Here is a 57,671-nt window from a genome sequence, read left to right on the forward strand (position 1 = left end):
GTACTTCAGGTTGAAGATCTTAATGTAACGGTTAACGCAATGGGTAGCGGTGAAGAGGGGCTCATCAAAATTGCATTAGATGATTCACTATTGGTCCCGAACCTATCTAAGATCCTTAGTGGATTCAGTAAGCAATTCCCTGCGACTGAAGTTGAACTGGTTGCGTGTACCACAACAGAGGTCAATCCATTAATTATCGAAGAGAGAGCCGACATTGGACTGATGTTTACCAATTTGGCTTTTGATGTAGGCTCTGAGCCTTGCTTTATCGGCCACTTACCGTTTATTGCTGTGTGTCATCCAAGTCATTCGCTAGCAAAACCAAGTATCGCGAAACTCTCTGATTTACTCCCGCATCGTCAATTAATGTTGAGGGGAGACAAAGGCAAGGTGATGGATCAGTTTCCGCTGATTGCCGGTAAGGTGTGGTGGTCAAACAGCTTTATTGTTATCAAAGAGATGGTGCTTGGCAGCGATATTGGCTGGGCATACTTACCCAAGCACCTTGTCGAAGAGGAGCTGAATAAGCAATGTTTAGTGGAGATTAATGTCTCATTCGATCACAAGACATGGTCACCGCCCGTTGATCTTGTTTTGTCTAAAACACGCTCAAAAGGTCCTGCATTGCTTTGGCTTGAACAAGCATTGAAAGGCTTATTGGACGAAACGTAATCTAGACGATACTTAAATTGGATCAAACTTAACAAAAGAAAGGCTCACCGTTTAACGTGTGAGCCTTTCTGTTTAAAGTTATACTGCTTGCTAGATGTAGATGTAGATGTAGATGTAGATGTAGACGTTAGATGCTAGGTTTAACTGTTTGACCATTGTAGTACTTGTCTTTCATCTTAAGCGCCACGTTCACTAGGTAAATCAATACTGGTACTTCAATCAGTGGACCGATAACACCTGCAAACGCTTGGTCTGAGTTGATACCGAACACTGAGATAGCAACGGCAATCGCTAGCTCGAAGTTGTTACCTGTCGCTGTGAATGCAATTGATGCGTTCTTGTCGTATTCAATACCCATCTTCTTACCAATGAAGAAGCTGATGAAGAACATCGCTGTGAAGTAGATAGTCAGTGGAACAGCAATCAACAATACGTCCATTGGCAGTTCAACAATCATCTCGCCTTTTAGGCTGAACATCAGAACGATAGTGGCCAGTAGTGCAATCAGTGTGATTGGAGAGATGCGTGGAATAAACACGTCGTTGTACCACTGCTCGCCTTTCATCGACACAAGGATCTTACGGCTTAGGAAGCCCGCCAGGAATGGGATACCTAGGTAGATAAGAACACTGTGTGCAATATCGATCATCGAGATATCAACCAACATGCCTTCGTAACCAAATACTGGCGGTAGAACGCTGATGAATAACCACGCCATAAAGCTGTAGCTCACCACTTGGAATGCACTGTTTAGAGCAACCAATGCCGCGCCGTATTCTTTGTTACCGCCGCCGATGTCGTTCCAAACCAGCACCATCGCCACACAACGAGCAAGACCAATCAGAATCACGCCGACCATATAACCTGGGTGATCGCCTAAGAATGTTAGCGCCAACACGAACATCAGAATCGGGCCAACAAGCCAGTTCATGATCAGAGATAGTTTGATGGCTTTCTTATCTTTGACCACAGTACCTAATAGGTTGTAGTTAACCTTAGCCAGAGGTGGGTACATCATTAAGATAAGGCCAATCGCAAGCGGAATGTTGGTGGTACCAACCGACATCGATTCATTCCACTGTTCGATCTGTGGGAACAGGATGCCAAGCAATACACCAAGGCCCATGGCAATAAAGATCCACAGTGTTAAGTAGCGATCTAGAAAACCTAACTTTGGTTTCATGATATTTTCTCTTTGGTTGATATCGCTAATCGTCGAAAGGCGATACTGGAAAGCAAAAAAATACGCTTAGTTTATTCCGTATTCGACAAACTAAGCGCGATAAATCTATTTCAAAATGGTGCCGATTAGCGTCTCAAATTGCTGAATATTATCTCGGTTAATGCGATAACACATCTTCGGTGGTATCGATTCAGCAGTGATGAAACCTGAGGTTTTCAAGATTCTTAGGTGCTCTGATACTGTCGATTGCGCCAAACCTAATTCGCTAACCAAGTCACTGTTCAAACAGCCCCCCGATTTTTCTAGCGTTGAAAGAATACTCAATATACGAACTCTTGCCGGGTGAGCGAGTGCTTTCGCTAACGCAGCCATCTCTTTTTCTGCTTCAGCATTACTCGGCGGAAGAGGTAGAGAACAGCTATCTGTTGCTTGGCATGTTGCAGTCATACTTAGTGGACTCATTGCTACTAATCGTTAAAAGACGATTAATAGTAAGACTATTTTTGCTAGGGGTCAATGCGAATTTATTTATTAGCCTGCATGGACGTTCATTACTTGGCTCTGCCATCTATTAGCCGTTTTCGATTTTTGATTTCCCTACCCAATACAATGGCCATTTTTGTTGTGGCGACGTGTTATTGAGCATGGCTCCAATACAAACCAGTGCAATGCTGCCGACTAAGACGGGGGTGAATAAGAAAGTCCAGTCTACGGATGCTGTGCCTGCCAGTGTAATTACGATTGGATTGGCTCCCGCTGGTGGATGAACGGCGCGAAAGTACAGCATCAACATAATTGCGGATCCTACCGCCAACGCCATCACTAAATAAGAATCACCAAACCCATACAGTGCGATCAACCCAACCACGGCAGAGATAAAATGACCAGCGATGATGTTTCTGGGTTGAGCTAGCGGCGATGTTGGAACTGCGAATAATAGAACACACGTTGCTCCAAACGGAGCCATTAACCAAGGTACTTCAGATTGCTCTGCGAGCATGCACAATACGAATATCCCTGCGGTCCCTCCGATAAAGCCTTTTAACAGCTGACTGATCGTCGCGCGTGGAGGAAGTTCACCTCCGCCGGTTAGCTTTTTAATCATCACGATTTCCTTCATTTAAGATTAAGAATATAAAGTGTACAGATCTGTACATGTTGAGTTAAATGATACAGATCTGTACACTATTGGCAACAGAAAATTTAGCAATACTAAATTTTATCGGATTTGAGATGGGGGGCAGGCATGAGTAAGAAAGAGCAGATCTTGGATGTAGCTGAGTCTTTGTTTAACCAATTTGGCTATACCGCGGTTGGTGTAGATATGATCCGAGATGAAGCTGGAGTTTCTAAGACATCGATGTACCGCCACTTTGGGTCCAAAACCAGACTAATTGAGGCGGTATTGACTAGGCGTCATCAGCGGTTTGAATTGAGCCTAGAAACGTTTCTTATATCGGGTGCTGGTGCTGGTGCTGAGGGTCAACTTGACGCGTTATTAGACTGGCACTTTGCTTGGTTTGAGCAACCTGATTTCAAAGGATGCATGTTCATGCACGCTTTAGCGGAGTTTAAAGCGTCTGAGGATGATATAGCGATGCTATCCCAGCAACATAAAGCGTGGCTTAAAAACACGATTCTTCGTGTGATTAATCATGATAAAAATGGAGATGATGCGTTACTGGAATTGTGTAGTGAATCGGTGATGACCTTTATTGAAGGTCTTATCGTGAGGAGTGAGTTTGGGAAATTAGGTTTAAATAGAGAACCTTATCGAAAAGCTTTGCATGCATTGGCTGATCTAACGATATAATCGAACGCAGAACCGTTACACAAGATAACGAAAAATCATAATTTGCTATTTAATTTTCATACCAATCACAGTAAGTAAATGATCAGAAATAGCGCAGGAAAAAGACTTGAGAACAAGGCGGAATTTTTTGATAAGTAGTTATTCTACAATCAAAAATTCTAACGCAGTTATCGAGTATTTTAACCAGCTAGGATGAACAGTTATTTACTACGATTGGTATTACTTATAGGTAAGCCCGGAAATGCCACAACAGAACATCAAATTTATCGCTGCTGATATGGACGGCACTCTGCTTAATGAACACGGGAAGTTAGACCCGGAATTTTTCAAGCTTTATGAGCGCTTAGAAGCCCAAGACATTATTTTTGCTGCGGCATCGGGTCGTCAGTACTACAGCTTGATGGAAACCTTTGCTCCACTTAAAGATCGCATGATGTTCGTTGCTGAAAACGGCACATTGGTGATGCACAAAGGCCAAGAGCTTTATAGCTGCTTGCTTGATACCGATGCCATCAAAGAGATCATTAAAGAAGCTCGTGCTATTGAAGGCGCGCATGTGGTGCTATGCGGTAAGAAATCAGCATACATCGAAACTAAAGATGAGCGTGCTCTAGCTGAGATCTCCAAGTACTATCACCGCCGTGAGCAAGTCGAAGACTTGCTGGCGGTAGAAGATGATTTTATTAAGGTAGCTATCTGCCATTTTGATGGTTCACAAGAGAAAGTGAATCCAAGCATCAACGCCAAGTTTGGTGACAATTACCAAGTGGTGGTAAGTGCGAAAATTTGGCTGGATGTGATGAACGCAGAGGCATCAAAAGGTGCGGCGATTAAACATCTACAAAACACACTCGGCTTCACTTACGAGCAGACAATGAGTTTTGGTGATTATCTAAATGACTTGGAAATGCTTAAAGAGAGCTACCACTCTTACGCAATGGAAAACGCACATCCTAAGCTAAAAGAGATCGCACGTTTTGGCGCGCCAAGTAACGTTGATGCGGGTGTGTTCCAAGTACTAGAGAAGCTGCTAGCGTAACGTGGTAAAGCTCAATCAGATTGTTATCAAAGCCAACTCGGTAATATGAGTTGGCTTTTTTGTTGGTTACTGGTTCATCGAGTTTAATTTGAACGCTTGTTCAAATCATTGTAGTCTTAGTGACAAAGATGGGTATCCACTTTGAATTGGATACGCCTTAGTAACGATAATTGGAATGATTATGAGCAACAAACTTCAACTTGATATTATTTCTGACGTAATGTGCCCGTGGTGCGTGGTCGGTTACAAAAACTTAGAGCAAGCCGTTTCAGAACTTGGCTTAGAACAACAGGTTGAACTTGAATGGCAGCCGTTTGAGCTCAACCCTGATATGCCACAAGAGGGTGAAAACCTGCGTGATCACATCATGAGAAAGTACGGTTCTAGCGCAGAAGAGAGTCAACGTTCACGTGAACAGCTTGCGGCTCGTGGAAAAGCGGTTGGGTTCGATTTCAATTTCTATGACAGCATGAGAATGGTCAATTCACGTCATCTACATGTGCTTCTCGATTTTGCACTAGCGCACGGTAAACAGACTGAGTTAAAGCTACGCTTTTTTACTGCTCACTTCACAGAGCAGAAAGACCTGTCTGACCTTGAAGTCATGGCACAAGAACTTGAAGCGGTTGGGCTAAACTCAACGAAGGCACTGAAGCGCCTAAAGAACACCGACAACTTGAAGCAAATTGAAGCGCAAGAGTTTGAATGGCAACGCATGGGCATCTCAGCTGTTCCTACTGTGGTGTTCAACCGTAAGAGTGCAGTAACGGGCGCGCAGACGGTAGAAACGTACAAGCAGATTCTTCAAGAGCTTATTGCTGAATCATAAACGGATCATTGGTATCAATTAGAGTCTGAATTACATGGAATCATTGTCACTCGCTCAAGCGCAAAAAATTGTATTGCTTTCGCAAAAGCTCCCCCCAAAGAAGCAACGCAATGGCAGCGCTTTGGCGAATACCCTGTCTGCGATTGAAAACCTTGGGTATGTGCAAATCGATACCATCTCTGTGATTCAGCGAGCCCACCATCATACGTTGTGGAATCGTAATCAAGACTACCAATTGAACCATCTTGATAAGCTGCTAGAGCGTCGAGAGGTGTTTGAGTATTGGTCGCACGCCGCCGCGTATTTACCCATGCGAGATTACCGTTTCAGCCTGCATCGAAAGAATGGGTTTGCGAGCGGTAAGCTCAAGCATTGGTATAAAAAAGACGACGCACTCATGGCGCATGTTCTCAAACGTATTGAGAGTGAAGGGCCATTAATGGCCAAAGACTTTGAAGGGGATAGACCAAACCCTGGTGGATGGGGCGGAAAACCTGCCAAACAGGCGCTAGAGACTTTGTTTATGCAGGTAACTTAATGGTGCCGAGCCGAGTGAACTTTCATAAGGTGTATGACCTAACCGAGCGAGTTTTACCAAGCGGAATTGATACCTCTGAGCCGACAGAACAAGAGTACATCGAGCATCTGATAACACGTTATTTAGAGGCTAACGGAGTTGGAATAGCGTCGGAAATGAGCTATCTCCTTAAGAATACGAAACCACTGATTCAGAAAACACTCCAACAGATGTTTGAAGATAAACAAGTCGTGAAGGTGGATATTCAGGGTTCTGAATATTATGTGTTGCCTGATGCGTTTGAACTGCTGAATCAGCCTCTTTCTCGAACTAGGTTAAAGATACTTTCTCCGTTCGATAATCTGTTGATTCAACGCAAGCGAATACAATCACTGTTCAATTTTAACTACCTTCTTGAGTGCTATGTTCCTGAAGCCAAGCGTCAGTTTGGTTACTTTAGTTTACCAATTCTGTGGCAAAGTGGGCTGGTGGCACGAATGGATTGTAAGGTTGACAGGAAGAGTCGAATATTTCATATCCGTAACTTGGTTGTTGAAGACAGAGTTAAAAGTCATGAGTCATTGATTCACGCTTTATGCAATGAACTTAAGCATTTTATGGTGTTCAATCAGTGTGATGAGATGATTGTTTCCACCACCACCACGCCCACAAACTTTGGTCAAGGCTTGATGGAGCATTGGCATAGTGGTCGCCGTTAAGTCTTAATGCTTAATCTCGATATATCTGATTTGATAAATACTTTGCATTTGCAATAGTCACAGTGTCCAATGTCGGTTAAGACAATATTGACCGAAAAACCTTACTTTTTAAGGTGTTAAATAGGAATCTCGCTTCATGCGAAAATCAGATAAGAAAATAGAGAATCAAATCAGAGACGTACTAACGGACGTTTGCGAAGACACGTTGAAAAGCTATGACGGTTTTTTGTGGGTAACGCACGTGGTCAACTTTTCCTCTTTCCCGCAAAGCTTAAAAATCATCTGCGTATTCGATACCAATCAGGATAGAACTAACTTTTTGAATGGCGAAGGCAAGCAGAGTGTTTCTGAGGCAACCCAAAAGGCGTTTAATCAGGTTGGGATCCAACTGAAGAATATCGATAAGCATGTCAGTTACGATACACAGGAAAACTGTGACCGTGATCACCAAGGGAAATGGAGTAAGAGGTTGTAAGCGTTTTGGTGGGGGCTCACAAGTGGTGGCCCTCGTGATGATGCTTTCCCAATACTGATAATCGGGACTCGACGAATGCTATTTGGAAAATTTGCTTATCATTAACAGATAGCTTGAATGCCTTTTTCTTCAAGTTCTTCAATAACACTAGTGGATAAGTTTTTGTCAGTAATGACACCATCAAGTGTATCCAGGTCTAAGGCGTGAAAGGTTGCAATTCGACCATACTTAGTAGAGTCAGATATTAGGTAGTTGGCTTGTGCTGCTTTTACAATGGCCTTTTTAACCAACACTTTATTTTCGTTTGGTGTCGATAAGCCTTTTAAACTCCAAGAAGAAGAGGAAATAAACGCAATATCAATATTCATCCCTGCCAAGAACTCAGCGACTTTCCCACCAACACTCGATTGGTTCTCTCGATCGACTTTACCACCCGTATGATAAATCTCGCATGGTGAGTGGTTCATTAAATAAGCCGCGATTGAGAAGTCATTGGTGATGATTAACAGATCTTCACGTGTTGTTAACTGATGGGCGATTTCCAATGAGGTCGTTCCTGCATCTAAATAGACAGTGGCATCTTTTTCGATAAGTTGGGCAGCAAGCTTACCGATTTGGACCTTTTCGTTTGCTTGTTGTTCTACTTTAGCATCATGAGACAGCTCGCGATGCAAGGCTTGAGCTAATTGGACCCCTCCAGATACTGAAACGACTTTTCCAGAAGCTTCCAGCTTTACTATGTCTCGACGAATGGTCATGTGTGACACGTCGAGCTGTTCGACTAACTCAGAAATACTAATCACTTCTTGGTGTGATAACAGTGACAAAATGGTTCTCTGACGCTCTGCTGGAATCATGGTTTTCTTCTATGTTCTTGTTTTTCATCATCCTAACAACCTTTACCTCATTTGTGAAGATCTGTGAACTTATGTTCCCTATTTGGGCTTTAAAGTGTGATATCCGCCTTTTACGTGAATTTTTGCTGCCTCTAAAGGACTAAATTGAGTGGTTGTGTTAATTTTTGTTAAAAATGTGACTTATCACTAAGTCGTTGGTATCTACTTCACATATAATCACAAACATAAACAAGAATTAACAAGCTTAAAGTTTACGAAATTACCAAGAAGGCATTGATATTATGAGTGAAGTTCAATCTGTCGGAGTGATCGGTTTAGGTTCAATGGGAATGGGCGCAGCGAAATCATGTGTGCGTGCTGGCCTTGATGTCTATGGTTTTGACCTAAATGCACAAGCATTAGAAGAGCTGGGTTCGTTTGGTGCAAAAGCGGTATCGACGAATGCTGTCGAGTTTGCAGACAAACTTGATTCTGTTTTGGTATTAGTTGTGAATGCTGCTCAAGTTAACACGGTACTGTTTAAGACTGGTCTTGCGGCGGCACTAAGACCTAACACGCCAGTTATGGTCTCGGCTACGATCTCAGCAGAAGACGCGAAACAAATCGAAGCTCAGCTTGCTGAATATGAGCTTGTGATGCTGGATGCGCCAGTGTCCGGCGGTGCAGTAAAAGCAGAAGCAGGCGAAATGACGATTATGGCTTCAGGTGCGGCGACCACATTTGAAGCACTGGCTCCGGTACTTGATGCAACTGCCGCGAAAGTCTACAACATCGGTGAGGACATTGGCCTTGGTGCGACCGTTAAGATTATCCACCAGTTACTAGCAGGTGTTCATATTGCTGCGGGCGCTGAAGCGATGGCACTCGCCGCACGCGCTAACATTCCGCTTGATTTGATGTACGACGTTGTGACGAATGCAGCAGGTAACTCTTGGATGTTCGAGAACCGCATGAAGCACGTAGTCGATGGTGATTACTCTCCAAAATCTATGGTTGATATCTTTGTGAAGGATTTGAACTTGGTATCAGATACCGCTCAAGACCTGAATTTCCCACTTCCACTATCAAGTGCTGCACTAAATATGTTCGTTAGCGCGAGCAATGCAGGCTTTGGTCAAGAAGACGACAGCGCTGTGATTAAAGTCTTCCAAGGTATTGATCTTCCTGGTGTAAGTACGTCAAAGGTGGAGAAGTAATCATGTTATTAGGTGTAATTGCAGACGACTTCACTGGTGCAACAGACATTGCAGGTTTCTTGGTTGAAAACGGTATGCGCACTGTTCAATTAAATGGCATTCCTACAGGAGAGTTTGACGCATCAGCAGATGCTGTGGTGATCAGCCTTAAATCTCGCTCTTGCCCAGTTGACGAAGCGGTAACTGATTCTGTTGCTGCGCTTAAATGGCTTCAATCTCAAGGTTGCCAACAGTTTTATTTTAAATACTGCTCAACGTTCGACAGTACTGCTGAGGGCAACATCGGTCCCGTAACAGATGCACTTTTGGCTGAACTTGGAGAATCTTTCACTATGGTTTGCCCTGCATTACCAGTAAATGGTCGCACGGTTTACAACGGTCACTTGTTTGTTTTTGGTGAGTTGCTCAGTGATTCAGGTATGCGTAATCACCCTGTTACACCAATGACGGATTCAAGTGTGGTTCGAATGATGGACGCACAATCAGAAGGTGTTTCCGGTTTAGTTAACTTTCAAACGATTGAACAGGGCTCTGATGCGGTTACCGCTCGTTTTAACGAACTCAAAGCTCAAGGTAGTCGCTACGCTGTGGTAGACGCATTTAATGCCGAGCACTTGGTGACGTTAGGTCAAGCAGCTAAATCTCTGAAACTAATCACAGGTGGCTCAGGCTTAGCTGCTGGTATCGCTAAAAATTGGACAGAACATCTTGCTGACCAAAGTGATGCAAAACATGCAGGTAGCCCAGTCAAAGCACCAACCGTTGTGTTCTCTGGTTCTTGTTCATTGATGACTAACCAACAAGTTGCGGTATACAAGCAGCTTGCTCCTCATTTTGTTATCGATGTGAAGGCTTGCTTAACCAATGATCAATACGCCAATGAAGTGTTCGATTGGGTGATGACCAATAACCAAGGTGAATTTGCTCCTTTGGTTTATGCAACCGCAGATGCTGCCGAACTTAAAGCAATTCAAGAAAAATACGGCGCACACACTTCAAGCTACGCCGTTGAACAGTTTTTTAGTCAACTCGCTATCAAACTAAAACAACATGGCGTGAAAAACTTCATCGTTGCTGGTGGTGAAACCTCTGGTGTCGTAACTCAAAGCTTAGGGGTAAAAGGTTTCCATATCGGTCCTCAAATTACACCGGGTGTACCTTGGGTGAAATCGGTTGAAGGTGAACTTTGTCTGGCTCTTAAGTCAGGCAATTTTGGTGACGAAAACTTCTTTGCTAAAGCACAGTCATTTTTTCTATAGGTGGTGATTCGATGGGTAATAATTTAATGAATGTACAGCCACTTTTGAGCGAGCAGCAGTTGCGTGGACAAATGGTCACGCTCGCTCGTTCAATGTTCGAACGAGGTTACGCGACAGGTGGCGCTGGTAACCTATCTATAAAATTGCCAAATGGGCATTTTCTAGCAACACCAACAGGCTCTTCATTTGGTCGTCTTGTGGCTGAGGAATTGTCGGTTGTTGATATCGATGGTAACCATATTTCAGGTAAAAAGCCTTCGAAAGAGGTCGAATTCCACTTAGCTATTTACCGTAACAATCCTGTATGCAATGCGATTGTTCATCTGCACTCTACCTATCTTACCGCACTGTCGTGTCTTGAAGGGTTGGATCGTAACAACGCGATTAAGGCTTTCACACCGTATTTCGTGATGCGAATTGGTGAGTTACCAGTGATTCCTTACTTACGGCCTGGTGACCCACAAATCGCTGAAGAATTGGCAAAGCGAGCGGGAGACTATCGAGCATTTTTGTTGGCGAATCACGGCCCAGTAGTAACAGGCACTGACTTTGTTGATGCCGTTGATAACGCTGAAGAGCTAGAAGAGACCGCCAAATTAGCATTCTTATTGAAAGGGAATGATATCCGTTACCTAACGGACGAAGAAGTGATGGATTTAAAAGGGAGAGGCAAATAATGGCTAAGTTCGCAGCAAACTTAACGATGTTATTCACAGAAGTACCATTTATAGATCGTTTTGAGAAGGCACACCAAGAGGGCTTCAAAGCAGTTGAATACCTATTCCCTTATGCATTTGAGGCCGAAGAGCTTGCAGACAAAATGCAGAAATTTGGTTTTGAACAGGCGCTGTTCAATATGCCTCCTGGTGATTGGGACGCAGGTGAACGAGGCTTCGCTGCTATTCCTGGCCGTGAAGATGAGTTTAAAGCCAGCGTTGATACGGCACTTATGTACGCTAAAGTGCTGAACTGCAAGAAAGTTCATGCAATGTCGGGTTTGATGAATGACAACTTTACTCGACAGCAGCATGTAGAAACCTTCATTTCAAACATTCGATTTGCCGCAGATAAATTTGCCGAGCATGGTATCGAATTGATGATTGAACCTCTTAACAACCGTGACGTTCCTAACTATTTTGTGGCGCATCAACGCAATGCTGTTGAGCTCATTAAGTTGGTAGCGCGTCCAAACGTAAAGCTGCAGCTAGACCTTTACCACGCGCAGATCATGGATGGTGATCTGAGTACATTGATTCGTGACGTTGCTGCTTATACTGGCCATATTCAAATCGCATCGGTACCTGAAAGGCATGAGCCTTCTGAAGGTGAGTTGAGTTATTCACATCTATTTGATGTTTTGGATGACTCAGGCTACCAAGGCTGGATTGGCTGTGAATACAACCCGAGAGCCTCGACTGAAGAAGGTTTGGGATGGTTAAAGCCCTATTTATAGCAACAGTTAGTAAGCATAAGCTTTTAGCACTGATTCTTTAGTACGTAATAACACAATAAAGCAGCCCGAATAATAAGCCGCTGTATAGAAAGTACAGCAGGAGGCGCACCCATGTCTCTTGTATGCAACCCCTACACAACAAAAATAGACATAAAAAGGAATACACAATGGATGGAGCACTGATAGGCATCGTGATTGGCATTTTAGCCATGATGGGCATGATTATAAAAACAAGAATTCCAGTGGCGCTTGCGATGATTATCGCAAGTATCATCATGGGTCTGTTTGCTGGGATGGTACCCACAGAACTTATTAATGCAATCAAAGCGGGCTTTGGTGGCGTGCTTGGTGGTATTGGGTTAATTATCGCGTTTGGCGTAATCATGGGCGCATGTTTTGAGCGTTCTGGCGCTGCTGTAAGAATGGCAAAAACGTTTGTAAAGCTATGTGGTAAAGGTCGTGAAGACTTGGCACTTGGTTTGACTGGTGTACTTGTTGCTATCCCAGTATTCTGTGACTCTGCGTACATCATTTTACACTCGCTTGTTCGCGCAATTTCACGTGATACAGGTAAGTCAGCGGTAGGTTTAGGGGTGACACTGGCACTTGGCCTACTGATCACCCACGCACTTGTTCCGCCAACACCGGGGCCAGTTGCTGTTGCGGGTATTCTAGGCGTTGATCTAGGTGAGTACATGATGTGGGGCTTGATGGTTTCGATCCCTATGATGCTACTTTCGATGATTTACATTCGCCGAGTAAGTAACGAGTACTACCGCGTACCAAACGGTGAAGCATGGATTACCAACCAAGCTGATTGGGCAAACCTTGAAAAAGTAAAAGAAACAGATGACAGAGAGCTACCAAGTAACTTTTTATCATTCGGTCCAATTCTGCTGCCAATCGCATTCATCCTAATCAACACGCTTGTTGGCCAAGGTGACACTGCACTACACAGCGTTATTTCGTTGATTGGTAACCCTGTGGTTGCCGTTGGTATCGGTGTTCTTATGGCGCTATACGGTCTTACTCGTCATATCGAGCGTAAAGACATGGTTAGCTCTATGGATGATGCTCTGTCTACTACAGGTCTAATTCTTGTGGTAACTGGCTGTGGTGGCGCAATGGGTGCAGTACTTAAAGCTTCTGGCGCTGGCCCCCAAGTGGCTGAAGCGATTGCAAGCAGCGGTATCCCACCACTACTTGTGCCATTGGCGATTGCATCTATGCTTCGTTTAATCCAAGGGTCAGCAACAGCTTCTATGATGGTTGCAGCAACTATGACGTTGCCATTGGTTGAAACTCTAGGCCTAGACCCCGTATTTGTTGCGCTTGCTTGTGCTGTTGGCCCTGTCGGTTTCTCACACTTAAACGACTCTTACTTCCATATTATTAACCGTACTTTAGGTATTACTGAACTTGCTGACCAAATTAAGATCTGGTCTGTATCTTCAACCGTCGCATGGGCAATCGGTGCAAGTATCATTATGATCTTGAACCTTATCTTTGGTAAAGGTGGTACGTTGATTGACCCACTTATCCCAATCGCGGTTCTAGGTGCTGTATTTGTATGGCTAAAATCAAAAGAGAAATCACAAGTAAAGCCAGCAACTGCTAACTAATCTTCTTTTGCCTATATACTGCCCCTATTGCTTGATTGGCTTGCTAATCTGACATTGGGGCATTTTTGGATCGGCGAATTGTCAAAATTACTATTCCTTTGGATTTATCAATATGAAAATTGTTATTGCACCAGACTCGTTTAAAGAATCTTTATCGGCGGTATCGGTGGCGGCGTGTATTGAAAAAGGCTTTCGTGAAATCTTCCCAGACGCTGATTATGTGACCTTACCTTTGGCTGATGGTGGTGAAGGTACGGTAGATGTATTGCTGCAAGGTTTGGCGGGGCAAAAACGAACGCATCAAGTGGAGGGGCCATTGGGTGAGCAGATTAATGCCGAATGGGCGATGCTTGAAGCTTCAGATAGCAACCCCAATAAAACCGCACTCATTGAAATTGCTGCGGCATCAGGTTTGGATTTGTTAGCACCAGAGCAGCGTGATCCGCTAGTGGCTTCTTCATTCGGCACTGGGCAATTGATTTTAGAAGCGATAGAGCAGGACGCTCAAATGATTATTCTTGGATTGGGTGGCAGTGCGACTAATGATGGTGGTGCGGGTATTGTTCAAGCTCTAGGTGGTCGTTTGTTAGATGGTAAAGGACATGAACTTAACCGAGGTGGTGTTGCACTCTCAAAGCTAGCATCAATAGATCTTACAGGCCTAGATTCGCGCTGCGCTGATGTCGAGTTGATTGTGGCATGCGATGTTGATAATCCACTGTGTGGTGAGAATGGTGCTAGCTATATCTTCGGCCCACAAAAAGGAGCGACGCCTGACCAAGTCTTACTGCTTGATACAGCGATAGCGAATTTTGCACAAATTGCTGAATCGCAAGGTTGTGTTGGTGGCGATGAACCCGTTAACAAGCGTACAGGTTATGGTGCAGCTGGTGGTGCGCCTATGGGGCTTGGTTTGTTATTTGATATGCAGATGAAGCCCGGTATCGAGATGGTACTCGATGTTTTACAAGCCGACGAAGTATTGAAGGGCGCAGACCTTGTGATTACAGGTGAAGGGCAAATGGACAACCAAACCCTGCAAGGAAAAACACCTTATGGCATTGCTAAACGTGCGAGCTTACAAGGTATTCCAACGATCGGAATTGCAGGTTCTTTAGGCTCCGAAGTTGAAGCACTTTACGGTGAAATGAGCAGCCTGTTCGGCACAGTACGTTCCCCTCAACTTCTCAATCAGGTATTGCAAGAAGCGGATATTAACCTAACACGAACCGCGAGAAATATTGCTGCAACATTAAAATTAGGCCAGGAGATTGTTGAATAAATGTATGTTAAACAAGCTCTTACTTAATATTTTAGTTCGATAGGTTTTATAAATAGTAGCGATATATATAAACGATTATATTTTATTCCAACTCAGGTTTATTCTTTTTTGATAGTAATTTAGTGGTTTTTAATTGGGAAACCCACTCAAATCTAAGATGTGGTAAGACGATTGCATCTTTAACTCTAAGGAATAGATCATGAGTAAAAAACTAACTACAGCGGCAGGCTGCCCCGTTGCTCATAACCAGCATGTTCAAACTGCGGGTAAACGTGGTCCACAACTTCTTCAAGATGTTTGGTTTTTGGAGAAATTGGCTCACTTTGATCGTGAAGTGATTCCTGAGCGTCGTATGCACGCGAAAGGCTCAGGTGCTTATGGCACATTTACCGTTACACACGACATCACAAAGTACACCAAGGCAAAACTGTTTTCTGAAGTGGGTAAAAAGACTGACTTGTTTGCACGTTTTACGACAGTAGCGGGCGAGCGTGGTGCTGCTGATGCAGAACGTGATATCCGTGGTTTTGCATTGAAGTTCTATACCGAAGAAGGTAACTGGGACATGGTGGGTAACAACACGCCCGTATTCTTCTTACGTGACCCTCTTAAATTCCCAGATCTAAACCATGCCGTGAAGCGTGATCCGCGTACTAACATGCGCAGCGCGAAGAATAACTGGGATTTCTGGACCTCTCTACCTGAAGCGCTTCACCAAGTCACCATCGTGATGAGTGATCGTGGTATCCCTGCGACTTATCGTCACATGCACGGTTTTGGCAGCCACACATTCAGCTTTATTAACGCAGATAACGAGCGTTTCTGGGTTAAGTTCCACTTCAAATCTCAGCAAGGTATTAAGAACTTGTCTGATGCAGAAGCGGCACAAGTGATCGGTGATGACCGTGAAAGTCACCAACGTGATCTGCTAGACAGTATCGATAATCAAGACTTCCCTAAATGGACACTGAAAGTACAAGTGATGCCAGAAGCGGATGCGGCGAAAGTGCCTTACAACCCGTTCGACCTTACTAAAATCTGGCCACACGCAGATTACCCATTAATTGAAGTGGGTGAGTTTGAATTGAACCGTAACCCGCAAAACTTCTTCGCTGAAGTAGAACAGTCTGCATTCAACCCTGCAAACGTGGTTCCGGGGATTAGCTTCTCACCAGACAAGATGCTACAAGGTCGTTTGTTCGCTTACGGTGATGCGCAGCGTTATCGTTTGGGTGTTAACCATCAGCATATTCCAGTGAACGCACCTCGCTGCCCTGTACACAGCTACCACCGTGATGGTGCAATGCGTGTTGATGGTAACTTTGGTAGCACACTAGGTTATGAGCCAAACAACGAAGGCCAATGGGCAGAGCAACCAGACTTTGCAGAACCAGCACTGAACCTTGATGGAGCAGCAGCGCACTGGGATCACCGCGAAGATGAAGATTACTTCTCACAACCGGGTAAGCTATTCCGTCTGATGACCCCAGAAAAACAAGCGATTCTATTTGATAATACAGCTCGTAACCTAGGCGGTGTGCCGAAAGAGATTCAACTACGCCACCTAAGACACTGTTACAAAGCCGACCCTGCATACGGTGAGGGGATTGGTAAATTGCTTGAAATCGATGTCAGTGAATTTAAGTCATAATCAATAAGTTTGATTAGTTAAATGAAAGGCTGTGAGTGGCTCACTCAATGGCCTTTTTTGATCTCGCTGTTCATCAAACCCCCTAGAATGTTGAAAAATCGAACTATTTATATTGATAGTTTGTACCTATCGAATTGATAAATTTATCCCATTATCTTTATAAGATGGACAGGATTATCCTAGCGTTATCAGTTTATAAAATAGTAGAGTTTGAGATGAGTAAAAGCGCATTAATCGTTGAAGGTGGGGCTATGAGAGGCATCTTCGCTGCCGGAGTGTTGGACGCCTTTATGGAAGACGATTTCCGTCCTTATGATTTTGCCATTGGCGTATCTGCGGGTGTGTCCAATCTGGTTGGTTACTTATCTCAAGCACCAAAACGCAGCTATAACGTGATCACCACGATGGCGACCGACAAAACCTTCTTCAACCCCGCTCGCTTTGCCAAAGGTGGCAACCTGGTGGATGTGAAGTGGCTATGGAATGAATCAAACCAACGCTATCCACTTGATTGTGGTGAGATGTTTTCAAGTATCCCATTGATTGCCGCTGTGACTAATGTTGATACGGGCAGTGCAGATTACTACCACATTAAGCCAGAAAACCTCTCAAATGTGGTTGAAGCGACAACCGCATTACCAATCGCTTACCGTGAAACACCTTGTTTCTCAGGTGGTTGCTATACCGATGGTGGGGTCGCCGATTCGATTCCAGTTCGTGAAGCCTATCGTCGTGGTGCTCGTGATATTACCGTGATTCTGTCTCACCCATTAAGCTACAGAATGAAGCCGCAGAAATACCAGTGGATGCTGAAAAAGATGCTGAAGAAATACCCGAACATCGCTGAGTCGATGGCGGTTCGTGCCGAGAATTATAATCAGTCCCTCGACTTTATTCGTCATCCACCAAAGGATGCGATCATTAAGGTGATTGCGCCGCCTGAAGCGTTCGCAGTTAAGCGTTTAACGATGGATCAAACCATTTTGAATGCAGGTTATGAGATGGGTATAAAGGCTGGCGCAGAGCATCTGGCGATTCGCAAAGGCATTTATGGTTTGGATACCGAGGATTGTCACTTTTGTGTCTAGTTCTGTTCCTGATAATGGTATCAACCAAAAAGCCACGCTGTTCATCAAGAATTAGCGTGGCTTCATATTTTAGAAACGAGTCTGTTATTAAACCAATCTGTTATTAAACCAGTTCGTTGCCACTGGTGTTGCCTGCAAAGAAAGCATCGACGCTGGTTAGCGTTGTATTAGCAATGTTGAACAGAGCATCTTTAGTCAAGAAGGCTTGGTGACCGGTGAACAGCACGTTATGACAAGCAGACAGGCGACGGAACACGTCATCGACAATCACATCGTTAGACTTGTCTTGGAAGAACAGCTCTTTCTCGTTGTCGTACACATCTAGGCCAAGCGCACCAATCTTGCTCTGTTTGAGCGCTTCAATTGCGGCTGTTGAATCAAGTAACTCACCACGACTGGTGTTGACGATCATCACGCCATCTTTCATCTTCTCAAATGCAGTCGCGTCTAATAGATGGTAATTCTCTTTGCTCATAGGGCAGTGTAGAGAAATCACATCAGACTCTTGGTAAAGCTCGTCGAGTTCAACGTATTTAGCGCCTAACTCAACAGCTAACGGGTTTGGATATGGGTCGTAGCATAGAATGTTCATGCCTAAACCTTTCAGAATTCGCATGGTCGCCAGGCCAATCTTACCCGAACCAATTACTCCGACCGTTTTACCGTGGAAGTTGAAGCCAACCAAACCCTCAAGAGAGAAGTTCGCATCACGAGTACGTTGGTATGCCTTGTGTAGTTTACGGTTCAAGCACATCATCATGCCAACCGTGTGTTCTGCTACCGATTCTGGTGAATAAGCAGGAACGCGAACCACTTGTAGACCAAACTCTTTGGCCGCGTCTAGGTCGACTTTATCAAAGCCCGCACAGCGCATCGCAATCAGCCTAGTCCCGCCTTGTGCAAGAACCTTTAACACGTCTCGCGATAGGTCGTCGTTTACAAATGCACAAACGACCTCGTTGTCGTGCGCCATTTTCGCTGTGGTTGATGTGAGGCGAAAATCATGGAAATGAAACTCAGCGTTGAGTTCACCTTTCGCAAGATTGAATGATTTTTCGTCGTATGACTTTGAGCTAAAAAAAGCAATGTTAAGCATGGCTTCCTCTCTTACCTAAAAAATGAATACCCCAACTATTTTGATTTGATGTGGGGTTAAAGCTAACAACTCTGTTCAGTGTGCTAGAGTTTTATAACCTTGTCTATCAACATTAGTTATTGTAACTACTATGGTTATTTGGCTTTTATCATCACTTCTGAACATCGAAAATCACATTACGAAGTCGCTTGCTCATAAGTTCATCAATATGAATGAATCTTACTTTCGCGGGTTGAACCTCTTCTCTAGTTCTAACTGTCCTTTGAAGCTTGTGCTTCTGCGCTTTTATGTTTTTGTGCTTTTATGTAACTGGTGGAGGCCCAATGTTTACCAGTAGTTCTCACTACTGAATTGGCCGGGCTTTCTGCGTAAGTGCTTATCGAACCCTAAGCTGATTAACGCTTCACTTGTGTCGCGAACCATTTGCGGATTGCCACAAAGGTAGAAGAAGCTATGGGTTTGATTGAAAGCGACAGACGCGGTTTGCTCAAGGTCGCCTCTAAGTAACAAGCTTGGTATTCGTCCGCGCAAAGTCCCGGTGACTGATTCTCTAGAAATAATTGGCACATATTTTAGTTTCCCCTGAAAGTGATTAACGAGTTGAGCGATACGATCTTGGTAAGTTAGGTCTTGTTTTGTTCTTACCGCGTGAACCAGTATCAGGTTTTTGAACGAGGTAGCTTTTTTTGAATTAGATCCATGCTGTTGCTGTATTTGCATGCTTTCAAGCATTGAAATAAATGGGCCCACTGCAGTTCCGGTTGAAAGCATCCATAGATCGTCGGCGATCTCTGGGATCTCATCTAATGTCATAAAACCGCTTGGGTCTTTGCCGACAAAGATGTCATCGCCGACCTTCAATTCGTGAAGCTGAGGAGAGAGCAGACCGCTCTGATCCTTAATAATTAAAAACTCAAGATGTTGGTACCCTTGCTCATGCTCTGGCGCATTTACCATTGAGTACGCACGTCTGACGAACTCACCTTCACTGTTAAGTAAGCCAAGCTTCGTGAATTGGCCCGCCTGATAGGGTGAGACGGGAGCACTGACTTGGAGTGAGAACAGTTGATCTGTCCATTCTGTCTTGTGTAAGACTTTACCAGTTACCAAACCATGGGGAATATCTGTCATATCATCACCTTTATTTAGATAAGCTACCTCATTAAGGATACTCAACTATCTTACTTTTTGGCGTTGCATGTGTCATGCCATAGTGAGAATGCTTATCAATTGTAGGTTGGTGATTGATGTTAATTTTATTCATGTCACAAAGACTGATGATTGGGTTAGTCTATATGCCTCTAAATGGTCTTTTTGATAGGTTGTTAACGCGGATTTAAAGTGATCTCTTACCAAGCTTGTGGAGTGGTTTGACCCCTGAAGTTTGCATTAATAACTACAGAGAATAATTTGCAGATGCGTATAATGGCGGCTTTCGATCTCAATATAGCTGTGTTTTATGCTTGATAATCTTCGTATGGTCTTGAACGTATTGTTCGTGACCATTAATACCGCAATGACTGCGTTTACTGTGAGTTTCTTTGGCCTCATTAAACTGATTCTTCCAATCTCTTTTGTTCAAAAGTCATGTACTCGTTTAGCGAATTTTACATTTTGGTGCTGGGCTTCGCTCAACCTTTGGATGCTGAACGTGAATAATGACATCGAGTGGCAAGTGGAAGGTGGGGAAGATATTTCGACCAAGCAGTGGTACTTGATGATGTCGAATCATCTTAGCTGGGCGGACATTGTAATTTTGTCTTCTATCTTGAAAGACAAAATGCCGATGACGAAGTTTTTCCTTAAGCATGAACTTCTGTACGTGCCATTTGTCGGTTTGGCCTGCTGGGGCTTGGATATGCCATTCATGCGACGTCACTCACGCGAGTTTTTGCTGCGTAACCCTGAGCGTCGTAATGATGATTTCGATGCGATTAACAAGGCATGTACTAAGTTCAAGCTAGCGCCTACAACATTGGTTAACTTTGTGGAAGGAACGCGTGCTAACCAAGATAAATTGGCGACAGCGAAAACACCGTACCGACACCTACTCAAACCGAAAACCGGTGGTGTGGCGTTTGCTCTTTCGGCAATGGGCCCAATCTTAGATGGTATCGTGGATGTCACGTTGGCTTACCCAGAAAACCAAATCTCTCCGTTTGAAGATATGCTGAAAGGCAAAATGACCAAGGTGGTAGTGCGTATTAAACTGCACCCAATGGATGAGAACGTAAACGGTAATTACTTTGAAGATAAAGCGTTTAAACGTCGCTTTCACAGTTGGTTGAACAACGCGTGGAAAGAGAAAGACGCCTATCTTGATACAATTTATGAGGGTGATATGCCCCGTGAGGTTGAAACGGTGGATGGACCTGATGCGGTTTATAAGCAACAATAGCAGTAAGCTCAAACCAAATCGATAGCATCAAAAAAGCCGATCGTTCATTGAACTATCGGCTTTTTTATTGATCAGGCTCTATCAGAGGTAAGCGATAAAGTTAGTGCTTACTACAGTTAAATCGCATGGTAAGCATCGATGATGTGCTTCACTTGGCTAGGCTTACCTTGCTTCTCTTGGCCTTGATGGATGCGTAGGTAGTGCTGCAATGTTTTGGCTTTATATTGCTGAGATACTTTCACCTGAGTTTCACAACTGGGTGTCCAGATCTTGTCACCCACGTTTGATATTTCGCTCACTGCTCGGTTCTTTTCAGCTTCACCTTGGTTATTGCTGACCAATAAAATCTCGTAGTAACGGCGGTTCTCTTCAATTAATACTTCGTCAATCAAACTGAACTTGAGTGTTTTTAAATGGCTTCTTAGCTCAAATTGTTGATGCACAGGGCACAGCAAGAAATCGATCGCTTTGTCTGGGTGTTGACGGTGAATATCATCGACTAGTTTTTGAGTCAGATCGCCACCTACACCCGCTATGATGACCAAGTGTCTGCCAGTGTGACTATCCAGTGGAATAGCTGCGACATCTAAACAATAGACTTTCCATTGACTCTGCTTATGTTGCTCAACGTTGTTATCTTGAGGAAAGTAACGCGTAAGTTTACCTTCCAGCTCACTCATTAGAGACGGGACAATATCGACAAAGTGAATCTGAGGGGCTTTGTTATCCGACAACAATTGAACACCCAAGAAGCCATGATCACAGCAACAATCCCAAATGTGTTGGTAGTCATTACTGACAAGAGAGCGGAGAGTTTGTAGTCGGTTGCTGAGCTTCATAAGTTCGTGTCGTTAGAAAGTGATAGGCGTTGTTGTATCGAAAGCGCATTGTAATGACTTTATACAAAAACAAAAGCACCTAGGGTATGAATCCTAGGTGCTTTAGTGTTGTCAGTATCGTATGAATCGGTTCGATACGAGTACGTTAGCTATACCTATGAGGCTTTGGCGACAGCCTTGATATGGCCTTCCACTCGATTCTTACCAAGTTGTTTCGCAATTAGTTTCGCTTGTTCCGCAAGTGCCAAAGCAGAATCTCGTTCTCCTTCTATCTGTGAAAATCCGATACTGACTCCTAGTGATAATGTGATGTCTGGTGTCACAATGGCTTTCTCTGCGACGCCAATTCGACATTGTTCTAACTGGAGTTTCGCGTCCTTGGCGTCATTAGCTTGGAACAATATGGCGAATTCTTTCCCTCCTATACGAGCAAGACAAAGCCCTTTTGGCATAGGAAAATAAGAGTGTATTGCTTCTGCCGTCAGCTTGATCATCTTGTCGCCAACTGCTTCACCGTAAGCTCGGTTTACGTGGTCAAAGTTGTCGATATCAAGCAGAGCAACATAAGTACCGGGCTCGCTTGCATAGCTCTCGATCGCAATGTTGAAACTGCTTCTGTTGTCTAGCTGTGTCATCAAGTCTTTGCTGTTCAGTTGATGCTGAAGTAGCAAGTTAGATAACGAGACCTCTGCGTAATCTCTGATCATTCTCAGAATGCACTGGCTGATTGGTAAGCTAACGTTTACGTAGATCACCGCGATCAATTGTTTACGAGAGTACAGAGGAATGCAGTAATGGCGTTGGTGTATTTTTAGTTTACACGCCAATGGATCGGCGTATTTTCCAGACCTGTAAGCTATGGTGTCTGGTGCAAAATGTTCGGGGAGGGCATTATCACAATGTACTGTTGATTTGTTTCCGTGATAGTCGATGGTACTGAATGAGTGATTCTCAGGCTGATACAGACAGAATTGGATGCCTTTGTGGTGCGTAAAGCTATCAAATATGGATTTTATTTCACGCTTGAAGCTAGCTAGCTCATCAACCTTGTTGAGTCGTGAAAGTGAAATGTTTAGTTGATAAGTGAGATAGTGGGCTCCAATCCATAATAGAAGCAGTGAGCCAAGTACGATGCCTGTCAGCGTAAACTGATGAGAGCTGGTGAGAATATCGCGGCGATCAGTGCTCGCAATGAACACCCAATTTAAGCGGTTGTTCGCATCAAATTCCGATATCTTGAAGCTGTCTTGATAGTAGTATTCACTCTGACCGTTGGTTTCGCCTTGTGAAAGCTGGTGGCTTATTCCCGCATGGTAGCTGATAGACTTGGAACCAATGCGTTTAGGATCGGGATGGAATACCAACCTTTCAGTTGCTCGATCGACAATGAATACATAGCCGTTGTTTAGTGTTTTAAGATCACTCAACTCTTGTGTGGTGTGCAATAGGTCAAACTCAATCCATATTTCTTCATTCAATCTTTCCACTGTGTGTTTGACAGCGAAAACCCAACGACCATCAGCCTTTTGATAAACCGAAGAGAGGTAAAGCTCCTCAACGACACTGTCTATTGAACGCCACTGTATCGCTGCGATTCGTTCATTCGAAAGAGGAAGGCCTCGAGTGGAAATATAACGCTGAGATTGAGGTCGATATCGAATGATATCGGAGAAATTTGGCGTGCTTTTTAGAATATTGTCACTGAGTTCTCGAAATTTTTTGTCATCAATGCTAGTAACTTTAGGTAAGGTTAAGCTGGCTTCTAGGAGGTAGAGCTTGCCAAACACCGCTTCGATGTTGGAGCGAATGATGGAGTTGGCAATTCGAATATTTGATGATGATTGATTAGCTGCAGTTTTCTCAACTTTTTCCAATTGAATGACTGCAAGGTAAAACATGCCTCCAGTTAACAAGAGTATGTATGGTTTGAAAAGCCGAATAAGTGTTTTAGGTAAAGCCATGATATCCAAAGACGTTATAGATTCATTTTTATAGTACGGCCATACTAAACAGTTTTCAAAATCACATCAATGCAAATGATTCCATATAAATAAAAGGGTTTTGTGATATTCAACCTAAAAAAGCCAGTGATCAATATGACTGGCTTTTTAGGTTTTCGATATTTTACTAAGCTGGATTCGTCTTGTTTGGCGAATAGTGCAAAATAGCCATTGAAGTTGGAGAGAGTAGCATTTCACCTTCTGCATGACCTGGTTTTACGTTTCGTAAGTTGGTATCACAGATAGTGGCCCAGCTTTGTTTACGGTCGTTAGGTAATGAAAAACGAGCTGGAGCATTGGTTTGGTTGATTAGATAAATCAATTCGTCTCCATCTTTACCAATACCTAGATGCAATGCCACTGAGCTTAAACGGTTCCAATCATCATGTCCCATTAAAGTGCCATCAACACGGCTCCAGAAGATACGGTTAGAGTTACGTTTCTCGCCACTGAATGCCTTAATAAATGGCACCATGTATTGTTGACGAGCGGAGATCATTTCCGATAGCCAAGTCTTGAAGTATGTCTTGCGCTCCGAGTCTTCCCAATTTAGCCAACTTGTCACACCGTCTTGACAGTAGGCGTTGTTGTTACCCTTTTGAGTATGAGATAACACGTCCGCTGTTAAAATATGCGGAATCCCAAAGGCAAACAGCAAGCTCGCCATAAAGTTTCGTTTCTGCTTTTCACGCGTCGCAATGACTAAGAGGTTTTCGGTTTCACCCTCTACACCATAGTTTTCAGAGCGATTGTCACCGTGTCCATCACGGTTATTCTCACCATTTTCTTCATTGTGCTTATGCTTGTAAGAGACAAGATCTTGCATGGTGAAGCCATCATGGTAAGTGATGTAGTTGACCGTTAATCTGTGTGGCCAATGCGCTGCACTGTAGATGTCACGCGACCCCATCAAGCGCGTTGCAAACTCTTTTAAGTAACCTTGGTCACCCCGCCAGAAGCTGCGTGTGATGTCTCTGAGCTTGTCGTTGCACTCATTCCAACCCATCGGGAAATTACCAACTTGGTAGCCATTGGGGCCGATATCCCACGGTTCTGCGATTAATTTGGTTTCTTTGAGTAACGGATCTTGAGCGACAGCTTTGAAGAAAGCAGCCTCAGGATTGTAGTTGTCACCTTCGCGTCCTAGTGTTGCTGCCAAATCAAAACGGAAGCCGTCGACTTGGAATTCATTAACCCAGTAACGAAGCGTATCCATCACTAAGTTCAAGGCTGGTTGGTGAGTGAGGTCAACCGTATTGCCACAACCAGTGAAGTTCGCATAATGGCAGCCATGTTTGATGTAGTAGCGGCTATCTAGCGCTTTTAAGTTGAAGGTGGCACCGCCTTCACCGCCTTCAGCCGTGTGGTTGTATACAACGTCTAGAATAACTTCGATGCCATTTCGGTGCAGCTCACGAATCGTAGTCTTAAGTTCAGAGACTGCGTCTTTTTCTGCGTAGCGAGGGTCTGGCACCATAAACAAATAAGGGTTGTAACCCCAATAGTTCACCTTATCCATATCTAATAGGTGTGGTTCATGCATACACGCCGCAATAGGTAAAAGTTGTAGCGAGTTGATGTTTTGCTGCTTGTAGAACGCAAGCATTTCAGGGCTAATTAACCCCAAATAACGACCTTTGGTGTTGGCTTCTACTTCTGGGTGAAGTTGAGATAGGCCTTTTACATGAGTTTCAAAAAGAATGGTCTCTTCGCGTGCAATACGAGGTTTTTCTACGCCTTGCCAATCGAAGGTGTCATCGACAACAACGCATTTCGCCATCGCAAAGCTTTTCTCATTGGTATAGGGCGTTGCGTAATGAAGGGGTTCGCTGATTGCTTTGGCGTACGGGTCTGAAAGTAGGATAGGGCCATCTTCAGTTTCAGCGACGAAACCATATTTTTGTCCCGCTTTGATCCCGTCAATAAATACATATTGAATATCAGCGTATTCATATTCCAATTTATAAGTGGTGAATTCATCGTTCTCGTCAAAAAGCGCGAGCGAGATGGATCCACATTCAGGAGAATAAATAGAGAAGTTGCAGCCAGTGTTACCTAGCGTTGCGCCTAGCGGATATGGGCGAGCGAGCGTTCTAGTCATTGATTGATTTCTTGTTCGTTGATCAACATCAGTGAACTATAAGTAAAAAGCTTTGTCTCAGTAAGGTCAAGAAACTTCATAAAATAATTACGGTTATAAAAATAATTCATCGATGAAGTTCAAATTATATATTTGAAGTAGATCTCACTTAAGGTGAATAATTAGATCTGTGTGCTGTCTACTCCTCCTAAATTAAGTGATCTACCTCTTTAAAACACCGTTCTGTATGTTTTCTACTCCCTTCTCATCCCCCTTAATTTAGTTAAGGGTGGAGGAAGCCAAACTTGTCATCCCCTCTTAATATAAACCCCGTTGAAACGAATCAGGGGAAACCCTAAACCTCTCTATCTTACGTCCGCCATTACTGCCTTTGGTTGCCGCAAGAGAGCAAAAATATAAAAACCTAAAATAAATCGTCCTTAATGGAGTTAAGAATGAAAAAAGTAAGTTTAATTGCTGCTGCAGTGGCAACTACATTAGCTGCTGGCTCTGCGTTCGCTGTGGATTTTAATGGTTACATGCGTGCTGGTACAGGTATTAGTGGTAATGATGGTGGTGATGTTGCATTCATGAAGAACGGTATTGGCCGTCTAGGTAATGAAAGCGACAACTATTCTGAGTTTGGCTTAGCTGAAGAACTAAAAACTGGTGAGCAAACTTGGCGAGTTGAGTCGATGATTGCTTCTGGTGCTGATGGCGCAAATGGTTGGGAAGACGGCGACTTTAACGTCGCTCAGTTCGCTGTTAAAGCAAAAGGCGTTCTATCTTTTGATGAAGAAGCGACGCTTTGGGCTGGTAAAACATACTACCAACGTAAAGATATCCACATCACTGACTTCTACTTCCTAAATACATCAGGTACTGGTGGCGGTATTGAAAATATCTCGGTTGGTAACCAAAAACTTTCTTTAGCGATTATCCAAGACGGCGAAGATGAGAATGGCGCTGGATACATGGCTGATGCTCGCTTGGCTAATATCGGTCTATGGGAAGATGCTAGTTTAGAGCTTGGTGTTGTTTACAACTTCGGTACTGAAAACAAGAATGGTAAATACGATGGCGATGATGGCCTTCTAGCTACAGGTATTATCCATCAAAATATGAGCAATGGCTTTAACCAAACTGTTGTTCAGCTAGGTACTGCTGGTTACGGTGTTCAAATGGCTAACTTCTGGGGTTCAGGTGCGTACTATGATCGCTCTGGTGAGCAAGATGATGGTTTTGGTTACCGTATTCTGAACTGGGGTGTAATGAATCTAGGCGAATCTTGGGAAATGGGTCACCAACTTGCATACCTAGCAGGTTCTGACTTAGGTGTTGATAAGCATGATTCAAGCCAATACTCTATCGTGGCTCGTCCAATGTATAAGTGGAACGACACAATGCGTACTATCTTCGAAGCGGGCTATAACGCTGGTGAAGTAGATGACGTTGACTTTGGTGGCGCTAAATTTACTGTTGCTCAAGCATGGGCAATGGGTGATAGCTTCTGGGCTCGTCCTGAAATCCGTGTATACGGTAGCTACTTGATGGATCTAGAAGGTGATTCATTCGGTGAGGTTAAAGATGCAAACGGTGTTGTGACTGGTCAAGGTGCAGACAACGATTTCGTTGTTGGTATCCAAGTTGAAGCTTGGTGGTAAACACTTAGTGTAAAAAATCCTAAACTGTCCTAATTCATAGCCGGCTCGCGTCGGCTATTTTTTTAAGGAATGTACGATTAAGTTGATCGTTCCCTAGGTGAATAGTTCTCTTTGTGGTAATTAAAGTGAGTAAATTTCTTAAAAAAATAACAAGAAGGAAGGGTTATGTATTTTAAAGCTCTAATGTTGAGTGGCTGTGTTGCGTTGGCCGGTTGTCAATCTGCGCAAGTTGTCGAGCAAGTGCAAGTGGCACAAGCTGAACAAGTTAACTCTATTGCTGGTCTTCAATTTGCTCCGATGAAGCTGCCAAGTTCAGCTATTTTCGATGTGACACCCGATAGCCAAGTATTAAACTATCAAGGAATAAACAGCCCTGTAGTCGCGATTGAACTGCCTGCAAACCGCGGTGAGTACTCTATTAATATCACTAGTATAATTGGTGACACCGCATTTGTTCCTAATGCTGTCATCTATGACAAGAACGGTCGTGAGTTAGAGCATTATGGAAAAGAGAGCTTTGAGTACGCAAAACCAAGATTACACTTGGGGAACCGTTTGGTTGCTGAAAATGATTTTTACCCGCCAACAACGGCTGAATCGGTTTACTTAGTAATCTATACAGATCAAAACGATTTGGATGGTTTTACCGATGTGATTCATCCGGCTCGCTTAGATGCGGAAGGCCGTGGTAATTATTTACCTGAAGTGAAAGATATCCCGATTCCAAATGCGAACGTGGGTAAGATAGAAGTTACAATCGATAAAGCGAGCTTCTTCTCAATTGGTTCTAGCAGTGATTCTAATGCTAATCCAACGGCAGCAGCCAAGGTTGAAACGGTTCAACCAGAAACGCAAACTTACTATCACAACGCGATTCAAACGGCAGTCGATGCAGACAATATTCCAAAAGCTCTAAGCTTATTAGATGAAGCAAAAGCACTTGGTATTGAAGGCGCACAAGAAGTGTTTGTCAAAGCCGTAAATAAAAAGTAGTCGAATAGTTCGTAAATACTGATTGATATAAAAGAGAAGGGCTCCTAGTAGGGAGCCTTTTTTATTGTTTGAGATAAATGAACAAGTATATATTCACCTAATTATTGAAATTAAAGTGACCACTGGCTTACGCATAATTATAAATAATCAATATAAGTGTAAGTTAGCAGTTATTCATAGCTCTGAGTCAATAGGTGGTGACGAAAATTACTTTCACCTCTTTCACTCATCTTGAGTAACTAGATACGAACTCTATAGACTAATAGCTACTCTAATTATTGATCTTAAATTATATTCATGATGTCCCCTCAGTTAAACTAAAAGTTCACTCCGAAGCCGCCATCCTTTCTACTAAGAACTAAGAACTAAGAAGGCTCGTTTATCACTTAACTCTGAGTATTTATCTATGATAGGCAAAGACCATTGTGTGGTGCATTTGGATTGGTATTTGTTGAGGATAAAAAAGGGAGACTGACGTCTCCCCAAAGGCTAGCTTTCGCTGGTTTATTATCTGTTTATTAGATTCTAAGCTTTTAGGCTTAATTCTTGATGACTGAAACCACGGCCTTATCTACATTGTCATCTAGCTCGTGCGTCGCATTCAATGTGAACGTGTAATCACCACTCTCCGCTACGCTCAATTGACAGTTACCGTCAGTACCTAGGTTGATTGAACCATCAGAAAGTTCAACAGAATCACAACCAAAGTTAGGTGTTTTCCAACCTGCATCCGCAAACTTGAAACCATAGTCTCCCGCTTCCAAAGTACCCGTTACAGAATAAACCCCATTAGCCACAAAGCTCATCGCCCAATCATCAGATGTGCCCCATCCATTCATGTCACCACGAACATACACGGTTGTTTGACCGTATGGTGGAATGCTAGACACATCTTTGCCTGAGTTATCAACTGGCAAGCCAACACCTTGTGCGTCACCTTGAGCTTGCACAAATACAGCGGTGGTTAATGCAGGTACGGTGAAGGTTTGAGCGGCAAAGCTTGCACCTTTCACGGTATCGTCAGCCGAGTTTTGTTGAACGTCATGAAGCGTAAAGCCTGTCGCTCCGGTGATTTTGAACGATTGAGATTTATTAGTTGAATTTACAATAGCAACAATCGCATCATTGGCAGGGTCAAGATCGTCGCCCGCAGACACGCCGTCATCGATAGACATTACAATCAGGCCTTCGACTTGATCTTCGCCAACATTGCGGAAATCGACACGCTTCATGACTTCGTCTGCTGTGTCTAAGCGGAACAGTTCGCTTGAGCTACGAATTTTTAATAGCTCTAGGAATTGCTGTTTAGTCAGGTCAATGTCGTCTGCGTCTGGTTTAGCCGTACTGTCAGCAATGATGGTTTTAATCAGCTCCCAGTTGGCACTATCTTTGTCTTCACGTGGCAAGCCGACGTTCCAGTTGTTGTCAGTACCATCGAACATGACGCGGTTGTACCAGTCACCAGAATCGTAAGAGTCACGCTGCATAGACTTAGAACGAAGTAGTTCAGAACCCATGTGGATGAATGGTATGCCTTGGCCCAACATCACAGTGGAGAGTGATACAGACTGCATACGCGCGCGGTTTGCAGAGCTCGTACCTGCAGCGATTTTGTAGGCGTTGTTATCCCAAAGCGTTTGGTTATCGTGTTTTGAAACGTAAGAGATGTTCTCTGACGGCACCTTGGTGTAACCAGCAGGTGCACCGTTATAGTCAACGTTTTTACCCAGTTTGGTATCGCCTTTGTAATCAATCAGCACGTATTCTGCGAGGTTACCTGCCATCCCTAAACGAACAAGATCTTGGTTATGTAAACGACCATTGATCGAATCTTGATCAACTTTGGTTTCTTCATTGGCAATAGCTGCGTTACCAAAGCCTTGGTTAAAGCGAAGTGGGTGGTTGCCCTCAGAGTCGATGCCACCATCGAACGGGCTACCACCACGTACGGCGTCACGCAAACGGTCTGAGAACGTGCCGATCTCTGTGCCTGCCATGTTGATTTGGTTCGCTTGGTCGAAGCGGGCATTGTTTGCTACTTCACCAAAGTCCCAACCTTCCCCATAGAACAAGGTATTCGGATCGATCTTACGCACTTCTTCCAATGCCTCTACCATTACGTCTTTTGGTTGGTGAGCCATTAAGTCAAAACGGAAACCATCTACTTTATAATCGTCAGCCCATACCTTGAGTGAGTCGACCATCAATTTACCCATCATTAGGTTTTCGGTCGCGGTGTTGTCACAACAGGTCGAGTTTTCCACGCCACCTGTGTTGACGTTAAGACGGTGATAGTACCCAGGGACAATCTTATCCAGTACCGACTTATCGTTCACACCAGACGCATTGGTGTGGTTGTATACCACGTCCATGATCAGCTTAAGATCCATGTCGTGCGTGGCTTTGACCATTTGACGGAATTCGAGAATACGCTGTGCGCCATTAGGATCGGTCGCGTAACTTCCCTCAGGAACCGTGTAATGGAATGGGTCGTAGCCCCAGTTGAAGCTATCAAGCATACGAAGGTCATTCATTAATGCTTGTGCGTCACCCGTTGAAGGGTCATAGCCATCGAGTACATCTTCAATGGTTTTGTTTTCATCTTCGTTACCACACAAAGCGGCAGCAGGTTTTACATCACATAGCTTACCAACGGTGTCAGTAATATCGACACGGCTCGCGGCATCTTCATCGACGGTAGCAATATCAAATGCCGGTAAGATATGCAGCGTGGTTAAACCCGCATCTTTCAGAGCTTGTAGGTGTTTGACCGACTCACGATCGGCTTCTGTAAGAGCGAGGTACTTGCCATTTAGGCTAGCTGTGCCGAGCTTATCGCTGAAGCTAAAGTCACGTAGGTGTGATTCGTAAAGTACGTGGTCTTCGTCTTTCTCTACGGTTGGTCGTAGGTAGTGGTCCCAGTTCACTGGTTTCAAGGTTGAATCATTCAGGTCAATCACTTGAGAGTATGCAGAGTTCTTCGACAAACTGAGAGAGTATGGGTCGGTTACAAGGCGAGTCTCGATGTTGCCTGTGGTTGGATGGTACACCTTCACTTGGTAACGATAGTAACTGTTGACTGCATTAGACACTGCGTCAGTCGCCCAAATACCCGTTTCAGTGTTTTCCGTCATTTGGAGCACTTGTGAACTTTGCAGATCTTCGCTGTATAGGACGAGCTCAACATCTTGCGCGGTTGGTGCCCAAAGCTTGAAGGTCGCTGCACTGCCTTCAACAATCGCGCCTAGTTCTTCACTCATCGCATTACCAGCATCTTCACTAGCAAATACCGCATCAAGTACACCAGCTTTTTGAACCTCAGTTGAAGAGATAACATCGCCATTAGCGTTGTAGGCAACAAGAATTATCTGAGATTTTAAGATGGTACGTAAAGTATTGTCGTCAACGTCAATAGCAAGGGCCGGTAAACTTGCAAGGTGGCGGAAACGTTCTTTTAATTCAGAAGATAGATCTCCGTCTTTGCTTAGTTCAATTGCAGTTCCGCCGACAATCTCTTTGTCATCGTTCATTGTGATGCTGTTGTCTAACGCATAGAAGAGTTTTACAGAATCAGTATTACTTGCCGCTTCCCAACCAATCGTGGTTGCATCTAGCCAGTGTGCTTTTTGACCATCAATATTGACTGGTTGTTCCGAGATCGGGTCGTAGTACAACTCGCTGCTGCCATGGAAACCGAATACACCTTGTGAATCGCCAAGCTTAGTTAACTCGACCTTCGAGTTCGCACTGCCAAATGCTTTTTCATCACCATTGTGCAAGATGAAGTTCATGCATTTGTGTGGGTCAGAGGCATCTGGGTCAACTTTCAATATGTAGTAGGCACCGTAGGTATCGCTGATACCGTCAAATTCATAAGGTGCTTCCCAGTTGGTTCCGGTTTCGCTTAACCCCATGCCGATTAAGTCTGTGCTAGTACAACCTTCGCCATTCCAAAGATGAAGACCCCAACCGTCGTAGGTCGAGTGAGACGCACTTGCGGCCGCGATATCACGTTTGTAGTAAACAACGACTTCGTTTTCGCCAGCTTTGTATAAGCCACTGCTGGCTGCGTCCGTACCGTTGTCGTTATTATTATCACTGCCACATCCCGCGATTAAAGTAGCAGTGAAGAGAGGTAAAATCGCTTTGGCCAAGGTAGATCGTTTGAAACGTCTTTTATTCAAAATATTGACCGTGTTATTGAGATCTATAGTTCTATTGTTCATGTTCACGTTTGATATCCATATGTCACTTTTAATTAGTTGGATATCGTAGTGTTTGTTATGGTCAGCTATTTGTGACCGCTATATATAAAGTTATTTTCAACGGGTAAATATAAGAAACTTAGTGAGCAAATCACAATTTGCGTCGGGTATTTCAAATTTTATTGGGTCGATAACACATAAAAAAGAAGTATATTATCAAGGGCGTAGAGCCTAGGCGTAGGCAATAAGGGGGAGTACTCATCCTTCTTTGTGTGAGGTAATTATCACTATGTTAAGTGCTTATTTTTTAATAGGAATAAAGATCTTTAATATCGTTGGAAAATTATCCGTATAGATAAAGTGAGTATTTTGATTGAGTATCTTTATAATTGAGCCACTTTTATTAAAGCGGTATAGGGGTTTACTATGAGATTGCGAAGTCGAATAGTAAATGAGTAGTCTGTCTTAATCATCCTTATGACAATTGATAGGGCGTAATTGCTAGAGAATGTGAGCTGTTAGCTAAAAAGGGGTCGATGTTGTCTTCATCTATTCAAATCTCCATCACTTATCTGGTGATGGTAGCGGTGTCTGTGTTGTTTGTAAAAAGTTCGAAAGTACTATTAGTGTGGTATTTAGCTGTCGGAGTGGTGACGTTTTTTGTGTATGCAAAGGACAAGAAAGCGGCAATTAATGGCAATTGGCGTGTGCCAGAGAAAACTCTGCACATCTTCTCTTTTGCTGGTGGTTGGCTAGGGGCTTTGATTGCTCAAGATAAACTGCGTCATAAAACGAAAAAGCAGCCGTTCAGAGCGATTTATTGGCTAACAGTAGCAATGAATGTAGCGGCGTTTGTGTGGACGTTAACACCGAGCGGGCAGGCGATATTTGGTCGTTGGGTTAGTGAAATTACCGGGTTTCTTTAAAAACAATGATGGTTAGCAGCTGTGTGCTAACCATCAATAGCTATAGTGAGTCGATTAGAGCATTGGAATCGTTGATGCTAACAGCAAGCCCGCCATACCGTAATTAAAGCTTTTGATGCGTACTGGTGTTGTTAGCCAGTGTTGCAGTTGCTTGCCTGCTGCCGTCCAGAAGGTCACTGATGGTAAGTTAGCGAGAGTGAAAATAGCCGCGATGATCGCAAGCTCCCACCATGAACTGCCACTGCTGTAAACGGAAATGGCAGTCAACGCCATTGACCAACCTTTTGGATTCACCCACTGAAAACTTGCAGCGCCGATGAAGGTCATTGGCTTATAAGCTTCGGTACTTTTAGCTTTGCCACTCAATGCTATCTTAATCGCAAGGTACACGAGGTAAGCAAGACTTAGGTATTTCAAAATTTGGTGTGTCACTGGGTATGCATTGAAAATACCCATTAAGCCGAAACCTACCAATAACAACATCGCTGCAAACCCCAGAGCAATGCCAAGCATGTGCGGAATCGTACGTGCAAAGCCAACATTGGCACCTGATGTCATGAGCATGATGTTATTGGGACCTGGTGTGAAGGTCGAGACAAACGCAAACAAGGCAAGCGCGCTAAGTTGTTCTAAAGGCATTATGGTTCTCCAGCAATAAAATGAACGAAGGTGACTGACCGGTCATGACTTTCACGCGTTGAGAAACATAGTATGTGGAAAGTGAGGCAATTATGTGCTTTTATTATCTCTATTATCACTTAATGCACAATAATAATCAGCTATGGATAGATTTGACGAAAGGATATTGCAAGAGCTTAAATTGGACGGCAGAATCTCCAACATTGAGCTCTCTGAACGAATTGGTTTGTCGGCTTCAGCAACGCTCAGACGAGTACAAGATCTCGAACGTAAAGGTATCATTCAAGGTTACCGCGCGGTTTTGGATAACGGCCTGATGGGGGTGGGCTTTATTGCGTATGTTTCTATTGGGCTTTCTAGTCACAGCAAATCGGCTCAGTTAGAATTTGAACAGCACGTCAGTTTGGAAAAAGAGGTGGTGGAGTGCCACAATATTACCGGTGCGAATGAGTACTTGATCAGGGTAGAGACCAAAGATCTTCCAGCCTATAAAAAGTTTCATGCCAATGTACTTGGCGAGTGTGCTCAGGTTCAATCTATAACGACCATGGTGGTCATGGATACCCCTAAAGACGAACGTTAGTCGAGTTGTATGTCAGGAGAGGCGCAGTGCCCAATACTAATCAGTTGTTATTGTTCTTAGATGTGGTTCAACAAGGGTCGTTCACCAAAGCGGCAACCTTACATGATATGGATAACTCATCCCTCTCTAAACAGATTAAAAAGCTTGAGCAAGACTTAGGTGTGCAGCTGCTCAATCGTTCTACGCGCTCGTTTTCTTTAACGTCGGCGGGTGAAGATATTCTCGCGCAAACCTATGTGTTAAAAGATACCATCAATCAGATACAAGGCATTGCTGATTCCTATCAGTCTGAGCCTAAAGGTGTGCTACGAATTACGTCGCCGATCTATTTTGGTCAGCAATACCTGCAACCTATCATCACTCAGTTTATGAGAAGGTATCCTGATGTTCAGATTGTGCTGTCGCTAGACGACAAGATAGCCAACATTATTGCTGGTCAGTTTGATATCGCATTTCGCTTTAGCAAGCTTGTTGAATCGAATTTGATCGCAAAGAAGATTGCCGATAGTAACTTCATGCTGGTTGCGTCAAACGACTTTGTGAAAAAACATGGTGAGCCTAAGACGCCACAAGACTTGCTCGCGTTACCTGCTGTTATTTATACCAATGGCGATATGACGGTCGATCATCTAAGTATCAGCGAAGAGCCGCATGGTAACACTTTCCAAAGTCTAACGATTCGTGGCAATTATAAGGTGAGCGATGTCCGCACTATGGTGTCTTGCGTTAAAGATGGCTTAGGGTATGGCTTTGTTGACCAATCTAATCTGTACGCCTCAATGAAAGAGCTGGGCTTGGTCACCTTACTTCCTGATTACCCAATCTCAACGATAGATACGGCTATCTACGCTGTGTATCCGCACCGCAAGCAGACTAAACTGGTGAAAGAGTTCATCACTACAGTTCAAGACTATATTGGATCTCCAACGATTTGGGAGAAAATGCAGCAAGGTTAGTTGTATTTTAAATATATCAAACGTGAAAAAGGAGCCAGATCGTCATACGATCTGGCTCCTTTTTATTATTCCCGCGAGAACCGATTTACAATGTAAAGTATAGCTATGACTGGCGTGAACGGCTATTTGTATTCACAAATGTCTATCAATGAATCACGTCCTTTCCGCTCGGGTAGGCTTTTGAACCTGTGACATGACCGTCGACTTTTTTACCATAGTAACCTTGGTGATTGTGGTAACGCTTAGCATTGCCAGCAACATCCCCCTTATATCGAGGGTCTTGTGGACGTTCATGGCTGTTGACGAAAGCAGCCACATCCCATGCTTCCTGAATCGAAAGCTGTTGGCTCTTTCCAAGCGGCATGTTTTCGTAAATGAAGTATGCAGCCGTGTTTACGCGATGCATACCTGCGCCCCAGTTGAATGAGTTCTCGCCCCAAAGTGGTGGTAGATATGAGTGATCGTCTGCGCCTTTAATACCTTCACCATTTTGACCGTGACACGTCTGACAGCTCGCCTGGTAAACCTTTTCACCACGTGCTATTGATGGTTCTTTTTCAGGGTTATCGATCTTAGGGTAGCCACGACCTGCTAGCTTGCTGCGGTCATCGATTGGGTATTTGCTTAGCAGCTCCTCAGGAAGAGGGAAGCTTTCAGTTTTACCACCGACTTGTAAGTCTGCATCGCTTATCTCAGGAACGGGCGTATCTTGTAGGCCATTCTTGTCTAAGATTCCTCCCATGGTTAACCAGTATGAATAAGCTGTAAGTGCGACCATCTCTTTTGAATCAACTGCTGGTGGTAAGCCATTCATAGAGTAAGTGAAACAACCTTGGATCCGTTCCGCGTAGCTATTTACCTTATCGTTTTTCTTACGGTAAGCAGGGTAGGCCATGTATGCACCCCAAAGAGGCGCGGCATTTGGTTTCATGCCCGCTTGCATGTGGCAGTTTACACAGTTTTGTTCATTGCCAACGAACGTACCACGCATCTGCTGTGAGTCGACAAACAGCGAATAGCCCAGTTTGACTTTGTCACCAAATTCCCCTGCAGGAATATTGACTAAATCTCGTGGCACCAGATATTTGTTATCTTGAGGTTTCTCAACGGCTGGCAGTTCGGTTTGACGATCGGGCAATTCACCTTCGGCATAAGCGATTCCAGAGGCAAGGGTTGCGGTAATTAAGAGTAATGTTTTCATGCGAGCCCTTTAGTATCGGAAAGATGCGAAGTAGTAAGATAGGTTTTTGATTTCATCGTCGGTCAACTTGCCAGCGATATTGCCCATCATGTTCAAATCATCCCCCTTGCGAGTGCCGCTTTTCCAAGCGTTGAGCTGGGTTTGAATGTAGTCGGCGTGCTGGCTCGCTAGACGTGGGAACTTGTCTACGCCCATACCACTTGGCCCGTGACACGTAGCACACGCTGGAATGTTTCGATCCCAATCGCCTTGGAATACCAGCTTGCGATACGGGTTATCAATATCAGCCTGTGAGCCGCGCTGCTCTAAATCGGTGAATTCGTAAGAAGGTAATGATGCGAAGTACTCTGCAACTTCACGACGAATAGCAGGGTCGGATACACCATCCGCCATGCCTTTCATGATTGCACTTTGACGCTCGCCACTAGAAAACAAAATCAGTTGATGTTCGAGGTAATCAGCATTGAGCCCTGCAAGCATAGGGGCGATGTTGGGCATGCCTTTTCCATCAGCTTGGTGGCAGCCGCTGCAGGTTTCTGCGGCTTCTGGCATTGGATTAGGCGCGGCTTGTGCAAAACCAGCTAAAGAAAGGCTTCCTAAAGCTGCGATGCAAAGCGTTAAAGTTTGAGTTCTAATTTTCAGCTTAGTCATGAGGTGTCGCTATTGGTTACAATGCACGCATTTTCGGCATAATTGATTGTTGGCGCTATTGTGGATTTCCACATTAATTCATTAATAACTTGAGGTAAGTCTCACATTAATAACCTCACTTAACTTAGTGGTAATAACTCAACCTAGCGGTAATGGTGTGAAGTCCGATTGGCTGATCCAATTACTGTTAATGAAACGCAAGGGAGCTGCCATGTTCGCCTCAGTGTCAATGTTTGTTAAGGCTCTTTTATGGCACCGATAGTGTAAGCATAGCCGCTTGATAGGGGCTGGCTAAAAAAGTTGTGGTGAAGTGAAGATTGCCTGCTTTCTATATAAAGGAGGGGAAGAGCAGAGCAACCCCAAAACGATGGATTGCTCTGTTGTACCCATAATTACGCATGAGTCGAGGCGTGTGTGGCCCCAATAATGCGACCTTGTATAGCTCGGCTTACACTTTGTAGATCTTAGCCGGAAGCGCTTGCCTTGCTGCTGCGCCCACAACCCAATCGAGCATGACGCCTTTGCCTTCTCTCGTCGGGTCAATCAAGCCTATATCATTGATGTTAACGCCATCGTTCGACTTCATTTTTACTGGTTGCTGCGTGTCACCAATCCAGTGTGCACGCTCACCGAGTTCTTTATGGCCAAAGCCGTGTTCAAAACCTAATGTGCCCGGCTTGATACCATCAATAACCATCGCCAATGCCTGTGTGGTTGAGCTCGGTGTTTCAATGGCAAATACGTCACCGGTTTTGATGCCTGCTGAAGAGGCGTCTTGTGGGTGAATGTAAACCGGGTTCACGCCTTTGATGGACTCTAAGCGTGGTGACAAGTTAGACACTGCACTGTGAATGTTGGATTTAAAGTTAGTCAGGGTGAACGGCCACTCTTTTACTGGGAACTGCTCTGCCAAAGGTGTGCCGTCTGCCAGCTTTTGTGGGTACCATGTCGGACAACCCATGTACTGTTCGCCACTAATGGTGTTGCGAGAGGTGCCAAGCTTTTCATTCCAGATAGCCAATGGTTTGGTCCATTTGTACTTCATGGTTTCACTGGTGTACGCATTGGTTGCGTCTTCAAAACGACCGCCACGCGCAAAGATATACGCCACTTTAAGCATCTCTTCTGGTTTGAGCGTTTTGTTCATCACGGGTACTAGGCGTTCTAAACCAGACCAAACGATATCTTCAGCATCGACATTCGGCACGCCGCCTTTTACGAATGCCAAGTTAGCCGCTGAGCGCAGGTAGAAATCTTCAGCGCTATGAATACCGTGCCAGTTACCTTGGCTATCTTTAATTGCGTTGTCGCCAAAGCCACCTAAGCCAAGCGTTTTCGCCACATCAATAAAGAAATTCTCTAGGTTGATGGCGCGCCCGTCTTGAGTGCGTGAGGTTTTCGGTTCAACAATCGGCCAACGAGCGGTGATCGTTTTAGTTGCGACGCCATGCCACGGTGTGGCCATGCCCCAGCTTTCGTAGGTCACTGTGTCTGGCACGAGGTAATCCGATAACGCTGTGGTCTCATTGATGAAGGCATCGATAGAGACTATCAAGCCAAGCTGTTTTGGATCTTTAAGCTTCTCACCCAACAAGTTGTCTAAACCCGGAACCCCATAAAGTGGGTTCGCCATGTGGTTGATCCACGCTTTTGCTCGGTAGGGGTAGCCATCAATGGCAGCTGATAAGTGCTCAGTTAAAAGCGGCGCAGAGATTGGGTACCACGGCGCGCGTGTCGGGTAGGGTGATTCTCCGGCTGCAATACGACGTTTGTATTCGCTGGTTTTGTGATACGGGAATTTACTGCGAGATAAGAACACGCCTTGAGGCTTAGTCTTACCCTTGAACTTAGTAAAGTCGTAACGAGGACCTGCGACCGAAGTTGGGTAGCCGCCCGCTTTCGCCATCGCACCGCCTTTTGCGTTGATGTTACCGATCAGCGCGTTCAACATTAAGATAGAGAACGAGTTGTAGAAGCCGTTGGTGTGCATGTTGCCACCGTGGGTATCGACAACGGCTTTCGTTCCGTAGCTAGTGAAGCGTTTTGCTAGTGCAATAATTTGGTCTTGCGGGATTTCACACTGCTCGCTGTAGTAAGCAAGGTCATATTTGAAGGCTTCTTCTTTCAACCTTTGTAGAGAAGACTTAACACGAACGGTCTGACCATCGATCTCTACGTCTTGATCGACAAACAGAGCTGCTTCATCTACTTGAATATGTGATGTTAATAGTGACGTTGTCACATCGAGCGTGATGAATCCGTCATCGTCAGATAGTGGTTCGCCCGTTTCTAGCAAACCAATATCCGATGTGCGAAGCATGCGCCCGTTTTGTGGGTGTGTTTCGTCGCTGATAACAAGGTGAGATGCATTACACCAGTGTGTGGTGCCAGCTTTCTGCATCGCTTGTGCGCTTGGGCGAGACAAGAAGTCGTGATTGTAGCGCTGGTTTTCGATGATCCATTGGATCATGCCCAGAACTAATGCTGAATCGGTGCCCGGCTTGATCGGCAGCCAGTTGTTGCGATCGCCCGCCGCGAGGCTTGATGACCCTGCAGGAAGGCTTGGTGTCACTATGGTGTAGCTTAGCTTTCCGTTCGTGCGAGCTTCAGCAAGTTGTCGTGCTTGACGCTTAAACGGGTTACCCGCTTGAGCCGGAGACATACCGATGAACAGAATGAACTCAGCGTTGTTGAAGTCGGGCTTTAAATGCGAGAACTTGTCTAGATCGTTCATGATTGCACCTGAACCTGCGCGGAACGCGTAACCACAGTAAGAGCCGTGGTGACCGAAGTTGCGAGTACCGTAACTGTTGAATGCAAAGCGCTTCAAGATGTCGTCACGGCCTTCATTACCGGCATTCGTCACTAGTAATTGGTTGGCTTTTGGTCCGTATTCAGGGTTATTCGGGTCGAGTGGTGTTTCGATGTCACGAATCGAACGCAATCCTTCCACTTCGCCTTCGCCGAACAAGTCACCACCTTCGGTGATTTCAGAGATTAGCTGCTCGTAACTGATTGGCTCCCACTTGCCTTCACCACGTTTACCGACACGTTTGAGCGGTTGAGTGATTCGGTATGGGCTGTTTTGAATCTCTAACATACCGTTACCACGGGCGCAGGCAGTCGAGCGGTTATTGATGCCCGATTCACCAGACAAGCCAATGTAGGCGTCTTTTACAGGCGTTGTGAAGGGGATATGTTGGTCGTTTGATAGCGGGTGATACGGGTTGCCCGAGATACGTAAGATCTCGTCATTACGATTATCGATCCGTACACGTAGACCACACAGTGTCCAGCAACCAAAACACATAGAGGGTGCAACACGTTGGTTTGGATTTGGTGAGATCTTACCTTGTTCATCGACACTGTATTCCGTCTCTAATGAATTACCGTGGTGGATGTGGTTGGTTTTTTTACCCGCGGTGCCATCGATAGCACCGTGAACCATGTGTTTTGTGGTTGTCGCATAACCTGCAGCAAAAGCTCCAACACCACCGGCAGCAAGGCCTGTTTTCAAAAATTGACGACGTTTGTTATCCATGATGATTCCTTAGACTACAAGCTATGTGAGCGGTTAAGTGGTGACGATGCTTTATGAGCTGATTTAACCGATAGGGCTTTTGTTGATACGATTTCAGAAGCGAACAGCGCAAGTGCTAACCAAAGACCACACATACCAGCAATGCCGAGTAAACCTGCGCTCCCCATAGGCAGTTCATAAGGGAATGGGCCCACATCAAAACGTGGAATGGTTTGAACTTCCATCATGGTGACCCAACGTACCGCCCATGCTGAAAGGATGGTCGCAAGCGCAATACAGACGATTCCAAGCTTGCTTCGCGACAGGCGCTGCAGTGGTAGAACTAAAATCATGCACAGCAAAATGCTCGTGGTCATAATGCCTAAATTGATGCCCCACGTGTCGTTCTCATATAGGTTGAAGTGGCCATGGTTAGATGCCCAAATTGATGTGAGAATGATGGCAAGGCCACCTGTTAAGGTAATGGTTTTCTGTATCAGTGATAGATCGGTTGTTTTTAGGTTTGGTTCACTTGATGGCAAAAGAGCCCAAATCAATAGCGCTAAACCTATTGCGGCAAAGAATGCCGTGGAGAACCAAAGTAGCGGAGATGCAGGTTGGTGCCAAAGTGGTCGGCTCGCCAAAATTGCAATCTCGGCACCGGTGTAAAGCGCAATGCTTAAGCCCGATACAGCCGTCACAGCAGCGAGTGCAATCATTAGCTTGGTTGAAACCTGCCATTGGCCTAGCGTAAGCCAAGACAAGCGTTTTAAAAGTGGATTTTCACTCTCTTTAAGCTGTGCGATGTCGTCACGTAGGTAAACCCACGCGGTAGCAACAGCAAGGCCTGAAAATAGAGGCAGAAACAGAGAACCCACCCACATCCACGACCAAGGTGTGATGTGAGCATAAAAATGCCATGCGCGTCCCGGTTGGTGTAAGTCACCTGTTAGCGCGAGTGGTCCAACAATCCCGCCAATCGCCATGACAAGCACAAGCGCTGATCGGAATTGGTGACTGGTTGAGTCTTTGAATATCAGTGCAATCAAAAACAGAATAGCGGCCGCGTAAGCCGAACCAATGTAGAAAAAATATTGAACCGCCCACGGTAGCCAAGCCATTTCTTGAGCGGGAACTAACACCTCAGTGATATTCATGCTGTCTCTCCTTGTTTACCTTGTGTCGCGATTGCCAGTTCTTGTTTGCTAGAGGACAAGTTATCAATGGCGGCTGGATCATAAATCGCAGGCTGACCTTCGATATGGCTAACGAAACGCTCGTTCATGCCGATATAGAAAACATGTGGGTTGGTATTTTGCTCTGGCTTGAGCACCTTGATGTCGTCTTGGTTTTCATTAAGCAGGCGGTTGATCTCGCTGTTTGGGTCTTTGAGGTCACCAATAACGCGCGCACCACCAACACAGGTTTCGACACAAGCGGGCAGTAAGCCATCTTCAAGGCGGTGTGCACAGAAGGTACATTTGTCTGCGGTAAGGGTGTCGTTATTGATGAAGCGAGCGTCGTAAGGACAGGCTTGAACACAGTAAGCACAAGCTACGCAACGTTCGTTGTCGACCATTACAATGCCGTCTTCGCGTTGGAAGGTCGCTTGAACAGGACAAACCTTAATGCACGGAGCATCGTCGCAGTGGTTACACAGACGAGGCAACATGAATGACTTCACCTCTTGTTGAGTAGTCGAACCATCATCAAGGGAGACTTCATACTGTTTTACGGTGGTTCTGAACTGGCCAATTGGCGCTTGGTTTTCAACGCTACAGCCAACAGTGCACGCCTGACAGCCAACGCATTTACGTAAATCAACCGCCATGGCGTAGCGTTTACCTACTTCGCCTTTGCGGTCAGGTTGGTTGTTATTGCGAATGGCTGTGCTTGCGACTGCGGTGTTGATTCCGGTGATGGGAATGAGCGCAGCACCAGCGGAAACCTTGCCGAATTGGCTGAGAAACCGTCTTTTCAATGAGTCCATATTGGTACCTATAAATGGGTATTCGTTCTGTTGGGCTCATTGTCAGTTTTTGACCGTTCATGGGATATTGTGGATTTCCACATACCCAGATCAAAGTTGATCTAGAACAAATGTGGTTTTGCCAATCTAGCTGTTATGCTTTGTTTTAGAGGCTTATTTAAGGCGATCTAAAGCATAAGTTGAGCGTTCAACATGTTGCTGACATAAAATGAATCGAGAATAAATTGAATAAACAGTCCGTTTGGAGAAATAGATTTTAGTGAGCGTTCGAAAACTAATGACAATCGTTAGCCTTTGTTGGTTAAGCCTAACCTCAGGTGCGTGTTTCGCGGCTCGATCTGAACAAGCGATAGTAGCCCCAAGCCCAAGCCCAAGCCCAAGCCTCACTGAACCCGACCAGATTATCGAAGTTGGCGTGTTAGCAACTCGAGGTAAGCTTTCGGCGCGGCAACGCTGGCAACCAACAATGGATTGGTTGTCTGAGCGAATCCCAGGTAAGCACTTTGTCCTCAAACCATTTAACTTGGAAGAGATGGCCGAAGCGGTGAAAGACGTCAACGTCGATTTTGTTGTCACCAACCCGGGGCAGGCGGTGCGATTAGGGCGTCAGTATGCGCTCTCTTGGATAGCAACCATGACCAGTCACAATTACGACGATCAAGGTGTGAGCAGCACGCGCAGTATCGGTTCCGCATTGGTGGTGAGAAGAATGTCACCTTATATCTCTTTTGAACAATTGAGCGGAAAGCCAATTGCTGCCGTGTCAGAAAATGCGTTTGGTGGTTACCTGACTATGCGTTATCAAATAATGCAAGAGGGGCTCAATCCCAACCACTTTTTCTCTAATACTCAGTTCTTAGGTTTTCCTATTGATGCCAGCTTATACCAGCTGCGAGAAGGGCACATTGAAGCGGCTGTGGTACCTGTGTGTTTAGTTGAGAGCATGATCAGCGAAGGTTTGCTAGTCGCTGGCCAATATCGAATTATCGGCAATCAAGCGCCTGAAGGATTCCGATGCCAAGTGTCTACGCCGTTGTACCCTAACTGGTCGTTTGCCAAAACAGAAAGAGCCTCTTCAGCACTGGCTAAACAAATGAGTCAGGTGCTGTTTTCAATGGCAAAGAGCAGTGCACCCGCCATTGCGGCAAATGCTTCGGGTTGGACGTCACCGACAAGCCTGCTCTCGATAGACAAGCTCTATCAACAACTCGACATGCACCCACTGCAACAGCCTTGGTGGAAAGAAGCGTTAATCTGGCTTAAGTACAACCAGCAGTGGGCGTGGGCGTTCTTTATTCTTGTCGTATTACTGAATGCTTACCATTTTTGGTTGGAATATAAATTTAGCCGCAGTAAAAAACAGTTAGAAGCCACGTTGCACAAGTTAAAAAGTAAGAGTGAGCAGCTCGAGCATTCGCAACGGATCGCGGTAGTCGGTGAGTTGGGAAGCAGTTTGGCGCACGAAATCAATCAGCCTCTGGCAGCGATTCGTAACTATAGCGAAGGTGGTTTACTGCGGGTTTCGAAGAACAAACCATTGACCGATATTGAACCTGTGTTCGAGAAAATTCAGTCTCAAGTGGATCGTGCTGATGCGATCATTCAACGCTTAAGAAACATGATTAAGAAACGCTCATCTGAGAAGTCTCAGACCGACATCGAGCAGCTACTCACAGACACCATTGAGTTGCTGCAATTTCGATTACAGAAGCACAATATAACTATTAAACGCTACGCGGTCGGACAGCCTATTACTTTGTATATTGATCCTGTGGGCATACAACAAGTAATTGTAAACCTGATCAATAATGCGACAGATGCGTGTAACATACAGCAGCAACGCGAACACAGCGCGATGTCTGATATTAATAACAAAAACGGCAAGCTTGCGACAATTAAAGTGATTACCGAGTATCAACCGGATAAAATGATGTTGTCGGTTATTGATAACGGAACGGGGTTAGATCTTGCCGAGCAACAAGTTACCCAAGCCTTTGTGAGCAGTAAAGAAAATGGCTTGGGATTAGGGCTTTCGATTTGCCAAGACGTGATTGAAGACCACAGTGGTAAAATGGCCATTGTGTCACTTGCTCCTCATGGCTGTCACGTTGAGGTAACGTTACCTTTTTCTCTTTCAAATGATTCATAAGGAATCTTGTTATGTCAGAACTTCATCAAACGTTGCCGGTTTATGTGGTTGATGACGATGAGTCGATGCGTGACTCATTGGTGTTCTTATTGAAAGAGCATGATTTTACAGTGTCAGCTTATGAAGATGGCCCGAACTTTCTAGATTCTGTCGACTTGAGTGCTCCGGGGTGTGTAATTTTGGATAGCAGAATGCCAGAGATGAGAGGGCAGCAAGTCCATGAGTTGATGGTGAAAGCGCAGAGTCCATTGTCGGTGATTTATCTGACGGGTCATGGTGATGTACCAATGGCGGTGGAAGCCTTGCAATCGGGCGCGGTGAACTTCTTCCAAAAGCCGGTGAAAGGTGGTGAATTGTCCGAGGCAATCAAGCAAGGATTAGAGGCTTCTGAAAAGAATCTTCATATGAATGTGTATCGCCAAGCTTATGCGTCGTTGACCGAGCGTGAAATCGACATTCTTAAGCAGATCATTGACGGCAAGCGTAACCAGAAAATCGCTGACGAGTTGTGTATCGCGATGAGAACGGTAGAAGTACACCGAGCGAGTTTAATGAAGAAATTTTCTGCAAAAACGGTTGCTGAGTTGGCATATATTTATGGACAGTTAACTTAATCATATAGCCACCACGATACGAAATGACAGTGATAGGTGCCATATCGTGGTCGCTTTTAAGGTGACTTTGCTGGAAGGTTATCTTCATAAGCAAACTAATATTGAAGTAAGATCACACCATTTATGGAGTGCATACTGAGATGTATCAGGAATCTGTTTAACGCTATGTATTCCTGAGATACTAAGTTCATTTTAGGGTGAAACGTTTTAACTACTGCGCTTTTCCCTGTAATTTAGAAACATTCACTATGGTTAGGTACTCCTCTGGATTGGGTCTTGTATCAACCGAGTTAGGTTAAAAAACTTTATGAGTACAATGGGAATCGCAATTGGTGCGACGGCTCTTTCGTTAATACTTGTGGCCGTTTGGCTGATCTCTCTATCGCTAAGAAAACAGCGCTTGGAACAGGAACGTAAAGCGCGTGCAGTCGCTTACCGAAAAGCGATTGAAAAAGCGCGTATACAAGAGCAAAAAGAGCGCCACTTCAAAGCTGAAACCGGTCATGTTCCGTCGATTCTGTATTTGGCGAAAGAGGCCGAACGTAACAATATCAAGGAAGCTCTGTATTGGTACGATAAAGCGGCGCACTTAGATAATGTCAACGGTATGTACGGTATTGTACGCCTTAGTATGAAGCGTAAAGAAGACCTAATTTTAAAAGAAAAAGCCAATTTTTGGCAACTTGCTATATCTGCATTAGACAATGATCTGGCTGCGAAATTTGAGATGGGTAAAGCGCTCGTCTTTGGCCGTGGAACGGATAAAAACATCCCCAAGGGCTACACCTGTATCGAAGAGTCAGCAGCTGGTGGCAATAGCGAAGCAATGCTGTTTATGGGGGACTGGTGTCTAGACAAAGAAAATCCGGACTATTCAGCCGAGAATGCAGTCGAGTGGTATCACAAAGCGGCGGACAAGAATAGTTTAGAAGGTAAGATTAAGCTTGGTTCGTGTTATTTGAATGGTATTGGCGTTGAATCCAATCATGGTGAGGCCATATATTGGTTTGAGACTGCGGCGGAAAAAAACAGTGCCGAAGCGATGTTTAGAGCCGGTGAGGCTTGGATCGATCATGGTGAAAACGGTAACGCTATTGCTTATATTTGGCTCTTCTTATCGGCTCATTTCGGATATTCCGATGCGAAACATTTGAGAGACAAAGTGGGTGGTGAGCTTGGTGTGGATGCAGTGGTGGGCTTACAAGCTCTGACTAAGCCAATAATGACTAAGTTAACTCAAGAAGCGATAACCAAGCACTCAATCATCAAAGCGCTCAATAAGCTCTACAAACGTAATATACCTATCCCAAAGAAAGTGAAAGAAGTGCTTGATGAAGAAGATACCGATTTAAGTGTCGATGGTAGTCATATAAAGACTAAAGAGCTTAGTGAATCAATTTCTAACGTTGATTACAGCCAACAGCAGATGAATACAGGTCAAGCATTAACAGATAAACAAGCTAACCAGAATAGCGACCCTCTGGACTTCAGTCAGCCAGTTGTTGAGTCTAACTGGAACAGAAATCAATAGTCGTGTTCAGTAGCTTTATACGGTGCTTCTGTGAAGCAGTTTTCTTTGGTTATCAGTTAACTGTAGTTCTCACCCTAATCAAGAAAACTAGGCAACAAAAAAGGGAAGCCGATGCTTCCCTTTTTATTTGTGTGTGATTTGCTTTTAGAGCTTAGAGCTTAGAGCTTAGAGCTTAGAGCTTATTGAGCTTTGTTTTGCTCAGCTTTACATACAGCAGCAGTGAACACTACGTCAGTTGAGCTGTTAAGCGCCGTTTCAGCCGAATCTTGAATCACACCGATAATGAAACCTACTGCAACAACCTGCATAGCCACATCGTTAGAAATACCGAATAGGCCACATGCTAGTGGGATAAGCAGTAGTGAACCGCCAGCAACACCAGAAGCGCCACATGCAGATACCGCAGCCACAAGGCTTAGTAGAATCGCAGTGAAGATATCAATTTCAATACCCATAGTGTGTACCGCTGCAAGTGTTAACACTGTGATGGTAATTGCAGCACCCGCCATGTTGATTGTTGCGCCTAGAGGGATAGATACAGAGTAAGTATCTTCGTCTAGGTTTAGCTTCTTACAAAGGTTCATGTTTACTGGGATGTTTGCAGCACTTGAACGAGTGAAGAATGCTGTTACGCCAGATTCACGAATACATTGCAGTACGAGTGGGTATGGGTTCTGTTTTGTTTTCACAAATACAAGCAGAGGGTTAACCACAAGTGCGATGATCAGCATTGAGCTTAGTAGAACCGCTAGTAGTTGACCGTAGCTTGCTAGAGCATCGAAGCCCGTTGTTGCGAATGTCGTTGAAACAAGACCGAAGATACCGAAGGGTGCAAGACGAATAATGAAGCGAACAATGTGTGAAACACTGTGGCTTAAATCTTCGAAAACCGCTTTAGTTGTTGCAGATGCGTGGTGCAGTGCAAGGCCAAGGCCGATTGCCCAAGCAAGAATACCGATGTAGTTCGCGTTCATTAGCGCACTAACTGGGTTATCTACAAGTTTGAATAGAAGCGTATGAAGAACTTCAGCAATACCTTGAGGAGGGTTGGCACCTTCAGCGCCCGCAACCAGTGTCAAAGTGGTTGGGAACATGAAGCTCAACACTACAGCTGTAAGTGCAGCAGAGAACGTACCAATCAGGTATAGAACAATGATTGGACGCATATGGGTATGCTGACCTTTCTTTTGGTTTGCGATAGAAGCAGCGACAAGAATGAAAACTAAAATGGGGGCAACTGCTTTCAAAGCACCAACAAACAGACTACCGAGTAGACCTGCATCTTGAGCTGCTGAAGGAGAAACCATGGCGAGAACGACACCGAAAACAATACCTGCAAGGATCTGTAGGACAAGGTTCCCACGAGCGATGCGGGCGAGTATGTTGCTATTTTGCATAAAATACCTGCAATTGTTAAATTATTATAGTGATGTATCTTTTTATAAAGCTGTACCAATTCCAACTATACACTAGTGGAATGGGCGCTAATATTAGCGAGATCTAAGAGGGTGTCTAGGAATAGTTTACTTTTAGGGTGATTGTTTGCGCTACGTGGTGTTTTTGGGTTGAAATGTTAAATAAATGTACATATGTTGAGTTATAAGCCTGCATGCTGATGTTTATCAAGCCCAATATTCTGTGAGTATAAGAATGTAAACAGCTTTTGATAAGATCATCGCTTGCAGCAATAGCAATATAGATAGCAAATTGAAATAAATAAGCCCTATGTGATGAACACAAAGGGCTTGTCCTCTCAATTATTTTTGATAGTTTGTAAGCCTTCTTCCAGGCTGCTCACCACTTTCAATCGCTTTGCGTAGTCGCACGCCGGTTCTGATTCATGGTTACGATGAGAAAACGATAGTACGTGGCTAAATTTTCCACATCGGAAAATGTTTCACGCACGCCTAGTGCGCAACCGACGAATATTCTGCATCCTATGCTGAGCAATTAGTGATGATAGTGGTTCATCTTCTTCATGCCGCTCATTACTTTCTTAACTGGCGCATCGAAGGTCTGCGTTTCACCGTTGGCGAAGGTCAGTGTCATCTCGATTTGCTCACCTTCTTTTAGGCTGCTTGCTAGGTCGAACAACATGATGTGTAGGCTACCAGGTTTAAGTACTGCTTCACCGTTCGCAGGGATGATGATCTCTTGAACTTGGCGCATTTTCATAACATCGCCATCCATGATTACATCATGAAGTTCTACTTTACCTGCTGCCGGTGTTGTTGCAGAAACAATAGCGCGTTCTCTATCGCTGTGGTTCATCAGAGTCGTGAACACCGCGCTGTTCACTGCTGAAGGCGGGGTTGCACGAGCGTACGCATCATGAACCATAATATCGCTACTAGCCTGAGCAAAAGGGGTGAGCAATAAGCCTGCTAGAGCAAGTGCTTTTAACTTCATGTTGTTGTCCTTAATTTTTATGTTTTTGGTCTGGGACCTGACTTTTTGTTCGAACTTTATTAGTTAAGTTCTCTATTTTTTTACACGTTGTTCCTAGTCGTTGATGACTTGATACGCTAGCGTGTTAACGTGTTGATGGCCTCAACAATTGGCGCTGGCGTCAACGTGTGCGGTACTTTGGTAATCAAAGTACCGTCGGGCTTTAAAAAATAAAAATATGAGCTGTGGTCTAGGGTGTATTCCAACTCTGACCCTTCAAGTTTGGTCTTTCTGAAAATAACACCGTAGTTATGCGCAAGCGTCGTTGTCACATCTAATGGGCCACTTAATCCTTCCATCATTGGGTGGAAGTATTGTGCGTACTCATAAGAAGCTTCTGCAGCATCGCGCTCTGGGTCAAGAGAAACAAACATTGGGCGAATCTTGGCTTTTGCTTCATCAGAAACTTGGTTAAGTGCTCCGGCCAACATAGCCAAAGAAGTAGGGCATACATCCGGGCAACGTGTGAAACCGAAGTAAACGATACGAATTCTGTCATCGGTTTGGTCAAAGATTTCCGTTGGTTGGTTGTCTTTGCCGAAAAGAGTCGTTGCGGAGAACTCTTGTTTTGCAGCGTGTTGTTCTTGAACTTCGTTTTGCCCATCAAGATAGCTTTTGACACCAAAGCCAAGTACAAAAGCGACAACCAATGCTAACGACCAATTTCTACTCATCTTGCCATCCTTATTGCAGGGTTTACAGTATCGACACCATCAGTGAGTTCACCGACCCATGTCATTTTATCTAAAGTACATACAGGTAAAATCACTTCACCTTCATAGGTATTATTGCCAATGCTCTTTAATTGAAAACGCGCTGATCCCATTTCCATCTCTAAACCGGTGAGCGATAACATCAGTGTCTCAGATGCAGCACCTTCCCAAACGACCTTTATCTTTGTGGGTAGAAGAGGTTGCGCGGTTTCACGGTCAAGCGACATTGAAATCGATTCTTGCTCACACGATGTTGTTGAAAGCATACAGTAGTCATCTAAGTTGACTTCGGTCGTTGAATGTTCAATGACCGACTTGAGTTTTTGAAATACGGGTGGCCCATAAAAGCCTGCCACGAGAGCGATTCCAAGAGCAGCCACTTTTAATGCTGGGTGCATGTCGTGTTCTCATCTAATTTTATAAGAGCGGCGATGTTATCATACCCCTCAATACGTGCTTGTATCAAAAAGCAATTTTGTGCGTATGGTAGAACTAAAAAAGCGAAGCCATTGGCTTCGCTTTTGTCTGCTTAATAGAGAGGTGAGCTTAGTATTTCTGAGTTCTATCCGTTCTGAACATGTTCCAGAAGTACGCTGAATGATTAGTCAACGTTACGCTCTGCAAATTTCTCTAGCCCTAGAACTAAGGCAATAGCTACAAGCATCATCACAATTGCCAACACTAGCTGAGAAGGTTGCGAGGTCACAGCTTCAAAGTCGAACGGCGATAGGTTCTCTTGAATCAGAGGAACTTGCTCACCTTTCGAGTTAATGCGCCAACTGATGGTTTCTTTCCACGGCCAGATCTTAGGTAGCGTACCGATCATCAAACCGGTTAAGAATACCAATGTGAAATCGCGGAATGAGCGTAATAGCCAAGAGAGCACGTGTGAGAAAGTCAGCAGACCGATCACACAGCCACCTAAAAATAGGGCAAGCACATCGATTTGAAACTCTTTAACGGCACCAAGAATCGGGCCATACATGCCAATCAGTAGCAGAATAAAGCTGCCTGAGATACCCGGTAAAATCATCGCACAGATCGCAATCGCACCCGCAATCAAGATGTTGATGCTGGTTGGTTCCATTTGTAGTGGTTTAAGAACCGTAATGCTATAAGCGAAGGCAACGCCAAGTAATAGAAAGACGAATCGAATCATATCGCGCTTTTCTACCTGCTTAAGAATATGGAATACCGACACCAAGATCAGCCCAAAGAAGAAAGACCACAGTGGAACAGGGTGCGTGACCAATAACCAAGAAATCAGCTTTGCGAATGTCGCAATACTCGTGAACACGCCTGCGAACAGTGAAATCAGGAAGAAACCATTGATGTGGTTAAACGCGGCTTTGAAGCCTTCGCGCTTCCATAAGCCAAGTACGCTAGGGTTAATTCTACGAATGCTTTCTAGCAGCGTATCGTAAATACCAGTGATGAATGCGATGGTTCCACCTGAAACGCCAGGGACAACGTCGGCTGCGCCCATTGCCATGCCTTTAAAAAAAGTACTTAAATAGTTCATTGATTCATAGAGTTGAGAGTGATTTTGTGCAGTATACAAACTTTAAGGTAAAAAAAGTATGAATATGCCTTTGGCGAGGTGTTTTAATTATCTTCTTAATTGCAACGCAATAAGTTGAAGTGAACATCTGCATAATATTTAAAATACAAGCACTTAGTGATCTATCATTAGTGCTCTATGATGAAACTGATCTCTTATCAATATTGCATTTTTATCGCATTATGCAAATGCACTTTGCAACTAGTATGTTGAATTAGAGGCTTTTATGAGATTTAGAGCTTATAAAACGCTGAATTAAAGTTGGCACGCTAACTGCATTAATAAACTTGACCCTTCTTAAGCCGAGGGTCACCTAGCCAACTGACGTTGTTAGTGAACTTTTGATTTGTTCACAAATATATAGAGCCAATCGCGATTATTGCGGTTGGCTATTTTTTTGTCTGTCGTTTGGCTATCTCTAGTTTTTTATCGGTTACCCCTCATTCTCCAAGCGAAAAAAAGCCAGCCACCATGGGTGACCAGCTTATGCTTTTTTCGAATCTCGAATCTCGAATCTCGAATCTCGAATCTTGAATCCGTTTTAATATCCCATCAACTGCAACAAATTTTCTGCTGTGCTAATGGCTTCTTTACGGTTGGCAATGTTTAGCTTTTGGTAAAGGTTACGGATGTGAGTTTTGATAGTCGTGCCTGCAACATCAAGTTCTTGAGCGATCTGTTCATTACTGAACCCCGAGTAGATAAGACCAAGTACCTGCCATTCACGTTGTGTAAGTGGGCTGGTGCGTACCAGTTCTGGAATATTCGGATGATTAACCAGATTCTCCACAAAGTCTTCGTCAAAGTGAACCGAACGGCTGCGTTGGGTCGTCGAGATATCTTTCATGATCTGTTGGGCTCGGTGACGTTCTAAATCACCCAAGCCAGGTTTGTTACTCAGCTTGTCCAAGATATGCCCTATAGTGCCACCATCGACTAAGAAGTTACCGACCATACCGGTTTGGTTGGTCATGTGCAGGGCTTCTTCTAGTAGTACACGAGCACTGTCTTCATCGTTGAGTTGTGTGCGTAACACGGCTTCGACGATCAAATTTCTGTTGGTGTCCGTAATCAGGTGTGAACGCTGGGCTTCGCTTTTCAAGAAGGTTAGCGCTTGTTCCGCTTCTTCATACTGCTCAAGGATGATGTGAGCACGCACGATGTTCCGCCATTGAAGTTGACAAAAGTGGTTGCTTGCTGATTCAGGACGAACAGCAACGCTCAACCAGTCACGGATGGCGTCTTTATTGCCTTTTACTTGCCAGAACAAGATCAGAGACAGTGAGGCATTCGCCGTCCAATCTACGTGGTAAGTTGATTGGCGCAACAAGTGCTGAATCTGGTCAATAAACTTAGACGCTTTATCAATTTCTCCCCGACTCAATGAGATTCGAGCCAGCATTGAGTAGCTATGTAAGTGCTTACTTGGTGCGTGATGGCCAAGAATATCTAAGCCCTTATAACAACACTCTTCTGCTTCATCTAATCGATTCCAACACCAAAAAATCTGAGCTCTAACTCGCAGTAAAAATTCATGCAGTGGCACATATTGCAGTTGGTGTTCTTCAATCAATTTAAATGCACTGTCTTGCAGCTCAAATGCAGCCTGAACATAACCTTGAGCAATTAATATTTCACTCTGTTGCAGAATTGCCCACAGCGCCTGATGGTAAACTTGATACTGACGTGCGAGTTTTTCTGTTTGCTGCATCATCGGTAGCGCACGGCTAAGGTTGCCCATAACATGGTTCACTTCACCAACAACAGAGGTCGCTACTATACGGCTACGGTATACCGTTGTATTTAGTTGACTTAATGAAAGTTCGGCTAATTCTAGCGCTTTTTCAGGTTCATTACTGTTGATGGCTACTTGCGCACGCAGGGAGTTGTACTGCCCTTGTTGTTGAGTATCAAGCTCAATATTTCGAGCTTGATATTGCGCTTCGGCTTCTTCCAGCAAGGTGCCTACTTGATCATATCGATGCTGACTTTGTGCCAGCCATGCGCGCAACATTGACAGTTTAGGTTCACTGTAAAGTTGGTCAGGTGTCAGTTGCTTGATCGCCATCTCTAATGAAGAGAGCTCACCTTGGTTGAACATCTGCCATCCGTGATCACTTAAGATCTGAACAATCAATTGTGGGTCGTCAGCACGCTGTGCATGTCGAAGAGCTTGATGAGGCGTTTTCTGTTTGATCCAAGCTTTAGCCGCACTTCGATGCAATTCAGCTTCTTGTTGCGGAATTCGTGCTTGGCGTTCGTGCGCGAGAAATTCACCAAATAGGTTATGGAAGCGGTACCAGTTTTTCTCACCTTCAAGAGGGTAGATGAACAGGCCAAATCGATTGAGTGACTCGATCATACCGAGCGCGTCTTCACGTTGAGTGAGTGCACATACTAGCTCGTCGTTGAAGTGATCAAGCACAGAGCACTGCATTAAGAATTGTCGAGTTTCTTTGTCTAACAAGTCGAACACTTCTTCCACCAAATAGTCCCAAAGATGAGCATGGTTAAAGTGTGAGAACGACTCCGCTGATTGCGCTAGAGTACGTTTTTGATGTTGGGCTTGCAGCGCTATAAGTTGCAAGGCAGAAGGCCAACCCTCTACATAAGTACAAATGCTGTCTGCTGTGATGTCATCAATGCCATCGGCTACGCGTTGGTTGAAAAAGCGCGTGGTCTCTTCAGTATCAAAAGCCAGTGAATCGTTACCTAGCTCTATCATTAAGTCACGTACGCGCAGGTTGGCGGTACCGAGTGGTGGTGTTCCTCGGCTGGTTACAACGAGCGTCAGGTTGTCGGGCATATGTTTGAGGAAAAAGCGCATTGCTTCATGAATGTCATCATTGTTAACCAAGTGGTAGTCGTCCAACACAAGGAAACATTCATGATGGAACTCAGACATTTCTGCGAAAACTTCACTTAATAACGAATGCAGCGATGAAAACTGTCTTTTCTCTGCCAGCTTTTGGGCATTAGGACAGATATTTTGAGTCGCTTTATTGAGTGATTGCAATAGATAGTTAATAAAGCGAAATGGATCGTTGTCACTATCATCAATGCTGTACCAACCCACATTAGGCTTATCTACTAGCCATTGCGCGGCCATTGTGGTTTTGCCATACCCTGCTGGGGAGCGAAATAGCACCAGCTTGTAACAATCTGCGTTCTGAAGCAGATCGAGAACCCTAGGTCGTAGAATCGCATTGTGTAAGCGGCCGGGACGGGTCAGTTTTGAAGGGATCCACATATCGAAGTTTTTCACCTATTTCGTGGCTTATGTTCTGGATTATCCCAATCTATTGTTGAGTGCTTGTCCAATGACATTAGCCTAATTACTTAAGTCTTCGTTTATGGTACGTGAAGCGAAACGATACCGACTATGATCCTCCACAGAAACCTTGCACTCCTGCATGTTTTTGATGTTCTACGCCCTTTATTTGTGATTTAAGTCACCTTAGGTGCGGTTTGTGAATGTGACTTCTCCTTCTCTTACACCGGTTTCTCTGTAAAAGAATGAGATGCTAAACAAATTTCGTGATCTGAATATCAGATTTAGCAATGACTTTTAGAGACGTAAATAAAAGTTACATCAATTGAAGTTAAGTTATCCGACGGGAGCTTGTGATCTTGGTCACTCCAAGATTTTGTTCTAACTCAGAACATGAGAGTCAGATCACTAACCAAATCTCGGTACGCCCCCTACGCCCTCTAATCTACTCCTAGTTAGTTGTAAGGCCGGGAGGATGTTTAGTTTATGGTGACCATGCACGATATGTCATAGATGAATTAGAACTATTAAAAGCGAGATTTCTGAAATGAAACCAACTCAGCAAAAAACTTTCGATAAAGTGTCGTTCCAAGAGAGCGTTAAGAAGCATTTGTCTGCGACCTACGCAACAACAATTGAAAACGCAGATAGCCGTGCATGGTACCTAGCAATGGGCCGCGCGTTAGCAGAATTGACAACCTTTGACCTGCTAGCTACTGAAAATGACGAAAAAATTAAGAACGCGAAGAGCGTTAACTACCTATCACTAGAGTTTTTGATTGGTCGTCTAACAGGTAACAACTTGATCAGCATGGGTCTATACGAACAGATCACTCATGCAATGGAAGAGCTAGGTCAAAACCTAACTGACCTTCTAGAAGAAGAACGCGACCCGTCATTAGGTAATGGTGGTCTTGGTCGACTAGCTGCTTGTTTCATGGATTCTTGTGCCGCTCAAGAATACCCAACAGTAGGCTACGGTCTTCACTATGAATACGGCCTATTCAAACAGTCTTTTCAAAACGGTCGCCAACAAGAATCACCAGACGCATGGCGTGGTGTTGAAGGTTACCCATGGGAAGTCGCTCGTCCAGAACTAGCACAGCACATTGGTTTTTACGGTCATGTAGACGTTGAATTCATTGACGGTAAAGAAGTACGTACTTGGGTTCCAGGTATGGAAGTAAAAGCAATGCCTTGGGATCTACCTATCGTAGGTTACGAGTCAAACACGGTTTACCCGCTGCGTCTTTGGGAATGTCAGGCAATTGCACCATTCTCACTAGCAAGCTTTAACAACGGTGATTACTTCGAAGCGCAACACTCGCTAATCGATGCAGGCAACATCACTAAAGTACTTTACCCGAACGACAACCACGAGAAAGGTAAGACTCTGCGTCTAATGCAGCAGTACTTCCACTCAGCAGCGTCTGTTCGCGATATTCTACGTCGCCACGAAGCAACAGGTTTCTCTCTAGAAGATCTGCCGAAGCAAGAAACGATTCAACTGAACGATACGCACCCAACGATCGCGATCCCTGAACTAATGCGCATTTTGATCGACGAGAAAGGTCTATCTTGGGATCAAGCATGGGAAATCAGTGCTCATACGTTCGCTTACACGAACCACACGTTACTTCCAGAAGCTTTAGAGACTTGGTCTGAATCTTTGATCAATCGTCTTCTTCCTCGTCACATGGAAATCATCTTTGAAATCAACCACCGCTTCATGCAAGAAGTTCGCAAGATGTGGCCTGGTGATGGCGAGAAGCAAGCGAAGCTTTCTATCATCCAAGAAGGTTTCCACCGCATGGTTCGCATGGCAAACCTATGTGTAATTGGTTCTTACAAAGTAAACGGTGTAGCAGCACTTCATTCACAATTGGTTAAGAAAGACTTGTTCCCAGAGTTCAACGAAATCTTCCCAGGCAAACTGACTAACGTAACGAACGGCATCACGCCACGTCGTTGGCTGAAGTTCTGTAACC

At 44.5% G+C, this 57,671-nt stretch carries 45 protein-coding genes and 1 pseudogene (2 of these 46 only partly in view); 24 read left to right on the forward strand and 22 right to left on the reverse strand.

Going from position 1 to position 57,671, the window contains the following annotated elements; translation table 11 throughout:
* A protein-coding gene (locus OCV24_RS16605; protein ID WP_150877517.1) for a LysR family transcriptional regulator crosses the window boundary here: on the forward strand, window positions 1–672 show its 3' portion. 216 nt of this gene lie to the left of the window's left edge; the window shows 672 of its 888 coding nt (coding positions 217–888); its start codon lies off the left edge, out of view; it ends in the stop codon at window positions 670–672.
* A 127-nt stretch (window positions 673–799) separates the two neighbouring features.
* Here OCV24_RS16605 and arsB read toward each other — a convergent pair whose 3' ends face one another.
* The 3 genes from arsB to OCV24_RS16620 all read right to left on the reverse strand — a co-directional run bounded on the left by arsB (window position 800) and on the right by OCV24_RS16620 (window position 2,960).
* A complete protein-coding gene (gene arsB / locus OCV24_RS16610) occupies window positions 800–1,855 on the reverse strand; it encodes an ACR3 family arsenite efflux transporter (protein WP_077681243.1) in 1,056 nt (351 codons plus the stop codon).
* Between the two features lie 105 nt (window positions 1,856–1,960).
* On the reverse strand, window positions 1,961–2,302 hold the full coding sequence (locus tag OCV24_RS16615; RefSeq protein ID WP_046223232.1) for an ArsR/SmtB family transcription factor: 342 nt from the start codon (window positions 2,300–2,302) through the stop codon (window positions 1,961–1,963).
* 124 nt (window positions 2,303–2,426) lie between these two features.
* Complete coding sequence (locus OCV24_RS16620) at window positions 2,427–2,960, reverse strand: HPP family protein (RefSeq protein ID WP_017057829.1); 534 nt, start codon at window positions 2,958–2,960, stop codon at window positions 2,427–2,429.
* 141 nt (window positions 2,961–3,101) lie between these two features.
* On the opposite strand from OCV24_RS16620, the gene OCV24_RS16625 reads away from it, so the two are divergent.
* The 5 genes and pseudogenes from OCV24_RS16625 to OCV24_RS16645 all read left to right on the forward strand — a co-directional run bounded on the left by OCV24_RS16625 (window position 3,102) and on the right by OCV24_RS16645 (window position 7,247).
* Entirely contained in the window at window positions 3,102–3,668 is a 567-nt protein-coding gene (locus OCV24_RS16625) for a TetR/AcrR family transcriptional regulator (RefSeq protein ID WP_136980036.1), read from the forward strand.
* 241 nt (window positions 3,669–3,909) lie between these two features.
* Window positions 3,910–4,707, forward strand: a complete 798-nt coding sequence (locus tag OCV24_RS16630; RefSeq protein ID WP_077681245.1) for a Cof-type HAD-IIB family hydrolase — start codon at window positions 3,910–3,912, stop codon at window positions 4,705–4,707.
* 181 nt (window positions 4,708–4,888) lie between these two features.
* Entirely contained in the window at window positions 4,889–5,536 is a 648-nt protein-coding gene (locus OCV24_RS16635) for a DsbA family oxidoreductase (RefSeq protein WP_046223229.1), read from the forward strand.
* Between the two features lie 34 nt (window positions 5,537–5,570).
* Window positions 5,571–6,772: pseudogene (locus OCV24_RS16640) on the forward strand (winged helix-turn-helix domain-containing protein).
* Between the two features lie 136 nt (window positions 6,773–6,908).
* Window positions 6,909–7,247 carry a Fis family transcriptional regulator gene (locus OCV24_RS16645; protein WP_102506733.1) on the forward strand — a complete coding sequence of 113 codons (339 nt, stop codon included), beginning with the start codon at window positions 6,909–6,911 and terminating at the stop codon, window positions 7,245–7,247.
* 101 nt (window positions 7,248–7,348) lie between these two features.
* Here the strand turns inward: OCV24_RS16645 and OCV24_RS16650 are convergent, their stop codons facing one another.
* Window positions 7,349–8,104: a DeoR/GlpR family DNA-binding transcription regulator gene (locus OCV24_RS16650; RefSeq protein ID WP_046223226.1), complete on the reverse strand. Its 756-nt coding sequence runs from the start codon at window positions 8,102–8,104 to the stop codon at window positions 7,349–7,351.
* 281 nt (window positions 8,105–8,385) lie between these two features.
* Here OCV24_RS16650 and ltnD point away from each other — a divergent pair, with 281 nt between their 5' ends.
* The 8 genes from ltnD (at window position 8,386) to OCV24_RS16690 (ending at window position 17,655) form a co-directional block, all read left to right on the forward strand.
* Window positions 8,386–9,300 carry an L-threonate dehydrogenase gene (gene ltnD / locus OCV24_RS16655; protein WP_046223225.1) on the forward strand — a complete coding sequence of 305 codons (915 nt, stop codon included), beginning with the start codon at window positions 8,386–8,388 and terminating at the stop codon, window positions 9,298–9,300.
* 2 nt (window positions 9,301–9,302) lie between these two features.
* Window positions 9,303–10,559 (forward strand): 3-oxo-tetronate kinase, encoded by a 1,257-nt coding sequence (otnK, locus tag OCV24_RS16660; protein WP_150877515.1) that lies wholly within the window; start codon window positions 9,303–9,305, stop codon window positions 10,557–10,559.
* An 11-nt stretch (window positions 10,560–10,570) separates the two neighbouring features.
* The gene (otnC, locus tag OCV24_RS16665; RefSeq protein ID WP_390902107.1) at window positions 10,571–11,236 is read left to right on the forward strand and encodes a 3-oxo-tetronate 4-phosphate decarboxylase; all 666 of its coding nucleotides are present in this window, start codon (window positions 10,571–10,573) and stop codon (window positions 11,234–11,236) included.
* Entirely contained in the window at window positions 11,236–12,012 is a 777-nt protein-coding gene (otnI, locus tag OCV24_RS16670) for a 2-oxo-tetronate isomerase (protein ID WP_150877513.1), read from the forward strand. The genes otnC and otnI overlap by 1 nt, the downstream gene beginning before the upstream one ends.
* Window positions 12,013–12,179: 167 nt before the next feature.
* Window positions 12,180–13,634: a GntP family permease gene (locus tag OCV24_RS16675; RefSeq protein WP_017057840.1), complete on the forward strand. Its 1,455-nt coding sequence runs from the start codon at window positions 12,180–12,182 to the stop codon at window positions 13,632–13,634.
* A 112-nt stretch (window positions 13,635–13,746) separates the two neighbouring features.
* On the forward strand, window positions 13,747–14,916 hold the full coding sequence (locus OCV24_RS16680; RefSeq protein ID WP_150877511.1) for a glycerate kinase: 1,170 nt from the start codon (window positions 13,747–13,749) through the stop codon (window positions 14,914–14,916).
* A gap of 199 nt (window positions 14,917–15,115) precedes the next feature.
* Window positions 15,116–16,567: a catalase gene (locus tag OCV24_RS16685; protein WP_150877509.1), complete on the forward strand. Its 1,452-nt coding sequence runs from the start codon at window positions 15,116–15,118 to the stop codon at window positions 16,565–16,567.
* 215 nt (window positions 16,568–16,782) lie between these two features.
* Window positions 16,783–17,655 (forward strand): patatin-like phospholipase family protein, encoded by an 873-nt coding sequence (locus tag OCV24_RS16690; protein WP_150877507.1) that lies wholly within the window; start codon window positions 16,783–16,785, stop codon window positions 17,653–17,655.
* A gap of 103 nt (window positions 17,656–17,758) precedes the next feature.
* On the opposite strand, the gene OCV24_RS16695 is transcribed toward OCV24_RS16690, so the two are convergent.
* Window positions 17,759–18,751, reverse strand: coding sequence for a 2-hydroxyacid dehydrogenase (locus OCV24_RS16695; protein ID WP_150877505.1), 993 nt, complete (start codon window positions 18,749–18,751; stop codon window positions 17,759–17,761).
* Window positions 18,752–19,078: 327 nt separating this feature from the next.
* Entirely contained in the window at window positions 19,079–19,882 is an 804-nt protein-coding gene (locus OCV24_RS16700) for a ferredoxin--NADP reductase (RefSeq protein ID WP_017057845.1), read from the reverse strand.
* A gap of 328 nt (window positions 19,883–20,210) precedes the next feature.
* Here OCV24_RS16700 and OCV24_RS16705 point away from each other — a divergent pair, with 328 nt between their 5' ends.
* Window positions 20,211–21,149, forward strand: coding sequence for an acyltransferase (locus OCV24_RS16705; protein ID WP_136980028.1), 939 nt, complete (start codon window positions 20,211–20,213; stop codon window positions 21,147–21,149).
* A 116-nt stretch (window positions 21,150–21,265) separates the two neighbouring features.
* Here the strand turns inward: OCV24_RS16705 and OCV24_RS16710 are convergent, their stop codons facing one another.
* The 3 genes from OCV24_RS16710 to glgX form a co-directional block, all read right to left on the reverse strand.
* Window positions 21,266–21,988, reverse strand: a complete 723-nt coding sequence (locus tag OCV24_RS16710) for a tRNA (adenine(22)-N(1))-methyltransferase (RefSeq protein ID WP_077681256.1) — start codon at window positions 21,986–21,988, stop codon at window positions 21,266–21,268.
* A 155-nt stretch (window positions 21,989–22,143) separates the two neighbouring features.
* A complete protein-coding gene (locus tag OCV24_RS16715; protein ID WP_077681257.1) occupies window positions 22,144–23,886 on the reverse strand; it encodes a sensor domain-containing diguanylate cyclase in 1,743 nt (580 codons plus the stop codon).
* Between the two features lie 229 nt (window positions 23,887–24,115).
* Entirely contained in the window at window positions 24,116–26,089 is a 1,974-nt protein-coding gene (gene glgX / locus OCV24_RS16720) for a glycogen debranching protein GlgX (protein WP_150877503.1), read from the reverse strand.
* A 434-nt stretch (window positions 26,090–26,523) separates the two neighbouring features.
* Here glgX and lamB point away from each other — a divergent pair, with 434 nt between their 5' ends.
* Both lamB and OCV24_RS16730 read left to right on the forward strand, forming a co-directional pair.
* Window positions 26,524–27,732 carry a maltoporin LamB gene (gene lamB / locus OCV24_RS16725; RefSeq protein ID WP_017057851.1) on the forward strand — a complete coding sequence of 403 codons (1,209 nt, stop codon included), beginning with the start codon at window positions 26,524–26,526 and terminating at the stop codon, window positions 27,730–27,732.
* Between the two features lie 165 nt (window positions 27,733–27,897).
* A complete protein-coding gene (locus OCV24_RS16730; protein ID WP_102506743.1) occupies window positions 27,898–28,725 on the forward strand; it encodes a MalM family protein in 828 nt (275 codons plus the stop codon).
* A gap of 539 nt (window positions 28,726–29,264) precedes the next feature.
* On the opposite strand, the gene pulA is transcribed toward OCV24_RS16730, so the two are convergent.
* Window positions 29,265–32,912 (reverse strand): pullulanase-type alpha-1,6-glucosidase, encoded by a 3,648-nt coding sequence (gene pulA / locus OCV24_RS16735; protein WP_150877748.1) that lies wholly within the window; start codon window positions 32,910–32,912, stop codon window positions 29,265–29,267.
* A gap of 554 nt (window positions 32,913–33,466) precedes the next feature.
* Between pulA and OCV24_RS16740 the strand changes: the two genes are divergently transcribed.
* Window positions 33,467–33,856, forward strand: a complete 390-nt coding sequence (locus OCV24_RS16740; protein ID WP_017057854.1) for a DUF1294 domain-containing protein — start codon at window positions 33,467–33,469, stop codon at window positions 33,854–33,856.
* Window positions 33,857–33,910: 54 nt separating this feature from the next.
* On the opposite strand, the gene OCV24_RS16745 is transcribed toward OCV24_RS16740, so the two are convergent.
* On the reverse strand, window positions 33,911–34,495 hold the full coding sequence (locus tag OCV24_RS16745) for a LysE family translocator (RefSeq protein WP_017057855.1): 585 nt from the start codon (window positions 34,493–34,495) through the stop codon (window positions 33,911–33,913).
* 142 nt (window positions 34,496–34,637) lie between these two features.
* Here OCV24_RS16745 and OCV24_RS16750 point away from each other — a divergent pair, with 142 nt between their 5' ends.
* Window positions 34,638–35,078 carry an Lrp/AsnC family transcriptional regulator gene (locus OCV24_RS16750; protein ID WP_032547968.1) on the forward strand — a complete coding sequence of 147 codons (441 nt, stop codon included), beginning with the start codon at window positions 34,638–34,640 and terminating at the stop codon, window positions 35,076–35,078.
* A 26-nt stretch (window positions 35,079–35,104) separates the two neighbouring features.
* A complete protein-coding gene (locus OCV24_RS16755) occupies window positions 35,105–36,034 on the forward strand; it encodes a LysR family transcriptional regulator (protein ID WP_017057857.1) in 930 nt (309 codons plus the stop codon).
* A 145-nt stretch (window positions 36,035–36,179) separates the two neighbouring features.
* Here OCV24_RS16755 and OCV24_RS16760 read toward each other — a convergent pair whose 3' ends face one another.
* The 5 genes from OCV24_RS16760 to dsrO all read right to left on the reverse strand — a co-directional run bounded on the left by OCV24_RS16760 (window position 36,180) and on the right by dsrO (window position 43,396).
* Entirely contained in the window at window positions 36,180–37,235 is a 1,056-nt protein-coding gene (locus OCV24_RS16760) for a c-type cytochrome (RefSeq protein ID WP_046223212.1), read from the reverse strand.
* A 9-nt stretch (window positions 37,236–37,244) separates the two neighbouring features.
* Window positions 37,245–37,886, reverse strand: a complete 642-nt coding sequence (locus OCV24_RS16765; protein WP_017057859.1) for a c-type cytochrome — start codon at window positions 37,884–37,886, stop codon at window positions 37,245–37,247.
* 448 nt (window positions 37,887–38,334) lie between these two features.
* Complete coding sequence (locus OCV24_RS16770; protein WP_150877501.1) at window positions 38,335–41,427, reverse strand: tetrathionate reductase subunit A; 3,093 nt, start codon at window positions 41,425–41,427, stop codon at window positions 38,335–38,337.
* A 14-nt stretch (window positions 41,428–41,441) separates the two neighbouring features.
* Window positions 41,442–42,563, reverse strand: a complete 1,122-nt coding sequence (gene nrfD, locus OCV24_RS16775) for an NrfD/PsrC family molybdoenzyme membrane anchor subunit (RefSeq protein ID WP_150877499.1) — start codon at window positions 42,561–42,563, stop codon at window positions 41,442–41,444.
* Window positions 42,560–43,396 carry a sulfate reduction electron transfer complex DsrMKJOP subunit DsrO gene (gene dsrO / locus OCV24_RS16780; RefSeq protein ID WP_137007820.1) on the reverse strand — a complete coding sequence of 279 codons (837 nt, stop codon included), beginning with the start codon at window positions 43,394–43,396 and terminating at the stop codon, window positions 42,560–42,562. The genes nrfD and dsrO overlap by 4 nt, the downstream gene beginning before the upstream one ends.
* A 259-nt stretch (window positions 43,397–43,655) precedes the next feature.
* On the opposite strand from dsrO, the gene OCV24_RS16785 reads away from it, so the two are divergent.
* The 3 genes from OCV24_RS16785 (at window position 43,656) to OCV24_RS16795 (ending at window position 47,690) form a co-directional block, all read left to right on the forward strand.
* The gene (locus OCV24_RS16785) at window positions 43,656–45,545 is read left to right on the forward strand and encodes a sensor histidine kinase (RefSeq protein WP_137007821.1); all 1,890 of its coding nucleotides are present in this window, start codon (window positions 43,656–43,658) and stop codon (window positions 45,543–45,545) included.
* Window positions 45,546–45,556: 11 nt separating this feature from the next.
* The gene (locus tag OCV24_RS16790; RefSeq protein ID WP_046223207.1) at window positions 45,557–46,159 is read left to right on the forward strand and encodes a response regulator transcription factor; all 603 of its coding nucleotides are present in this window, start codon (window positions 45,557–45,559) and stop codon (window positions 46,157–46,159) included.
* A gap of 316 nt (window positions 46,160–46,475) precedes the next feature.
* A complete protein-coding gene (locus tag OCV24_RS16795; protein WP_017057865.1) occupies window positions 46,476–47,690 on the forward strand; it encodes a tetratricopeptide repeat protein in 1,215 nt (404 codons plus the stop codon).
* A 179-nt stretch (window positions 47,691–47,869) separates the two neighbouring features.
* Here the strand turns inward: OCV24_RS16795 and sstT are convergent, their stop codons facing one another.
* The 6 genes from sstT to malT all read right to left on the reverse strand — a co-directional run bounded on the left by sstT (window position 47,870) and on the right by malT (window position 55,662).
* Window positions 47,870–49,087: a serine/threonine transporter SstT gene (gene sstT / locus OCV24_RS16800; RefSeq protein WP_017057866.1), complete on the reverse strand. Its 1,218-nt coding sequence runs from the start codon at window positions 49,085–49,087 to the stop codon at window positions 47,870–47,872.
* A 553-nt stretch (window positions 49,088–49,640) separates the two neighbouring features.
* Window positions 49,641–50,099, reverse strand: coding sequence for a copper chaperone PCu(A)C (locus OCV24_RS16805; protein ID WP_150877497.1), 459 nt, complete (start codon window positions 50,097–50,099; stop codon window positions 49,641–49,643).
* 116 nt (window positions 50,100–50,215) lie between these two features.
* Window positions 50,216–50,812, reverse strand: a complete 597-nt coding sequence (locus OCV24_RS16810; protein ID WP_054545862.1) for an SCO family protein — start codon at window positions 50,810–50,812, stop codon at window positions 50,216–50,218.
* On the reverse strand, window positions 50,809–51,249 hold the full coding sequence (locus tag OCV24_RS16815; protein WP_077681267.1) for a hypothetical protein: 441 nt from the start codon (window positions 51,247–51,249) through the stop codon (window positions 50,809–50,811). The genes OCV24_RS16810 and OCV24_RS16815 overlap by 4 nt, the downstream gene beginning before the upstream one ends.
* 203 nt (window positions 51,250–51,452) lie before the next feature.
* Complete coding sequence (locus OCV24_RS16820) at window positions 51,453–52,373, reverse strand: DUF368 domain-containing protein (protein WP_029627186.1); 921 nt, start codon at window positions 52,371–52,373, stop codon at window positions 51,453–51,455.
* A gap of 580 nt (window positions 52,374–52,953) precedes the next feature.
* Window positions 52,954–55,662, reverse strand: a complete 2,709-nt coding sequence (gene malT / locus OCV24_RS16825; RefSeq protein ID WP_077681269.1) for an HTH-type transcriptional regulator MalT — start codon at window positions 55,660–55,662, stop codon at window positions 52,954–52,956.
* 568 nt (window positions 55,663–56,230) lie between these two features.
* Between malT and OCV24_RS16830 the strand changes: the two genes are divergently transcribed.
* Window positions 56,231–57,671, forward strand: partial view of a glycogen/starch/alpha-glucan phosphorylase gene (locus OCV24_RS16830; protein ID WP_150877495.1) — the 5' portion only. The gene runs 1,013 nt beyond the window's last position; 1,441 of the gene's 2,454 nt are visible here — the first part of the coding sequence; the start codon lies at window positions 56,231–56,233; its stop codon lies beyond the right edge, outside the window.

Origin of the sequence: Vibrio kanaloae, from assembly GCF_024347535.1 — a bacterium.
In the GTDB taxonomy this organism is placed as follows: Bacteria; Pseudomonadota; Gammaproteobacteria; order Enterobacterales; family Vibrionaceae; genus Vibrio; species Vibrio kanaloae.

Excerpts from the sequence above, each read along its gene's own strand:
- OCV24_RS16765 (WP_017057859.1), bottom strand. The coding sequence starts at position 37,886 with ATGACTAAGCTGAAAATTAGAACTCAAACTTTAACGCTTTGCATCGCA.
- OCV24_RS16695 (WP_150877505.1), bottom strand. The coding sequence starts at position 18,751 with ATGCTTAACATTGCTTTTTTTAGCTCAAAGTCATACGACGAAAAATCA.
- lamB (WP_017057851.1), top strand. The coding sequence starts at position 26,524 with ATGAAAAAAGTAAGTTTAATTGCTGCTGCAGTGGCAACTACATTAGCT.
- OCV24_RS16620 (WP_017057829.1), bottom strand. The coding sequence starts at position 2,960 with ATGATTAAAAAGCTAACCGGCGGAGGTGAACTTCCTCCACGCGCGACG.
- OCV24_RS16770 (WP_150877501.1), bottom strand. The coding sequence starts at position 41,427 with ATGGATAACAAACGTCGTCAATTTTTGAAAACAGGCCTTGCTGCCGGT.
- OCV24_RS16645 (WP_102506733.1), top strand. The coding sequence starts at position 6,909 with ATGCGAAAATCAGATAAGAAAATAGAGAATCAAATCAGAGACGTACTA.
- OCV24_RS16685 (WP_150877509.1), top strand. The coding sequence starts at position 15,116 with ATGAGTAAAAAACTAACTACAGCGGCAGGCTGCCCCGTTGCTCATAAC.
- OCV24_RS16690 (WP_150877507.1), top strand. The coding sequence starts at position 16,783 with ATGAGTAAAAGCGCATTAATCGTTGAAGGTGGGGCTATGAGAGGCATC.
- nrfD (WP_150877499.1), bottom strand. The coding sequence starts at position 42,563 with ATGAATATCACTGAGGTGTTAGTTCCCGCTCAAGAAATGGCTTGGCTA.
- OCV24_RS16710 (WP_077681256.1), bottom strand. The coding sequence starts at position 21,988 with ATGAAGCTCAGCAACCGACTACAAACTCTCCGCTCTCTTGTCAGTAAT.
- OCV24_RS16760 (WP_046223212.1), bottom strand. The coding sequence starts at position 37,235 with ATGAAAACATTACTCTTAATTACCGCAACCCTTGCCTCTGGAATCGCT.
- OCV24_RS16745 (WP_017057855.1), bottom strand. The coding sequence starts at position 34,495 with ATGCCTTTAGAACAACTTAGCGCGCTTGCCTTGTTTGCGTTTGTCTCG.
- arsB (WP_077681243.1), bottom strand. The coding sequence starts at position 1,855 with ATGAAACCAAAGTTAGGTTTTCTAGATCGCTACTTAACACTGTGGATC.
- OCV24_RS16650 (WP_046223226.1), bottom strand. The coding sequence starts at position 8,104 with ATGATTCCAGCAGAGCGTCAGAGAACCATTTTGTCACTGTTATCACAC.
- OCV24_RS16625 (WP_136980036.1), top strand. The coding sequence starts at position 3,102 with ATGAGTAAGAAAGAGCAGATCTTGGATGTAGCTGAGTCTTTGTTTAAC.
- OCV24_RS16615 (WP_046223232.1), bottom strand. The coding sequence starts at position 2,302 with ATGACTGCAACATGCCAAGCAACAGATAGCTGTTCTCTACCTCTTCCG.
- OCV24_RS16700 (WP_017057845.1), bottom strand. The coding sequence starts at position 19,882 with ATGACAGATATTCCCCATGGTTTGGTAACTGGTAAAGTCTTACACAAG.
- sstT (WP_017057866.1), bottom strand. The coding sequence starts at position 49,087 with ATGCAAAATAGCAACATACTCGCCCGCATCGCTCGTGGGAACCTTGTC.
- OCV24_RS16675 (WP_017057840.1), top strand. The coding sequence starts at position 12,180 with ATGGATGGAGCACTGATAGGCATCGTGATTGGCATTTTAGCCATGATG.
- dsrO (WP_137007820.1), bottom strand. The coding sequence starts at position 43,396 with ATGGACTCATTGAAAAGACGGTTTCTCAGCCAATTCGGCAAGGTTTCC.
- OCV24_RS16635 (WP_046223229.1), top strand. The coding sequence starts at position 4,889 with ATGAGCAACAAACTTCAACTTGATATTATTTCTGACGTAATGTGCCCG.
- malT (WP_077681269.1), bottom strand. The coding sequence starts at position 55,662 with ATGTGGATCCCTTCAAAACTGACCCGTCCCGGCCGCTTACACAATGCG.
- OCV24_RS16730 (WP_102506743.1), top strand. The coding sequence starts at position 27,898 with ATGTATTTTAAAGCTCTAATGTTGAGTGGCTGTGTTGCGTTGGCCGGT.
- OCV24_RS16750 (WP_032547968.1), top strand. The coding sequence starts at position 34,638 with ATGGATAGATTTGACGAAAGGATATTGCAAGAGCTTAAATTGGACGGC.
- otnI (WP_150877513.1), top strand. The coding sequence starts at position 11,236 with ATGGCTAAGTTCGCAGCAAACTTAACGATGTTATTCACAGAAGTACCA.
- OCV24_RS16715 (WP_077681257.1), bottom strand. The coding sequence starts at position 23,886 with ATGTTTTACCTTGCAGTCATTCAATTGGAAAAAGTTGAGAAAACTGCA.
- OCV24_RS16820 (WP_029627186.1), bottom strand. The coding sequence starts at position 52,373 with ATGAACTATTTAAGTACTTTTTTTAAAGGCATGGCAATGGGCGCAGCC.
- OCV24_RS16815 (WP_077681267.1), bottom strand. The coding sequence starts at position 51,249 with ATGCACCCAGCATTAAAAGTGGCTGCTCTTGGAATCGCTCTCGTGGCA.
- OCV24_RS16740 (WP_017057854.1), top strand. The coding sequence starts at position 33,467 with ATGTTGTCTTCATCTATTCAAATCTCCATCACTTATCTGGTGATGGTA.
- ltnD (WP_046223225.1), top strand. The coding sequence starts at position 8,386 with ATGAGTGAAGTTCAATCTGTCGGAGTGATCGGTTTAGGTTCAATGGGA.
- OCV24_RS16630 (WP_077681245.1), top strand. The coding sequence starts at position 3,910 with ATGCCACAACAGAACATCAAATTTATCGCTGCTGATATGGACGGCACT.
- OCV24_RS16680 (WP_150877511.1), top strand. The coding sequence starts at position 13,747 with ATGAAAATTGTTATTGCACCAGACTCGTTTAAAGAATCTTTATCGGCG.
- OCV24_RS16790 (WP_046223207.1), top strand. The coding sequence starts at position 45,557 with ATGTCAGAACTTCATCAAACGTTGCCGGTTTATGTGGTTGATGACGAT.
- glgX (WP_150877503.1), bottom strand. The coding sequence starts at position 26,089 with ATGACTAGAACGCTCGCTCGCCCATATCCGCTAGGCGCAACGCTAGGT.
- otnK (WP_150877515.1), top strand. The coding sequence starts at position 9,303 with ATGTTATTAGGTGTAATTGCAGACGACTTCACTGGTGCAACAGACATT.
- otnC (WP_390902107.1), top strand. The coding sequence starts at position 10,571 with ATGGGTAATAATTTAATGAATGTACAGCCACTTTTGAGCGAGCAGCAG.
- OCV24_RS16705 (WP_136980028.1), top strand. The coding sequence starts at position 20,211 with ATGCTTGATAATCTTCGTATGGTCTTGAACGTATTGTTCGTGACCATT.
- OCV24_RS16795 (WP_017057865.1), top strand. The coding sequence starts at position 46,476 with ATGGGAATCGCAATTGGTGCGACGGCTCTTTCGTTAATACTTGTGGCC.
- OCV24_RS16805 (WP_150877497.1), bottom strand. The coding sequence starts at position 50,099 with ATGAAGTTAAAAGCACTTGCTCTAGCAGGCTTATTGCTCACCCCTTTT.
- OCV24_RS16810 (WP_054545862.1), bottom strand. The coding sequence starts at position 50,812 with ATGAGTAGAAATTGGTCGTTAGCATTGGTTGTCGCTTTTGTACTTGGC.